57 protein-coding genes are annotated in these 50,528 nt (G+C 41.1%); 37 read left to right on the top strand and 20 right to left on the bottom strand.

The annotated features are described in order from the left end of the window. Positions 1-17: 17 nt before the first annotated feature. From WBM98_RS17715 to WBM98_RS17695, 5 genes are all read left to right on the top strand, one after another. Complete coding sequence (locus WBM98_RS17715) at positions 18-170, top strand: response regulator (RefSeq protein WP_424367351.1); 153 nt, start codon at positions 18-20, stop codon at positions 168-170. 131 nt (positions 171-301) lie between these two features. Continuing rightward, positions 302-1,471, top strand: coding sequence for a hypothetical protein (locus WBM98_RS17710; protein ID WP_424367350.1), 1,170 nt, complete (start codon positions 302-304; stop codon positions 1,469-1,471). 29 nt (positions 1,472-1,500) lie between these two features. Then, entirely contained in the window at positions 1,501-2,592 is a 1,092-nt protein-coding gene (locus tag WBM98_RS17705; protein ID WP_424367349.1) for a site-2 protease family protein, read from the top strand. A gap of 138 nt (positions 2,593-2,730) precedes the next feature. Beyond that, positions 2,731-2,937: a dodecin family protein gene (locus tag WBM98_RS17700; RefSeq protein ID WP_424367348.1), complete on the top strand. Its 207-nt coding sequence runs from the start codon at positions 2,731-2,733 to the stop codon at positions 2,935-2,937. Between the two features lie 185 nt (positions 2,938-3,122). Continuing rightward, entirely contained in the window at positions 3,123-3,761 is a 639-nt protein-coding gene (locus WBM98_RS17695; RefSeq protein ID WP_424367347.1) for a class I SAM-dependent methyltransferase, read from the top strand. A 104-nt stretch (positions 3,762-3,865) separates the two neighbouring features. On the opposite strand, the gene WBM98_RS17690 is transcribed toward WBM98_RS17695, so the two are convergent. The 3 genes from WBM98_RS17690 to WBM98_RS17680 form a co-directional block, all read right to left on the bottom strand. Continuing rightward, entirely contained in the window at positions 3,866-4,522 is a 657-nt protein-coding gene (locus WBM98_RS17690) for a phosphoribosyltransferase (RefSeq protein ID WP_424367346.1), read from the bottom strand. Then, positions 4,515-5,186 (bottom strand): dienelactone hydrolase family protein, encoded by a 672-nt coding sequence (locus WBM98_RS17685; protein ID WP_424367345.1) that lies wholly within the window; start codon positions 5,184-5,186, stop codon positions 4,515-4,517. The genes WBM98_RS17690 and WBM98_RS17685 overlap by 8 nt, the downstream gene beginning before the upstream one ends. A 103-nt stretch (positions 5,187-5,289) precedes the next feature. Beyond that, positions 5,290-6,141 (bottom strand): universal stress protein, encoded by an 852-nt coding sequence (locus WBM98_RS17680; protein WP_424367344.1) that lies wholly within the window; start codon positions 6,139-6,141, stop codon positions 5,290-5,292. 170 nt (positions 6,142-6,311) lie between these two features. Here WBM98_RS17680 and WBM98_RS17675 point away from each other — a divergent pair, with 170 nt between their 5' ends. The 3 genes from WBM98_RS17675 to WBM98_RS17665 all read left to right on the top strand — a co-directional run bounded on the left by WBM98_RS17675 (position 6,312) and on the right by WBM98_RS17665 (position 7,572). Continuing rightward, positions 6,312-6,536 (top strand): hypothetical protein, encoded by a 225-nt coding sequence (locus WBM98_RS17675; protein WP_424367343.1) that lies wholly within the window; start codon positions 6,312-6,314, stop codon positions 6,534-6,536. A gap of 4 nt (positions 6,537-6,540) precedes the next feature. After that, complete coding sequence (locus WBM98_RS17670; protein ID WP_424367342.1) at positions 6,541-6,906, top strand: arsenate reductase family protein; 366 nt, start codon at positions 6,541-6,543, stop codon at positions 6,904-6,906. 270 nt (positions 6,907-7,176) lie between these two features. Continuing rightward, a complete protein-coding gene (locus WBM98_RS17665) occupies positions 7,177-7,572 on the top strand; it encodes a TerB family tellurite resistance protein (protein WP_424367341.1) in 396 nt (131 codons plus the stop codon). Positions 7,573-7,618: 46 nt separating this feature from the next. On the opposite strand, the gene WBM98_RS17660 is transcribed toward WBM98_RS17665, so the two are convergent. After that, entirely contained in the window at positions 7,619-8,548 is a 930-nt protein-coding gene (locus WBM98_RS17660; RefSeq protein ID WP_424367340.1) for a ThuA domain-containing protein, read from the bottom strand. A 212-nt stretch (positions 8,549-8,760) separates the two neighbouring features. Between WBM98_RS17660 and WBM98_RS17655 the strand changes: the two genes are divergently transcribed. The 8 genes from WBM98_RS17655 to WBM98_RS17620 all read left to right on the top strand — a co-directional run bounded on the left by WBM98_RS17655 (position 8,761) and on the right by WBM98_RS17620 (position 19,416). Continuing rightward, a complete protein-coding gene (locus tag WBM98_RS17655) occupies positions 8,761-9,945 on the top strand; it encodes a PmoA family protein (protein ID WP_424367339.1) in 1,185 nt (394 codons plus the stop codon). Between the two features lie 2 nt (positions 9,946-9,947). Further along, the gene (locus WBM98_RS17650) at positions 9,948-11,324 is read left to right on the top strand and encodes a Gfo/Idh/MocA family protein (RefSeq protein ID WP_424367338.1); all 1,377 of its coding nucleotides are present in this window, start codon (positions 9,948-9,950) and stop codon (positions 11,322-11,324) included. Between the two features lie 94 nt (positions 11,325-11,418). Further along, entirely contained in the window at positions 11,419-12,798 is a 1,380-nt protein-coding gene (locus WBM98_RS17645) for a putative oxidoreductase C-terminal domain-containing protein (RefSeq protein ID WP_424367337.1), read from the top strand. A gap of 4 nt (positions 12,799-12,802) precedes the next feature. After that, on the top strand, positions 12,803-13,624 hold the full coding sequence (locus WBM98_RS17640; RefSeq protein WP_424367336.1) for an SDR family oxidoreductase: 822 nt from the start codon (positions 12,803-12,805) through the stop codon (positions 13,622-13,624). Between the two features lie 473 nt (positions 13,625-14,097). Continuing rightward, positions 14,098-15,582, top strand: a complete 1,485-nt coding sequence (locus WBM98_RS17635; protein WP_424367335.1) for a xylulokinase — start codon at positions 14,098-14,100, stop codon at positions 15,580-15,582. Positions 15,583-15,591: 9 nt separating this feature from the next. Next, the gene (xylA, locus tag WBM98_RS17630; protein ID WP_424367334.1) at positions 15,592-16,917 is read left to right on the top strand and encodes a xylose isomerase; all 1,326 of its coding nucleotides are present in this window, start codon (positions 15,592-15,594) and stop codon (positions 16,915-16,917) included. Between the two features lie 17 nt (positions 16,918-16,934). Continuing rightward, positions 16,935-18,353: a D-xylose transporter XylE gene (gene xylE / locus WBM98_RS17625; protein WP_424367333.1), complete on the top strand. Its 1,419-nt coding sequence runs from the start codon at positions 16,935-16,937 to the stop codon at positions 18,351-18,353. A gap of 31 nt (positions 18,354-18,384) precedes the next feature. Beyond that, on the top strand, positions 18,385-19,416 hold the full coding sequence (locus WBM98_RS17620) for a LacI family DNA-binding transcriptional regulator (RefSeq protein ID WP_424367332.1): 1,032 nt from the start codon (positions 18,385-18,387) through the stop codon (positions 19,414-19,416). A 106-nt stretch (positions 19,417-19,522) separates the two neighbouring features. Here the strand turns inward: WBM98_RS17620 and WBM98_RS17615 are convergent, their stop codons facing one another. Further along, positions 19,523-20,404, bottom strand: a complete 882-nt coding sequence (locus WBM98_RS17615) for a nucleotidyltransferase family protein (protein WP_424367331.1) — start codon at positions 20,402-20,404, stop codon at positions 19,523-19,525. 328 nt (positions 20,405-20,732) lie between these two features. Here WBM98_RS17615 and hemN point away from each other — a divergent pair, with 328 nt between their 5' ends. Further along, positions 20,733-22,094, top strand: a complete 1,362-nt coding sequence (hemN, locus tag WBM98_RS17610) for an oxygen-independent coproporphyrinogen III oxidase (RefSeq protein ID WP_424367330.1) — start codon at positions 20,733-20,735, stop codon at positions 22,092-22,094. 28 nt (positions 22,095-22,122) lie between these two features. Further along, the gene (locus tag WBM98_RS17605; RefSeq protein WP_424367329.1) at positions 22,123-22,944 is read left to right on the top strand and encodes a universal stress protein; all 822 of its coding nucleotides are present in this window, start codon (positions 22,123-22,125) and stop codon (positions 22,942-22,944) included. Positions 22,945-23,008: 64 nt separating this feature from the next. Here the strand turns inward: WBM98_RS17605 and WBM98_RS17600 are convergent, their stop codons facing one another. Beyond that, on the bottom strand, positions 23,009-24,400 hold the full coding sequence (locus WBM98_RS17600; RefSeq protein ID WP_424367328.1) for a Gfo/Idh/MocA family protein: 1,392 nt from the start codon (positions 24,398-24,400) through the stop codon (positions 23,009-23,011). Positions 24,401-24,485: 85 nt separating this feature from the next. Continuing rightward, positions 24,486-24,917 carry an RrF2 family transcriptional regulator gene (locus tag WBM98_RS17595; protein WP_424367327.1) on the bottom strand — a complete coding sequence of 144 codons (432 nt, stop codon included), beginning with the start codon at positions 24,915-24,917 and terminating at the stop codon, positions 24,486-24,488. A gap of 123 nt (positions 24,918-25,040) precedes the next feature. Between WBM98_RS17595 and WBM98_RS17590 the strand changes: the two genes are divergently transcribed. From WBM98_RS17590 to WBM98_RS17500, 19 genes are all read left to right on the top strand, one after another. Next, positions 25,041-25,547 carry a c-type cytochrome gene (locus WBM98_RS17590; RefSeq protein WP_424367326.1) on the top strand — a complete coding sequence of 169 codons (507 nt, stop codon included), beginning with the start codon at positions 25,041-25,043 and terminating at the stop codon, positions 25,545-25,547. Positions 25,548-25,558: 11 nt separating this feature from the next. Beyond that, positions 25,559-26,143: a fasciclin domain-containing protein gene (locus WBM98_RS17585; protein ID WP_424367325.1), complete on the top strand. Its 585-nt coding sequence runs from the start codon at positions 25,559-25,561 to the stop codon at positions 26,141-26,143. A 30-nt stretch (positions 26,144-26,173) separates the two neighbouring features. After that, positions 26,174-28,132 carry a Sec-dependent nitrous-oxide reductase gene (gene nosZ, locus WBM98_RS17580; protein ID WP_424367324.1) on the top strand — a complete coding sequence of 653 codons (1,959 nt, stop codon included), beginning with the start codon at positions 26,174-26,176 and terminating at the stop codon, positions 28,130-28,132. 135 nt (positions 28,133-28,267) lie between these two features. Continuing rightward, positions 28,268-28,876: a hypothetical protein gene (locus WBM98_RS17575; RefSeq protein WP_424367323.1), complete on the top strand. Its 609-nt coding sequence runs from the start codon at positions 28,268-28,270 to the stop codon at positions 28,874-28,876. A gap of 38 nt (positions 28,877-28,914) precedes the next feature. Next, positions 28,915-29,352 (top strand): nitrous oxide reductase accessory protein NosL, encoded by a 438-nt coding sequence (locus WBM98_RS17570; RefSeq protein WP_424367322.1) that lies wholly within the window; start codon positions 28,915-28,917, stop codon positions 29,350-29,352. Positions 29,353-29,552: 200 nt separating this feature from the next. Beyond that, positions 29,553-30,800, top strand: a complete 1,248-nt coding sequence (locus WBM98_RS17565; protein WP_424367321.1) for a nitrous oxide reductase family maturation protein NosD — start codon at positions 29,553-29,555, stop codon at positions 30,798-30,800. Then, the gene (locus WBM98_RS17560; protein WP_424367320.1) at positions 30,784-31,494 is read left to right on the top strand and encodes an ABC transporter ATP-binding protein; all 711 of its coding nucleotides are present in this window, start codon (positions 30,784-30,786) and stop codon (positions 31,492-31,494) included. The genes WBM98_RS17565 and WBM98_RS17560 overlap by 17 nt, the downstream gene beginning before the upstream one ends. Beyond that, positions 31,487-32,269 (top strand): ABC transporter permease, encoded by a 783-nt coding sequence (locus tag WBM98_RS17555; protein ID WP_424367319.1) that lies wholly within the window; start codon positions 31,487-31,489, stop codon positions 32,267-32,269. Before WBM98_RS17560 ends, WBM98_RS17555 begins: the two co-directional genes overlap by 8 nt. A gap of 35 nt (positions 32,270-32,304) precedes the next feature. Continuing rightward, positions 32,305-33,492 (top strand): hypothetical protein, encoded by a 1,188-nt coding sequence (locus WBM98_RS17550; protein WP_424367318.1) that lies wholly within the window; start codon positions 32,305-32,307, stop codon positions 33,490-33,492. Between the two features lie 56 nt (positions 33,493-33,548). Then, positions 33,549-34,637 (top strand): sensor histidine kinase, encoded by a 1,089-nt coding sequence (locus WBM98_RS17545; RefSeq protein ID WP_424367317.1) that lies wholly within the window; start codon positions 33,549-33,551, stop codon positions 34,635-34,637. A 2-nt stretch (positions 34,638-34,639) separates the two neighbouring features. Beyond that, entirely contained in the window at positions 34,640-35,968 is a 1,329-nt protein-coding gene (locus WBM98_RS17540; RefSeq protein WP_424367316.1) for a sigma-54-dependent transcriptional regulator, read from the top strand. Between the two features lie 277 nt (positions 35,969-36,245). Further along, positions 36,246-36,689, top strand: a complete 444-nt coding sequence (locus tag WBM98_RS17535) for a GreA/GreB family elongation factor (RefSeq protein WP_424367315.1) — start codon at positions 36,246-36,248, stop codon at positions 36,687-36,689. Between the two features lie 36 nt (positions 36,690-36,725). Further along, positions 36,726-37,088 (top strand): hypothetical protein, encoded by a 363-nt coding sequence (locus tag WBM98_RS17530; protein WP_424367314.1) that lies wholly within the window; start codon positions 36,726-36,728, stop codon positions 37,086-37,088. Positions 37,089-37,248: 160 nt separating this feature from the next. Next, entirely contained in the window at positions 37,249-37,890 is a 642-nt protein-coding gene (locus WBM98_RS17525; RefSeq protein ID WP_424367313.1) for a hypothetical protein, read from the top strand. Positions 37,891-38,123: 233 nt separating this feature from the next. Next, positions 38,124-39,416: a Glu/Leu/Phe/Val family dehydrogenase gene (locus tag WBM98_RS17520; protein ID WP_424367312.1), complete on the top strand. Its 1,293-nt coding sequence runs from the start codon at positions 38,124-38,126 to the stop codon at positions 39,414-39,416. 119 nt (positions 39,417-39,535) lie between these two features. Next, on the top strand, positions 39,536-39,955 hold the full coding sequence (locus tag WBM98_RS17515; RefSeq protein WP_424367311.1) for a GreA/GreB family elongation factor: 420 nt from the start codon (positions 39,536-39,538) through the stop codon (positions 39,953-39,955). Further along, the gene (locus tag WBM98_RS17510) at positions 39,952-40,341 is read left to right on the top strand and encodes a hypothetical protein (protein ID WP_424367310.1); all 390 of its coding nucleotides are present in this window, start codon (positions 39,952-39,954) and stop codon (positions 40,339-40,341) included. Before WBM98_RS17515 ends, WBM98_RS17510 begins: the two co-directional genes overlap by 4 nt. A 22-nt stretch (positions 40,342-40,363) precedes the next feature. Further along, complete coding sequence (locus WBM98_RS17505) at positions 40,364-41,221, top strand: universal stress protein (RefSeq protein ID WP_424367309.1); 858 nt, start codon at positions 40,364-40,366, stop codon at positions 41,219-41,221. Positions 41,222-41,791: 570 nt separating this feature from the next. Next, a complete protein-coding gene (locus tag WBM98_RS17500; RefSeq protein ID WP_424367308.1) occupies positions 41,792-42,661 on the top strand; it encodes a YitT family protein in 870 nt (289 codons plus the stop codon). A 96-nt stretch (positions 42,662-42,757) separates the two neighbouring features. Here WBM98_RS17500 and WBM98_RS17495 read toward each other — a convergent pair whose 3' ends face one another. The 13 genes from WBM98_RS17495 to WBM98_RS17435 all read right to left on the bottom strand — a co-directional run. Next, positions 42,758-43,477, bottom strand: a complete 720-nt coding sequence (locus WBM98_RS17495; RefSeq protein WP_424367307.1) for a type ISP restriction/modification enzyme — start codon at positions 43,475-43,477, stop codon at positions 42,758-42,760. A gap of 53 nt (positions 43,478-43,530) precedes the next feature. After that, on the bottom strand, positions 43,531-44,139 hold the full coding sequence (locus tag WBM98_RS17490; protein ID WP_424367306.1) for a MarR family winged helix-turn-helix transcriptional regulator: 609 nt from the start codon (positions 44,137-44,139) through the stop codon (positions 43,531-43,533). A 53-nt stretch (positions 44,140-44,192) separates the two neighbouring features. Then, complete coding sequence (locus WBM98_RS17485) at positions 44,193-44,456, bottom strand: DUF2024 family protein (RefSeq protein ID WP_424367305.1); 264 nt, start codon at positions 44,454-44,456, stop codon at positions 44,193-44,195. 4 nt (positions 44,457-44,460) lie between these two features. Continuing rightward, the gene (locus tag WBM98_RS17480; RefSeq protein ID WP_424367304.1) at positions 44,461-44,694 is read right to left on the bottom strand and encodes a thioredoxin family protein; all 234 of its coding nucleotides are present in this window, start codon (positions 44,692-44,694) and stop codon (positions 44,461-44,463) included. Between the two features lie 184 nt (positions 44,695-44,878). Continuing rightward, a complete protein-coding gene (locus tag WBM98_RS17475; RefSeq protein ID WP_424367303.1) occupies positions 44,879-46,336 on the bottom strand; it encodes a hypothetical protein in 1,458 nt (485 codons plus the stop codon). 191 nt (positions 46,337-46,527) lie between these two features. After that, positions 46,528-46,764, bottom strand: a complete 237-nt coding sequence (locus WBM98_RS17470) for a 2Fe-2S iron-sulfur cluster-binding protein (protein WP_424367302.1) — start codon at positions 46,762-46,764, stop codon at positions 46,528-46,530. Positions 46,765-46,885: 121 nt separating this feature from the next. Beyond that, positions 46,886-47,170, bottom strand: a complete 285-nt coding sequence (locus WBM98_RS17465) for a hypothetical protein (RefSeq protein ID WP_424367301.1) — start codon at positions 47,168-47,170, stop codon at positions 46,886-46,888. A gap of 10 nt (positions 47,171-47,180) precedes the next feature. Then, positions 47,181-47,642 carry a hemerythrin domain-containing protein gene (locus WBM98_RS17460; protein ID WP_424367300.1) on the bottom strand — a complete coding sequence of 154 codons (462 nt, stop codon included), beginning with the start codon at positions 47,640-47,642 and terminating at the stop codon, positions 47,181-47,183. A gap of 14 nt (positions 47,643-47,656) precedes the next feature. Further along, positions 47,657-48,388, bottom strand: a complete 732-nt coding sequence (ric, locus tag WBM98_RS17455; RefSeq protein ID WP_424367299.1) for an iron-sulfur cluster repair di-iron protein — start codon at positions 48,386-48,388, stop codon at positions 47,657-47,659. A gap of 70 nt (positions 48,389-48,458) precedes the next feature. Then, on the bottom strand, positions 48,459-48,893 hold the full coding sequence (locus tag WBM98_RS17450; RefSeq protein WP_424367298.1) for an RrF2 family transcriptional regulator: 435 nt from the start codon (positions 48,891-48,893) through the stop codon (positions 48,459-48,461). Between the two features lie 131 nt (positions 48,894-49,024). Then, a complete protein-coding gene (locus WBM98_RS17445; protein ID WP_424367297.1) occupies positions 49,025-49,417 on the bottom strand; it encodes a group III truncated hemoglobin in 393 nt (130 codons plus the stop codon). Positions 49,418-49,434: 17 nt separating this feature from the next. Next, positions 49,435-50,331: a hypothetical protein gene (locus WBM98_RS17440; RefSeq protein WP_424367296.1), complete on the bottom strand. Its 897-nt coding sequence runs from the start codon at positions 50,329-50,331 to the stop codon at positions 49,435-49,437. Continuing rightward, positions 50,328-50,528, bottom strand: a 201-nt coding sequence (locus tag WBM98_RS17435) for a DUF2141 domain-containing protein (RefSeq protein ID WP_424367295.1), incomplete at its 5' end; no start/stop codon positions are given. The genes WBM98_RS17435 and WBM98_RS17440, both read right to left, overlap by 4 nt.

Here is a 50,528-nt window from a genome sequence, read left to right as displayed (position 1 = left end):
ATTCAAGACTTAAACGAATACCGTTCATCTTTTTTAGTGCCAAAACGGAAAAAAGCGATATTAGGGCAGGTATTGATGCTGGTGCGGATGATTACCTTATCAAACCTTTTGAACTTGATGATCTTTTAGTCTCGATCACAACGTGTTTACATAAGAAACAATCTTCCTGACTCCTTTTCATGAAAAATCGATTCTACTTTCATCAGAATGTTGATTGTGGTCAAATTATGGGGTGCACTGATTCAAATCATTTCGAATTTTAACCGATATGGATACCTTGATGTAAATCAAATCATCAAGCATGATCACGTACGAAAAAATCCCACTACCTAGAAAGGAATTTGAATATCTTATTGTGGATCGGGACTACGATTGTATTTCCATATACCTTCCCATGGACAAGAAAGGAAAGGAACAGAACAAGCATTTAGCCCAGGCACGATTGAAAAAATGCATACGACAGATTCAGAAGCAGTTGATGGATCGACAGATGCATAAGAAGGAAATAACGAAATTACTGGAACCGATAGAAAAGTTGGTCGATACATCGGATCTTTGGCGTAATCCATCTGACGGCCTAGCCATATTCCTAGATCGGGAAGATGGTCTTCGCTATTACAAAATTCCGATTTCCTTTGAAGAACGCGCCTATGTTACAGGTCATTTTTATCTCTTGCCCTTATTGCCACTATATCATAATGATGGACTTTATTATCTATTGGAACTAAGTCAGGACTATGTGAAATTGTATGAAGCCTCAAGATACCATTTTAAGGATGTATATCTTGAAGATGTCGCCCCTAGGGAATTGGAAGAGGCTGTGGGCTTCGATTTTGAACAGAATAATCTGCAGTTTAGGAGCGGACAATCGGCCCATGGCGCAACTTTTCATGGTCAAGGTGCGGGCAAGGAGGATTTTAAGGTTGAAATGCTTGAATATTTTAGGATGTTGGATAAAGGTGTGCGGAAACTCATTTCAGACCCACAGGCTCCTTTGGTACTATCTTGTACGCAAAGGTTATATCCCCTCTACGCCGAGGTAAACACCCATAAAAATTTGTATAAAAAGCATTTGACCGGGGATCCCGAGTTTACAAAGGATGGTAAAAAGCATCAAAACTCTTGGCAACTTGTTGAGGACTATTTTCAACAGCCCCAGTTTGACAAGATGAAAGCGTTCACTGAATTATACCATACACAAAAGACGTCCTATGAACTCAGTACGATCATACAAGCAGCACTCAATGGTAAAGTGGATACCCTCTTTTTAGAAAAGGGAAGTGATGTGTTCGGTATTTATAACAAGGAAGACAGCAAAGTGACTTTAGGCGAACAGCACAAAATATTCAATGCATCGCTGATGAATTTGACTGCCCTTCGGACTTTTGAGCAGGGGGGTCAGGTATATATGCTAGCTTCTGAGGAAATGCCGATAAGGGAAAGTCCGATGAACGCTATTTTTCGATATTGAACCATTAGGGTATACATAATTAAAGCGTTATGAAAGGGGCATTGCAACTCGGTAAGGTATCCAATATACGCATATTGGTGCATTGGACATTTTTATTCATACTGGTTTGGGTGGTGTTTTTGGAAATTCAAAGGGGCGGTAATTTCGAATCCATACTGTTCAATCTCGCTTTTATCTTGGTTGTTTTTCTCTGTGTGGTGTTACACGAGTTGGGTCACGGTTTAATGGCAAAACGTTTTGGGATAAAGACAACGAAGATCACATTGTTGCCCATTGGTGGGGTAGCTAGTTTGGAAGGGATGCCCGAAAATCCGAAACATGAGCTTTTGGTCTCTCTGGCAGGTCCCTTGGTAAATTTGGTGATTGCCCTGGCTTTGTATTTTGCGATACCCGTACAAAGTTTTATATCGTTACACTTAACAGAACTGCTTGAAAAGTTAAGTGAATTCACCTTACCTAATTTCCTCTTTTATCTTTTTGTGGCCAATTTGGCCCTTGTGATTTTCAATCTCATACCTGCCTTTCCTATGGATGGGGGACGTGTTTTAAGGGCTTTGCTTGCCATGTATACTGACCGTATAAAGGCGACCCAGATTGCTGCGAGTATTGGACAATCGATTGCCATAGTATTCCTGTTGTTGGGCATGTTGTTCAATCCATTTTTAATATTGATAGCCCTATTCGTTTTTTTGGGGGCTTATGGCGAAAATAAGATGGTACAGCAAATCGCACTTTTGAAAGGTCATGTGGTGAAAGAGGCTATGTTGACCCAAATAACCCTTTTGAAACCCAATGATACCATGGAGGAAGTAGTTGGGCTCATTCTTTCGGGAACCGAAAAGGATTTTATTGTAGAGAAGGAGGGTAGACCTGTGGGGATTTTGACCAATGTCGACATCATGAATAATTCAAAAAATAGAAAAAAGGAAGTGCGCGAAATAATGAAGACCTCCTTTAAGGAAATCGATTTGGATGCACCACTTGGGGATGTGTTCAGGTCGGTTGAGGTTCAAAAGGAATACTTTTTCCCGGTACTGAATAAAAAGGGCCTACTAGTAGGTGCCATTGATATGGTGAATATCAATGAATTTATTCTTCTACAATCAAAGTTGGACTATTGATCAATGATCAAAAGGTGCTTACCTTGAATAAAAGTGTCAATGTTTACATAGATAGGGAAGAGGATGATACAGATCATTTCTTTAGAACGAGTAATAAGGTAATTTAGGTCAACATATTAAATTTAAATACAAAATATTATGGGAGTAGTAAAAGTTATTGAAATCATGGGGAATTCAAAAGTTAGTTTTGAAGATGCCCTACAAAACGTTGTTGAGGAAACCTCAAAAACCATAAAGGATATTAAATCGGTTTATGTACAGGATATGCAAGTTACCGTAAAGGACAATCAGATTGATGAGTACAGGGTAAATGCCAAAGTTAGTTTTGGCATATTACAGGATTGATCGTTTCGATCCATTTGCAGATAATTTTACAGGGCATGTTACACGATGTTTACATGCCTTTTTCTATGTATTTCTGTTCGGTCCGACGTAGAGGACTAATTAATTTTTTACGTGTAGGATTGATCTAAATCATTGCGGTAGTGTATCCTTTTTTCCACTTTTAGATGAATATAAATCGAATAATTATGGGACAGGTAGCAATATTTGACAAACATGTCGAAACGTATGAAAAATGGTACGAAGTTTATAGTGAGGTTTATCAATCGGAACTTCTGGCCCTAAGGGAGCAGTTGGAAAAACTACCGGAAAACATCCGTGGAATTGAAGTGGGCCTGGGTACGGGTAGATTTGCTGCTGCATTAGGTATAAAGGAAGGTGTGGAACCATCGAGTGCAATGGCCGAGAAGGCCATTAATAGGGGTATAGAGGTGATAAAAGGGTTTGCTGCCCAGCTCCCCTATGGTGACCTACAGTTCGATTTTGTGCTTTTTGTTACCATTTGCCATTTGGATCAAATGAAATATGCACTGAAGGAAGCGAATAGGGTCTTAAAGCATGAAGGCAGTATTCTTATCGGGTTTTTGGACAAGGATCAAAATATAGCAAAAGAGTATATCGAGAAACGCCATCGTAGCACTTTCTTCGCGAAAGCCAATTTCTATACCGTAGAGCGAATAATGACATTATTGAAAGAAGCCGGATTCAAGGACTTGGAATTCAACCAGACCCTCTTTGGAAGTTTGGATGAGATCAAGGAAGTACAACTGCCAAAAAATGGATATGGAAAAGGTTCCTTTGTCGTGGTGAAAGGCACCAAGAAATGATGGGTCCTATTCTAAAAGAAATCTTAGGTAGCTAATGAATTTATGCTGTGGCATGTAATGGGTATGGTAAAAGAACCTCAAAATCATGCAAGCCATAACCTCCATTAGCTACCATTGGTATCCCCAATAGGGTATTTTTTAGTATTGGTTTCCTCCAATAATTTAATGGCTTCTTCATCAGATACTTGTTGAAATTCCTCGTAGAACTGCCCAACGGCATGAAAATTTTCGGGTATTTGCAAACAGATCAGTTCATCTACATCAGGGGTAGCTTTCAATAGCCTAATAGCTGAGGGTGGGGCCACGGGTATGGCTACGACTATTTTCCTTGGATTTTGTTTTTTCACCAACGCTATCGTTACCATGAGTGTATTTCCGGTAGCCACACCGTCATCGACAATGATAATCGTTTTATCACGTAGATTTTCAGGGAATCTATGTTTGTAATACTGCCTATGTCTCTGTTTTAAGATTTCACGAATATGGGCCGTTTCTTCGGCGATGTATTCCTTGGGAATTCCGATGGCATCGGTAAGGATTGTGTTTTCAAGACTTAATGCCCCTATAGCGTATTCCTTATGGAAAGGATGTCCTATTTTTTTGGTCAATACAACGTCTAAAGGTGCGCCTAAGGTTTTGGCCACAACGGATCCAATAGGAAGTCCACCACGCGGTATGGCCAGGACCACCAAATCCTCGGTTTTGATATACATTAGGTGGTCGGCCAACTGGGTTGCCGCGTCGATTCTATCTCTAAACATGAATTCCAATATTTTCGGGCACAAGATGCTTTACGAACCAATCGGCCGATACATTGGCAACTTCTTGCAATTTGCCTGTTTCTTCGAATAAATGGGTGGCTTGCGGTATGATTTCAAGTTTCCGTTCGCATTGTAATTTGTGATACGCCTTTTCATTTAGCTCTATGACCACTTCGTCCCAACCACCAACGATCAAAAGTGTTGGGGCGGTAACCTTGCTCAAATCCTGAAAGGCCATATCAGGCCGGCCGCCTCGCGAAACAACCGCTTTGATTTTCTGGTCAAAAAAAGCGGCTGCCCGAAGCGCAGAGGCTGCTCCTGTGCTTGCTCCGAAATACCCGATGGGCAAGTCCTTGGTCTCTTTTTGCTTCCGTACCCATTGTGTTGTCTCAATGAGACGCTGTGTAAGCAAATCGATATTGAAACGGTATTCATGGTCACGATCTTCATCTTCGGTCAAAAGATCGAAGAGCAAGGTGGCCAATCCTTTTTGTTGCAGCAATACGGCAACGAAGTTATTTCTGGGACTTAGGTGGCTACTTCCGCTCCCATGCGAAAAAATCACCAATCCAATTGCTCCTTCAGGAATGATCAGATTCCCTTTTAGAACGACACCTTCCAACGGAATGGTGACCGATGTGCTTATTTTGATATTATTTGACATTTTTTTAAGAATTTAAAAGGTTTACCACAAAAGAATTCAAAATCACCCAATCTTAAAATGACACTGGTCAGAATACCAATGCGGTTACGAAATTTTTAAAAGGTCATTCCAGAATATTTTTCTTATGGTAGCTTAGAAGTGGCAAATGACCTTCGGATTTCATTCGTTTTACCAAATCCCAGTGCGTAAGGTCTTTAATTAGACTGTGCCCTTCGCGTTCAAGCATGGCTACCATATCGGGTTCTATTTCATCAATGTATTGCTGCAGTGTTGCAAAGACGTCTTCTCCATAACGTAGGTCAAAATGGATGTTATCACAATTGACCTTGTGTCGCAACATGCCTTTGAACCATTCCATTTGGTCATTACTGGTCCGTGTATCCATTGTCGAAACATGTACGACGTGTAGATCCAGTTGTAAGGGTTTGGCCAACTCGGTCAATTTTTCGATCATAAAAATATCCGCTCCTTCAAAATCAGTGGCATACATCATTTTTTTGATGCCATGGAAATCCACATCGTCAGGCACCGCTAATACAGGACAGGAAGCCGCATTGATAAGTGATGTAGTCGTACTTCCAAGTAGGGCTTCGCGGATGGCACTGCCCCCCTTCGCACCCACTATGATTAAATCGGCACTATGTTCTATGGCATTTTTAATGATTATTTCGTGGGCAGGTTTTCCTTCGTCGATTTTGCATGTTATCTTATTGGCCCCCGGTTTGTTTATCAGATGTTCTGCGCAGAAATCCAACAATCTTTCACGATGATCGGCAAACGCCCTGACTTCCTTACGCGAATAAGTGTGTGAAACCGTACTTGCCAGGGTCAGTGATAATTCAAATACGTGAAGCGCAATGAGTTTGGCATTCAGTTCCTGACTAAGTGCATTTGCAAAATGCAAGGCAGCCACAGAATTCTTTGAATAATCTGTGGCATATACAAAAGTCTTCATAGTTACTATTTTTTATTCCCTTAAATGTAGAGCAACTAACAGGCAGATGAAATGATGTGTATCAGTCAGCCTATATAAATAGGCATGACATAGGTCATTTAGCAGTTCACTGGGTCCGATTATTTTTGTTTCTATAATCGCTAATGTGTTATAAACCTCGATTTAGTGCCATGAACAATCCGGAGGACATTCTCATAGGAATTACAAGACTAACTTCAAAAATCGAAACTGAATACCCTGAATTGTATCGTTTTTTGGAAGAGAACCCCATTACATTACCCACCATGGCACACCCCGAAGTACACAAAAAAGAACTACAAGACTATCTGGAAAGTTTAGAGCAGTTGTTGGACAAGCATTTGAAAACGCATAAAAAGGATAAAGGTTTAAATTGATACAATGGGAGAAATCGCTACATCAGAAAGGCAGATCACTTTGTTTTACAATTCCAATTCAAGTAGGGCGAAACAAACCTTGGCTTTCGCCAAAGCCGAGGGGTTGCCAATCTTGCCTATAGACATACTCAAGACCGGATTGACCGGGACACAGATCGTTGAATTGGCCGATAGATTGGGTATCGAGGTCAAAGATTTGGTGAACCAGGACCATCCGGCCTATAAAGCCAAATTCGAACCTCATGATTTCTCTATGGAGGACTGGATAAAGATGATCAAGCATAACCCTGAGATTATGAAACAGCCCATTGCATTACGGGGGAATATCACTATCCTGGTCGAAACTCCTTCAGACATCATTAAAATTTAATTCTTTTACGGCTGGCGTCAAAATACGCTTTGGTTTTATGCAGGCAGGTTAAGGATTTTACCTCTCGTTCTCCATATGTCCTAAGCAGCGATTTTCCATTGGGGAAAAGAGCCTTTTTTGTTGATCGTGCCATGGCGTAATCCCATTTATTCCTGGCTTCAGTAGGTTTTATGACCCTTGTTAGCGCACTTCCCTACTGATTTAGGTCATTGATATAACGTATTTTAGATTGTAACTTGAATTATACCTATAATTCAAAAATCGCGGGTGATGTCTATTTTAGAAGCATATGAATCTGGGGAACATGAAAGCAAAATATCACACTTTGCGGCCATGGTGACTTTGGCGAGTATAGATGGACCTATAAATCCGGAAGAACACATGGTTTTAAAAGGCTTGGCCTTTAAACTGGATGTATCCGAAGAAGAGGTTAAGGTCATTTTAAAAAACCCAAGAAAATACCCGTTGATTCCCCCATACGGCCTAGAAGAACGCATAAATCGGCTACATGATTTTTTCAATGTAATAAATGCAGACCATGAAATCGATGCCAAGGAACGCGCCATGATTTTCAAATATGCCATCGGTCTAGGTTTTTCGACTGAAGGTGCGAAAAAGGAAATTAAAAAATGCATCACTTCGCTCGGTACTGAAAGTGTTGGTTAGAACGTAATAGGGATCATTTTAAGAATCCGATGTATAGGCTGTCAATTTATTTTGCCCCACTTTTCCCCAGTACGCTATCATCACAAGGCAGATCGCCGGTTACATATTGAAGGCCATCTAAAAGAAAAGCAAGTATTTTTGGGTTTTCATAACTCTGGGCATTATGTGAAGGTGAGGCATAAAATATACGCCCCTTACCGTAAGGTTTTATCCAGGAAATGTATTTGATCTTGTCTTTAGGGTTGGTTTTCATTCCTTCCAAAGCAATTGTTTCCATATATAATAGGGGCTTAAAGTTATAATCGAAATAGGCGTTGTTGAAAAAATAAGGCTCATCAACGTGCTCAAATCCTTCACCCTCAAAAGCCTGTACCAGGGGATGTTGGGAGTCGACTAATTTAACCTTGATCTTCTGCTGTTTTGGGTGGTAATCAAAACTCCCTCCTAGCATTTCGCCAAAATTCCTTGATTTGTTCTGCATAACAATGGCACCGTGCAGCACCATTAATCCGTAACCTTCTTTTACATACTTCAACAAATTATTTTCCAATTTTTTGGCTTTTTTCATCCGCTGTTGGTCGTTCAAAGCCTTGTCGTTTTTAAGTACGTCCCAAAATAAATCCCTCTTATCCCCAATTGAACAATTGTTGTTCAATACGATGGCGTCGAAATTTTTCAAATTCCTCATTTCGAACATTGAGATATCCTTTGATGTGGTTACGGAATAGGCCCCTGATTTTTCAGCTATGGTTTTAATGACTGCCTCCGTATGGGGTATGGTCCAATGCTCAAAACCGGTGTGCAATGAAAATATGAGGATTTCCTTTTTCCCTTTAATGGGTATGGTGGTAGTTGATGGTGCCGATTGTTCTATTTGTGATATCCATTCATCCGATAATTCAAAAGGCTCCGGTTCTTGTGCAGATGTGGATGCTGAAAAAGCAAAAATAAATAATACGAGAGGGTGTAATTTCATTTCTAAACGGTTAGTGGTTTAAGTTCGAGAAAACAAGGAATATGAATGGTCACCTATGATTTTATAAAAACTAGTTGTAAATTCCCTAAAGATAAGAAATGACTCAACCAAACCCTTCCATGTTTTTGTTCAAATCCTTGAAATTATCTTTCCTTTTTGGTCTAATGATTTTCATTGTATGTAACGGATGTAATGAAGGTCAAGATGAAACAATGGATTTCGAAGTGGTATTTAACCAACCTATTGCCGTTTCCACCCCTATTTTTATTCCTATTGGACCCGATGTGGATAAGAATCTTGTTTTAGTCAGGAAAATGGAAGGTTCAATTACGAAAGTACCCATCCAAAGATTTGAAAACAAACTTTTTTTTATGGCCGAACCCTCCGTGAATATTTCGGAGAAACCCATTTATTCCTTAAAAAGTAGATTCGACAGTGGGTTGAACAACGGGAATGCATACATGGTTCAAAAGAATGGGAATCTCCAAATGGGTATTAGGGGCAAACCGGTTTTGGAATACCGCTACGGGATGCATTATCCGCCATCAGGGGTGGACTCCATTTTTCGAAAATCGGGATATATCCATCCCTTGTTAACTCCGAAAGGGGATACGTTGACGCGCATCAATCCACCAGACCATTTTCATCATTATGGTATTTGGGGGCCATGGACCCATACCCGTATCGATACCACAAGGGTTGATTTTTGGAACCTAGGGGACGGTCAAGGTACGGTTCTGTTCAAGGAGTTTGTTGATACCACTTCAGGACCGGTATTTAGTGCTTTCAGTGCAGTCCAAGAGCATATCGATTTTAAGACTGAAAAGGAACCTCAGGTGGCTTTGAATGAAAATTTAAAGGTGACACTTTGGAATTTGGATCAGCCGGATCGGTATATGTTCGATTATACCACGACTTTTAATTCTCCCCTTAAGAACGGGATTCTATTTGAAGCCTATCGGTATGGGGGTGGCATAGGTATGCGTTTTAATGAACGTTGGAAAAAAGACAATTGTACCGTAATGACCTCTGAGGGTGAAAGTCGCATTGATGCCGATGGTACTAATGCCCGGTGGGTGATAATCAGCGGGGAATCGAGAACTGGAAAAGGCACTAATGGGATATTATTTATGAGCCATCCCAACAACCGAATGCATCCCGAACCCATGCGTATTTGGCCCGAAGATGCCAACGGGGGCAGGGGGGATATGTTTTTTGAATTTTGTCCTATTCGCAATGTAGAATGGCCGATTGAATCGAACAAAGACTATGGGCTTACATATAGAATGGTGGTTTTTGAGGGGTCCATCTCGGCAGAAGAAGCAGAAGACTATTGGCAAGGTTTTGCCAATCCCCCAGAGGTTAGAACAGTTTTCAATTCATATAGAACAAAGTAACCATGCAAAGAAGAAAATTCATAAACCGAACAACCTTAGGGGCAGCTGCCTTGGTTGGTTTCCCATCCATAGTACCCGCCCATGTTTTGGGTAAAGATGCCCCAAGTAATAAAATCAATATCGGCCAAATCGGATGTGGTCGTATCGCCCGTGATCATGACATTTACGATACCATTCGTTTTAAGGATGCCCGATATGTTGCCGTTTGTGACGTGGATTCAAAAAGAGCGTCAAATGCCAAGGGTTTGGTCGATAATTTCTATAATGCCAAGACCGGCAAGGAAAATTATATGGATGCCAAGGTGTATGATGATTATCGGGAAATGCTTCTGAACAAGGATATCGATGCCGTGGTCATCAGTACCCCAGATCACTGGCATTCACAACCTGCGATGGAGGCGGCATTGGCAGGTAAGGATATCTATTTGCAAAAACCAACTTCCTTGACCGTTAGCGAAGGGCAGCAGCTTCGTGAAGCGGTACAAAGTAAGAATGTCATTTTGCAAGTAGGCACCCAACAAAGGGCCATGCCTCAATTTCGCGTAGCAGCGGAGCTGGTCAGAAACGGTCGTATTGGGGACATCCATACGGTCAAAATTGGACTTCCAGGAGACCCAGCTGGTCCAGTGGCCCCTGAAATGCCCATACCCTCAAATTTGAACTTTGATATGTGGTTGGGCTCCACGCCCGAAGTGCCATATACAGAAATAGGGGTACATCCCCAAAACGATTATAGCCGCCCCGGATGGTTACGTCAAAGAAATTATGGCGCAGGTATGATTACAGGTTGGGGGCAACACCATTATGATTCTGCCGCTTGGGGGATGAATACGGAATTAACAGGACCTAGTTCCGTTGAGGCCTTGGCCGAATTTCCAAAATCAGGGTTATGGAACGTGCATGGCGATTTTTTCGTGAAACATGAGTATGACAATGGAATCACCGTGTATACCAGTGGGGGTTACACCAACGGCATTCGTTATGAAGGTACCGAGGGTTGGATTTTTGTTTCCCGCGGAGCCTATACCGCTTCGGCCAGTGATCCCGTAGATCAGGAGAAAAGTGCAAAAGCCCTAAACGCATCCGACCCAAGCATTTTGGCCTCCGTTATTGGCGAGAATGAAATCCATTTGGAAAAAATAGATGATCAGCATGGCAACTGGTTAGATTGTATCAAAACCAGAAAGCAACCCATATCCCCAATAGAAAAAGGGCATAAGGCCTGCACCATCTGTTTGATCAGCGATATTGCCATGCACTTTGATAGAAAGTTGCAATGGGACCCAAAGAACGAGATTTTTTTAAATGATGAGGAAGCAAATGCCATGCTCCATCGTGAACAACGCAAACCTTACGGCACGGACTATATCAGGATTTGACGATAAGGAATTCCTCGAAGCCTTGCAACTGCATTTTGGTTGAAATTGCAATTCCGAGCTTGTATCGGAAGGGGAACAAAAAACACAGTATGGGATGAAAAACATAAGTATTGTTTCGCTTTTATTGCTTTGTACAGCTTGTGGTGAACAAAAACAATCCAAAGAGATTAAAACGGCCGATGATTTGGCAAAAGTCAAATTAATGACCTTGGATCCTGGCCATTTTCATGCCGCCTTAGTTCATAAAAGTATGTATAGTCAGGTCGACCCATCCATATATGTTTTTGCCCCTGAGGGCCCGGAGGTCGAGGATTTTTTGAATAGAATAGAGTCCTATAATAATCGGGAGGAGTTGCCGACAAGTTGGACTGTCAACACATATTTAGGAGATGATTATTTGGAGCATATGATCTCTGGGAAACCAGGCAATGTCATGGTAGTGGCCGGAAAAAACTCCAAGAAGATAGATTACATTCTTGCTGCGGTAAAAGCAGGGCTTAATGTATATGCTGATAAACCACTGGTCATTGATCCAGAGGGGTTTGAAAAATTAAAAGACGCCTTTCAGATTGCTAAAGAGAACAAGGTATTGATCTACGATATTATGACCGAGCGGTTTGAGTCCACCACCGCGCTTCAAAAGCTGTTTTCTACCCTTCCTGATGCTTTTGGACAATTGATAGATGGTTCTCTTTCGAATCCCGCAATAAGCAAAGAAAGTGTACATCATTTTTTCAAATATGTTTCAGGGCAGCCCTTAGTGCGTCCCCCTTGGTTCTTTGATGTAGAAGAAGAAGGGCAAGGCATCGTTGACGTGACGACCCATTTGGTCGATCTGGTGCAGTGGGAAGCCTTTCCTGAACAGATTATCGATACCGCGGATATTGAAATATCAACAGCTAGAAGATGGCCCACCATCTTGACAAAGGAGGAGTTCAAAAAGGTAACGGGCTTGGAGGAGTTTCCCGAATATTTACAAAAAGATGTAAAGGATGGAAAACTTTACGTGTATAGCAATGGGGAAATGATTTATAGGTTAAACGGCAAATATGCCAAAGTATCCGTTATTTGGAACTTTCAGGCGCCAGAAGGAACTGGGGATACGCACTATAGCGTGATGCAGGGCACAAAAAGCAATCTGATCATTAAACAAGGAAAAGAGGAAGACTACAAACCTGTACTATATATAGAAGCGAACCTTAAAAACGGATTTGAGGCGTCATTGGCCAGCGCGATGGAAACAACGATCCGTCAGCAATTTCCAGGGACTGTGGCCGAAAAACTATCCGATTCATTATGGAGGATAAATGTACCTGATGAATTCAAGGTAGGACACGAGGCCCATTTCGCCCAGGTAACGGAAAACTATTTGAAGTATCTAAAAGCGGGCACGATACCGGATTGGGAAGTGCCCAATATGATTTCGAAATACTATACGACCATAGCCGCCTTAAAAAGGACCAAAGAAGACTAATTTTATGCAGCAAGATCAATTTTCCATCCAAGACAAATGTTATGTGCTATCGGGGGCTACTGGGGCCTTGGGAGCCTCCATATCGGCGTATTTGGTTTCCAATGGGGCCAAAGTAATCTTACTTGGGCGATCTGTCGAAAAATTGAAACAAAAAGCAGCTCAATTGAATACCATGCATCCAGGTAAGGCAAAAACCTTTGTGGTCGATTTGTTGAATGAGGACGCACTCCGTAAAACGAAAGATCAGATAAACATCGAAGTTGGAGCTATTGATGGGTTGATCAATTTGGCTGGGGGTAATATTCCCGGAGCCACTCTAACACCTGAACAAACCATTTTCGATATTCATTTTAAGGATACCCAAAGTGTAATCGACCTAAATCTATACGGTACCATCTTGCCTACCTTGGTTTTAAGTCAAATGATGGCGGACCAAGGCTTTGGCTCTATCATTAACATTTCTTCCATGGCCGCTAAACAATCGATAACCAGAGTGTTGGGGTATTCGATAGCCAAGGCCGGAATCGATATGTTTACGAAATGGATGGCCATGGAACTGGCGACCAAGTATTCGGACAAAATCAGGGTAAATGCCATTGCACCAGGCTTTTTTATCGGGAACCAAAACAGAAAGGTATTGATCAATGATGATGGTTCCTATACCGAGCGAAGTAAAAAGATATTGGACCACACGCCCATGAAACGTTTCGGGGACACCTCGGAACTTAATGGTATGGTGCATTATCTGTTGAGTGATGCTTCGAGTTTTGTGACCGGAACCATCTTTGATGTGGATGGAGGGTTTAATTCATTTACTGGCGTGTAATTATCGATTATTCTGGAACAATAATGAAGACCTGAAAAAGGTAGTGGAATCATCGCCACTCCTATGCGACCCACTTTGGGAATGCCCTTTTAGGTGTTATCGAACGTCAGTACGAGTTCACTAAAACTTTCGTAATTACATTTATGCAATTAAATATATACAGGACTATTTTAGAGGATAACCGAAAAAAATCGCCTCATTTTTAATAAACCGTCAATAAATTCAAAATTCCGCAATTATTTACGAAAGCGCTTTCGAAAGTTTTAGTAAGGTGTATCTGGCGATGAAACATCAATGAAATGGTGCCTTTATATACCTTAAGGGCATTGGGTTTGTTTTTGTTGGCAGAAGGTTGAATTTCACATACGTACAATTAGTTTCATTTCAAGGGATCTTTATAATACATTTGAAGAAGGTGTGGCTTAGTCAACACCTTTCACTATTTAAATTTAAGTAACGCGAACCATAAATAAATGTATTATTTAGGATTAGATATAGGAAGTTCTTCCATTAAAGCAGCTTTGGTAGCGGTGGCAACAGGAAAGCGCATAGGGGTAGTGCAAGAGCCCGAATCCGAAATGGGCATGTTGGCCATAAAGAATGGTTGGGCCGAGCAAGATCCCGATGATTGGTGGCGATATGTATGTGCGGCAATATCCAAGTTAAAGATTGCCCATAATATCACCGCGGCAGAGATTACGGGCATCGGTATTTCGTATCAGATGCACGGACTGGTTTTGGTCGATACGGATGGAAAACCCATTAGACCATCGATCATTTGGTGTGATAGTCGTGCCGTTGAAATCGGTAATCAGGCCTTTGAGGAAATTGGAAAGGACCAATGCAATGCCCATCTTTTGAACTCGCCTGCAAATTTTACGGCCTCAAAATTAAAATGGGTCAAGCAGAATGAGTCAGAGCTTTACAAAAGGATCGATAAGTTCATGCTCCCTGGTGATTATATCGCCTATAAATTTTCAAATACAATAAACACTACGATATCGGGCCTTTCCGAAGGAATATTCTGGGATTTCAAGAAAGACGAATTAGCCGATTTTCTTTTGGATTATTATGGCATTGAAAAATCCATGGTGCCTGACATTGTCGAAACTTTTGGGTTGCAGTCCAAGGTGGATGAAAAAGGAGCTCGGGAAAGTGGCCTCGCGCCTGGGACACCTATTTGTTATAGGGCCGGGGACCAACCTAATAATGCCCTTTCCTTAAACGTTTTCAATCCCGGGGAAGTGGCCGGTACAGGTGGTACTTCCGGAGTGTTTTATGCGATCACTGATAGTCTCTCTGTCAAGGAAAGCGCTCGGGTTAATAATTTTGCCCATGTAAACTATAAAAAAGGGGCAGCCCCACGTATTGGAAAATTGCTTTGTATCAATGGTGCCGGTATTCAATATCGGTGGTTGTTGAATAACTTGGATGTTTCATCATACGAAGAAATGAACGCTTTGGCATCGGACATCCCTGTCGGATCGGATGGGGTGTGTATGATACCCTTTGGCAATGGTGCCGAGCGTATGTTGAACAATAGGGATGTGGGTTCGAGACTTGTCAACATCAACCTGAATAACCATGGCAAGGCCCATATATGCCGTGCCGCACTTGAAGGCATCGCTTTTTCATTTGTCTATGGTATGGAAATTCTAAAATCAGATGGTATAAAAATCAATGTACTACGGGTCGGCAATGATAATTTATTCCGGTCTGGGATTTTCTCAAACACCATAGCAACCTTGCTCGATCAAGATATTGAGATTTATGATACCACAGGAGCGATCGGTGCTGCTAGGGCAGCTGGTTTGCACAAAAGCGATTTTGAAAAATTCGGGTCATACATTATGGAAAACGATTATGTAAAGACCTTTATGCCCATTGCGGACAAAACACCGTATGTGGAGGCTTACGAAACATGGAAAAAAGAATTGGAACTAATTATTAATACATAAAATAGCATCATGGCACTGATAGGAAATAAAGAATACTTTAAGGGAATTGGGGAAATCAAGTTCGAAGGAAAGGAATCGGATAATCCTTTGGCGTTCAAATATTACAATCCTGACCAGGTAATTGCAGGGAAGACCATGCGATCGCATTTTAAGTTTGCGATTGCCTACTGGCATACCTTCTGTGGACAAGGTTCAGATCCTTTTGGACCAGGCACCCAAAGGTTCCCTTGGGACAAGGCTACTGACCCGGTACAAGCAGCTAAGGATAAGGCAGATGCAGCTTTTGAGTTTATCACCAAAATGGGATTTGACTATTTTTGTTTCCATGATTTTGACTTGATCCAAGAAGGGGCAACCTTTGCTGAATCAGAAAAAAGATTGGCCACAATAACGGAATACCTAAAAGAGAAGAAAGGAGCTTCAGGGACAAGATTATTATGGGGAACAGCCAATTGTTTTTCAAACCCAAGATACATGAATGGCGCCGCTACCAATCCCGATTTCGACGTGGTGGCCAGAGCTGGGGGGCAAATAAAATTGGCCTTGGATGCCACCATGGCCTTGGATGGTGAAAATTATGTTTTTTGGGGTGGCCGAGAAGGGTATATGTCGCTATTGAACACTGATATGGGACGTGAGTTGGACCATATGGGACAATTCCTGGCAATGGCCCGCGATTATGCACGTGGTCAAGGGTTCAAGGGAACCTTCTTTATCGAACCCAAGCCCATGGAACCCATGAAACATCAATATGATTTTGATACCGCTACGGCCATAGGATTTCTTAAGGAGTATGGGTTGGATAAGGACTTTAAGATCAATATCGAGGTCAATCATGCCACGCTGGCGCAACATACCTTTCAACATGAAATTGCCGTTGCCGCCAAAGCGGGAATGCTGGGTAGTTTAGATGCGAACCGTGGGGATTATCAGAATGGATGGGATACCGATCAGTTCCCCAATAATATTTTGGAAGCAACAGAAGCCATGTTGGTGTTTTTGGACGCTGGAGGACTTCAAGGCGGAGGAGTTAATTTCGATGCCAAGATTCGAAGGAACTCGACCGATTTGGAAGATATTTTCCATGCACATATCGGTGGGGCCGATACCTTTGCAAGGGCCCTTATAACTGCGGATAAGATCATCACGTCCTCTGACTATAAGAAACTGCGCGAACAAAGATATAGTTCCTTTGATGCTGGAAAGGGAAAGGATTTTGAAAATGGTAAATTGAGCTTTTTGGATCTTTATGATTTGGCTCAAAAGAATGGAGAACTTCAATTGCGAAGTGGAAAACAGGAACTACTTGAGAACATCATAAATCAATACATCTAATCTAACGCAAAACGGATATGCAGAAAACATCGAACACCGCTTACTTATTAAGATTGACTATTGTGGCCACGTTGGGCGGATTATTGTTCGGTTATGATACAGCCGTGATTTCAGGTACGGTCAGTTCCTTGGATAGTTTTTTTGTATTGCCTTTTGGGTTGGATGAAATGAACGCCAATGCCCGTTTGGGATTGGTGGTTTCCAGTGCCTTGATAGGTTGCGTGATCGGGGGTATCTTGGGAGGGGTTGTGAGCAAAAAGTTTGGGCGAAGAAACGGATTGGTTTTGGCAGCGCTTTTGTTTCTGGTATCCGCTATTGGTTCGGCAATGCCCGAAATGTTCTTGAGGCCAATTGGGGATGCGGACCATACCTTTATTTACATTTTTATTGTCTATCGTATTATTGGAGGGATTGGCGTAGGATTGGCATCAATGCTATCGCCACTTTATATTGCGGAAATTGCCCCGGCCAAAATTAGGGGCAAATTGGTGTCTATGAACCAGTTTGCCATTATCTTCGGCATGTTGGTGGTTTATTTCGTGAACTATTATATTTCGTTGCAAGGTGATGATACATGGTTGAATTTGGTCGGATGGCGATGGATGTTCGCTTCTGAAATTATTCCCGCTTCGCTATTTTTGGTCATGTTGATTTTTGTGCCTGATACCCCAAGATCATTGGTTTTGAAATCGAAACAGGAGAAAGCCCTTGCTGTTTTGACCAAGGTCAATAATCCTGTAGAGGCCAAAATCATATTGACCGAGATTCAAAATACCGTGGTAAGTCATTCAGGAAAATTATTCTCCTTTGGCACCACGGTCATCCTAATCGGGGTGTTTCTTTCGGTCTTTCAGCAATTCGTGGGTATCAATGTGGTGCTATATTATGCTCCCGAAATATTCAAGAGTATGGGTTCGGGAACAGACGTGGCCCTTTTGCAGACCATAATTGTGGGTTCGGTCAACTTACTCTTTACGGTATTGGCAATCATGACCGTTGATAAATTCGGAAGAAAACCTTTGATGATCATAGGGGCTTTGGGCATGGCACTGTCTATGTTCGCGCTTGGCACCACGTTCTTTATGCAATCTATGGGGATTGGGGCCCTTGTATTCATGTTGTGCTATGTTGCGTGTTTTGCAATGAGCTGGGGGCCTGTGACCTGGGTGTTGTTATCAGAGATATTTCCGAACAAGATTCGGGGTAAAGCCATGGCTATTGCCGTTGCCGCCCAATGGGTTTCGAATTATTTGGTTTCTTGGACCTTTCCCATGATGGATAAGAACAGCTATTTGTTGGCTCAGTTCAATCACGGGTTTACGTATTGGGTATATGGTCTCATGGGTTTATTGGCGATGTTCTTGGTTTGGAAATTCGTTCCGGAAACCAAAGGGAAAACCTTAGAGGAAATGGAGAAGATGTGGAAGAAGGATTAATGATTACCGTTCTGTTCAAAATTCAAGGATCATGATAAAATTAACCCTAAAAGATATAGCCAAACATTTTGAGGTTTCCATATCCACCGTGTCAAAGTCCTTGCATGATAGTCATGAGATCAGTCATGAATTAAAATCGAAAATACAAACCTACGCGAAGGAGAACCACTATAAGCCCAACAAAGTCGCCTTGAATTTGTTGAATCGCAGCACTAAGTCCATCGGTGTCATTATTCCCAATATCCTGAATTATTTTTTTGTACAGGTGCTATATGGCATCGAAAAGGTGGCCAATGAAAGAGGATATAATATCATTAGCTGCATCAGTGACCATTCACTCAAAAAAGAGGCCATGACCTTGGAATTGCTAAGCAGCGGGTCTGTAGATGGACTTATACTATCGTCTGTTGCCTCAGAAAAGCAAACAAGTACGCATGTTGGGAAAATAAAGGAGATTGTTGATTATCAAATACCCTTGGTCATGTTCGATAGGGTCATCGATGCCATTGAATGTGATAAGGTGATCGTCGATGATTTTCAGGCCGGGTACAAGGCTACCAAGTACTTATTGGATACAGGTTGCAGGAACATTGGGATAATCACGCCGATCAATAACACAAAAATAGGTAGGTTGCGTATAGAAGGGTATAAACAAGCCTTGAACGAAAGGGAAATTGCCTTTGATGATAAACTGATCACCCCCATCGAGGCCAAGGATGATCTCGAGTTTATTTTATCTTTTATTTTAAATGATAAGAATATTGATGGTATTCTGGCACTTGACGAGATCACTGCTGTCAAAACTATGGAGATCATTAAGGCCAGGGGATACCATGTGCCCAATGATATTTCAATTATAGGATTTACGAATGGCCAACTTTCAAGATATGTCACCCCGGCGCTGACCATGGTTAGTCAGCATGGCTCCTATATCGGTGAACTTTGTGCAAATAAATTGATCGATCGCATCGAAAATATCAGCACACAGGGGTCTTTCGATACCAAAGTTGTGAAAACAAGCTTGATGGTACGGGAGTCGACCCGAAAAATACCTTTGGGATAAGGCTATTGATCCATGGATATCTTTTTGATTTCATCTAAAAACACTTTCGAGGATAAAACCCACGTGTTGTTTTTAGTACGTCAAACCGAAATATTTGCTAGCAGGGTTACTTCCAAAGTGGTGTTCTATATCCACCTTGAACGCCCATTTCCTTGAGCTGAGCCATCGCTTTCTCTTTGTCGCTGGCATAGGTGATGCCGAACCATTCCCCTTTGGATGGAATGACTTTTACCCCTATTTTATTGTTTTCCATCATTTCTTGGATGACAAAAGGCAAATAGATTTCACCACTTGCTATATTGGAATCGTCTTGAAGGAATGCTCTGAAGTCGTCCTCTATGCTCTCAAAGATCGAAGGGTTACAAACCCAGAAATTCATGCTGGCAAGTTCGTCCCCTGAGAATTCTAGTCCAGAATCAAGATCTTTTATGGTGTTCGCTTGTTGTTCGATTTTGGTCCGCTCATTTACAGACAGCAAATTGTTGGCATCATCGGTTTTACATACGCCCCTTGAAACCGTACCGTGCTCGGATAGGGTGTCTTTTAGGGTATAGCCAACGAGTGCATAATCGGCAGTATTTTGGTGAATAAAATCGGCCGCCTTTTTATAGGCCGATTTGCCATAGTAGTCATCGGCATTGATTACGACGAACGGATTGTCTATCACGTTACGGGCCGCCCAAACGGCATGGGCAGTACCCCATGGTTTTTCACGTTCGCCTTCAAACGAACTGCCGTCGGGAAGATCGGTCATTTCTTGGGCAACGACATCCAGTTGTACGGATTCGGGTAGTTTCGAAGTGAGATAATCGGTCAGAAATTCAACATTGGTTTGTTGTGTAATGACCACGATATGGTCAAAACCACATTCAATAGCGTCATAGATGCTATATTCCATCAGAAATTCATCATTCGGTCCCAATGCATCGAATTGCTTTAATTTGCCATACCTGCTTCCACGACCGGCGGCCATTAATAGTAATGTCATATGATTCGTCTTTTAAAGCGGCAAAAATACATCTTTTGGTCACAAAATGGTCCGATTTTCGATGTAACCCCGAATTTTAGGTTTTAACACGGAACAGTGCTGCTATAATTTTATTTGGAATATGTCGTGTGATTTTAGAATGTGCACTTTACAGCTATATATATTCTTCATTTATCTTTTATGATATTACTTCGTCAAGAAGTCGAGATACTATGAAAGGGCATTTCAAGGTTTAATGATATCCTATTATTGGCCCATACGCAAAGTGATAATTATCATGTAACTATAGGCCTTTGCATTGTATATTTGTAATTTAGAAAACAGCAACATGAGCCAGCTTATCCAGAAATACAATATTCCAGGACCGAGGTATACGAGTTATCCAACGGTACCGTATTGGGATATCGATACATTCTCAGGCGAAAAATGGAAGCAAACCCTAAAGCAGAGTTTTGATGAAAGCAATAGCGTAGAGGGCATAAGTCTATATATACATTTGCCTTATTGTGAAAGCATGTGCACGTTTTGCGGATGTCATAAACGCATAACGAAATTACATGATGTGGAAACCCCATACATAGATTCCGTTTTAAAGGAATGGCGATTGTATTGTGACCTTTTTGGCTCAAAACCCATCATAAAGGAATTGCACTTGGGTGGCGGCACACCCACGTTCTTCTCTCCAGAGAATTTGACAAGGTTGATTAAAGGGATATTTAGATGGGCTGAAAAAGCAGAGGATCATGAGTTCAGTTTTGAAGGCCATCCCAACAATACCACTAAAGAACATTTACAGGCCTTATATGATGTTGGATTTCGGAGGGTGAGTTTTGGAGTTCAGGACTATAATGAAAAAGTTCAAAAGGCGATCCATAGGGTTCAACCCTTTGAAAATGTAAAAAGGGCAACCGAAACCGCCAAGGAAGTAGGATATACTTCGATTGGCCATGATCTTATATTCGGTTTGCCCCATCAAACCTTGGAGCATGTAGAGGAGACTATTCTAAAGACCAAGTCGTTACGACCCGATCGGTTGGCCTTCTATAGTTATGCACATGTGCCCTGGTTAAAGGGTAACGGACAACGTGGTTTTAAGGATGGGGATCTGCCCAGTGCCAAAGCAAAGCGGGCGCAATATGAAGAAGGAAAGAAACTATTGTCCAAGGTCGGCTATGAGGAAATTGGTATGGATCATTTTGCCTTGAAAAGTGATAGTTTATACCAATCGATGGTTTCAGGTAGGCTGCATCGAAATTTCATGGGTTATACGGCATCCAAAACCCAGGTCATGGTAGGGTTAGGGGCTTCGAGTATCAGTGATAGTTGGTACAGTTTCGCCCAAAACGTAAAAGGTTTGGAGGAGTATAGACATTTGGTCGAGAATAACATCATCCCGATTTATAGGGGACATATCTTAACCGAAGAGGACCGGGTTATCAGAAAACATATCCTGAATCTCATGTGTCGCTTTAAAACTTCATGGGGAACGACGGAAGCCTATTTCCCTGAGATTCCTTCCGTTATGGAAAGGTTGGATGAGATGAAACAGGACGGTTTGGTGACGTTTGGAAGCGATGAATTAAGGGTTACCGAAGAAGGTCGACCTTTCATTCGTAATATTTGTATGGCATTTGACGTTCTATTACATAGAAAAGAGCCAGAAACGAGGTTATTTTCGATGACGATTTAATTTTGAACTTAGTTTTAAAACCTACATCATGAAAAAAATAGTAGTACCCGTAGATTTCTCGGAACAATCGGAATTTGCTTTGAAAGTGGCGGCTTCCCTAGCAAAAAAACACAAATCGGAAATTTTGGTCCTTCATATGTTGGAACTGAACCAGGCAATGGCCACTTCCTCCGAAGGTTTTCATCCAGAACAGACCGTATTTCTTATCAAATTAGCTGAGAAAAGGTTTAAGGAGTTTTTGGAAAAACCCTATCTAAATGGTGTTGAAATCACACCCGTTATAAAGCATTTCAAAGTATTCAGTGAAGTCAATGATGTAGCGAAAAAAAACAAGGCCGATATTATCGTCATGGGTTCCCATGGCACCGACGGATTAAAAGAGATATTTGTAGGGTCCAATGCTGAGCGCGTCGTCCGCAATGCGGAAATACCCGTACTCGTGATCAAGAAAGAGCATCTAAACTTTACAGCAGATAAGTTTTTGTTCGCCAGCGGTTTTAATGATGAGAGTCTTGAGGCTTTTCAAAAAGCAAAACAATTCGCAGCCTTGCTTTCAGCTGAACTGAAACTGGTTTATATCAACACGCCGGGCGATGATTTTCTAAGTACGAGCGATGCCCAAGAAAGAATTTCACAGTTTTTGGGTAAGGCAGGTGTCGAAACCAAGGTTGATATTTACAATGATTATAGCGTAGAAAAGGGCATTCTGAATTATGGGGATAAGATCGGAGCGGATATCATAGGGATTTCTACACACGGTAGAAAAGGCTTATCGCACTTCTTCATGGGTAGTATTGGCGAGGATATTGCCAATCATTCCAATGTGCCTGTGGTCACCTTTAGGATATAGTTGCGCTTCGTATATTGAATTGATATTTACAGGGAAGCCGAATTTTCGGCTTCCTTTTTTTCTTCTAGGTCAATTTCATGGTATCAGGGTTCCAAAGCACAGGCTTGCTCTTGTAATAACTTTCGTTCGCCAGTAAAGCAGCACTGGCAGCCCTTAGTCCAAAAGTAGGATCTTGAACAACTGTTTTTCCCTTGCGAATACTCGTAAAGAAATTATGAAAATGATCATAATGGGCACCTTTGTAATCCTGAGGTGCTTCCCATAGGGTTTCCCCAACATCAAGGGCCGATAATCTGGTTTCCAGATTTTTGGAAGCATATTCCTCCTTGATTTTTCCTTGGGTAGCCTCGGTATAGGCAATCATGGAATACCCTCCTGGAACCATGCCCAATTTTGCCCGCGTAAGTTTAACCGAATTGGAATCCACTTCCATCATACCCTCGGTACCAACGAGTTTAAAACCCCCGCCACCACCTGAGCCTGCAATAAAATTGACTCTGAAAGAAGCATTAAAGGCCGCATGGGTGGCCGTTTTTGGATAGTCGTAAAACGTTAAAGTGACGTCAGGAACATCGCGTCCATCGTTCCAGTAACGCAAGCCCCCTGTCGATAATGCCCGGGTGGGTCCGTTTGAGCTTAGAATATAATTGAGTGATGAGAAAGCGTGTACAAATAAGTCACCCGCCACCCCGGTTCCGTAATCCTTATAATTTCGCCATCTGAAAAAACGTGTCAAGTCGAAAGGTGTTTTAGGCGCACGGCCCAAAAAAGTATCATAATCGACGGTCTCAGGATTGGCATCTGGTGGAATGGGGTATTGCCATGCCCCTTCGGCAGAATAGCGATCATTGTACATATCTAAAAGTACTATGTCACCAATGGCGCCATCTTCGTACAATTGTTTGGCTTTTTCATTGCCTAAAGACGACATCCCTTGACTGCCTATCTGGCAAGCCATGCCCGATTCTTGCTGCGCCTTGATGATTTCATGGCCTTCCACAAAGTTTTGAACCATGGGTTTTTCACAATAAACGGCCTTTCCGGCTTTCATGGCCGCAATGGTTATTTTTTTATGCCAATGGTCTGGTGTGGCAACGATGACGGCATCAATATCCTTTCTATCCAGTAATTCCCTATAATCCCTTGTGACTGCAATATCCTTGCCCCATAATTCCTTGGCGCGATCCAACCGGCCCGTATATAGATCGCAAACGGCCACCAGTTTCACTCCATTGACTTGTAAGGCCGAGGTAGTGTCATAAATGCCTTGAATGCCGCAACCGATCAAGCCCAGCGTAATCTGGTCGTTTATAGAAAAATTTTCCTGGAGGTGGTCACGTGTCAATAAAACCCTTTCCTTATATGAAGCACCGAATACATAGGGTGCTGAGGTTATGGCGGCCGAGCCCAATGTTGCTTTTTTTAAGAATGCTCTTCTAGGATTGTCCTTTTCCATGGTTTACGTCATTAGGTATGATTAGGAATCTATGAAATAGAAAGTTACGTCTTTTGCTATTGAAGCACAAGAATAAATGCGTATCTTATAGAGGTAAAAATGATGTTTTGGCTCGGATGCCCTCTACCATATCCTCTATGGTACTGCTTTCCAGTTTTTCAACAAGATGGGTCTTATACGATGCAGCGAAGTGATGTAATGGGCATGGATTGGCGCTATTGCAGTTTTGAATACTCAGTAAGCAGGAGTTCAATCTATTCTCCCCATCAATGACCGTAATGATATTGATCAGCGGGGTTTTTAGGTTCTCTTCATTCAAATAAAAACCGCCATTGGGGCCACGAGTCGAAGAAACGATATTGTGCCTTGATAGCTCTTGTAGTAATTTTGAAATATAAGCTTGGGGAACATTTATGGGTTCACTGATATTCTTGGCCATAATTTTGTTGGATTTACTAGCATTTACAGCCAAATAAAGTACCGCCTTTAGCGCATATTTAGAAGAATTTGAGAACATTCAAGTGTTTATTCTAGAAAAAACAAATATAAAAAGATATTTTTGTCCGAAATATGACTTTTGTCATTTTTTTGGTAACTTTGAGGATATATTTTTACCGTCTAATTTAATACTAGGAATACAATGAAAATACCATTTAAAAGCAGCGTTCTTTTGATCTCATTACTTATGCTAAGTTGTGGAGGCAAAGAGGAGAAGAAAAAAGAAGGATTTAGTGTAAAACAACAAAAACCAGCTACTGAAAAGGCAGTTGAGACCCCGGCGACCTCGGGTGAAAAGGCTTCTGAACGCATTGATTTGACCAGCAAGGGCGTGGGTCCCATAAAATCGGTAACCCTAAATGAAACTATCGATGATGCCATGGCCGTAAAAGGCAAGGAAGTATATGACCAAATGTGTTTGGCCTGTCATAGGATTGGGAAAAAATTCATTGGTCCACCACCCAATGGTGTTTTGGAACGAAGAACACCGGAATGGGTAATGAATATGATCCTCAACCCAGAACAGATGGTCAAGGAGGATCCTTTGGCCAAGGAATTATTGGTGGAATTCAATGGTTCACCCATGGCCAATCAAGGCCTGACCGAAGAACAGGCACGGGCTGTTCTCGAGTACTTTAGAACACTATAATCCTAATATATATGAAAACAACAACCAAATTTAGAGTACTTCTTGGTTCGTTTTTAATGCTGATGCTATTTATCGGCTGTAAGAACGAAGCCAAAACAGAAACTACGACCACTTCTTCATCAGCAAACACGGAAGAAGTCAAAAACCAAGGCCAAGCCTTTATAGAGGATGATGGTTCTACCCCGAATGTCTTGCAAATTGCCATCGGTTCCCCGGATCATACCACGTTGGTCGCGGCTGTACAAGCTGCTGATTTGGAGAATTCACTGGTAAATGCCGGGCCTCTAATGGTTTTTGCACCTACGAATGCAGCCTTTGATGCATTGCCCGAAGGGACTGTAGAGAACTTGTTGAAACCCGAGAACAAGGATGCCTTGGCCAATATTTTAAAATATCATGTAACTCCAGGTAACTATAGCAAGGATTTCTTGAAGAAATTCAAGAAGCTGGGACAGGCCAATAACCAAAATGTCGCGATTGAGGTAAAGGGCGAGGACGTATATGTTGGCGGAGCCAAGATTTTGGCGAGTATTCCTGCAGGCAATGGCATCGTGCATGTGGTCGATAAGGTCATGTTGCCCCCATCGGAAGAATAAAAAACTCAAATAATCAATTAAATAATTACAATGAAAAAAATCAAATATTCTATGTTAACCCTATTGGGTCTGGCATTGGTCTTCTTAAGTTGCGGCGATCAAGGCAAGAAATCTTCAAACGGGGCCCTTGCCTCTAACAATGCCGAAAAGGTATATGTGGCGCCAGGGGAGCAAGATGAGTTTTACGCCTTCCTTTCAGGAGGTTATAGTGGTAACCTTACAGTTTACGGACTTCCTTCAGGGCGAATGTTCAAGGAAATCCCGGTGTTTTCACAATTCCCGACCAATGGTTACGGTTATTCCGAGGAAACCAAACCTATGTTGAATACGTCTTTTGGTTTTGTACCTTGGGATGATTCACACCACCCTGATATTTCACAAACCAATGGAGAATTGGATGGGCGTTGGATCTTCATCAACGGAAACAATACGCCACGTATTGCTAGAATCGACCTAAAAACATTTGAGACTACTGAGATTATAGAAGTTCCAAATAGTGCCGGTAATCATAGTTCTTCTTTTATTACCGAAAATACGGAGTATGTGGTTGCAGGAACACGTTTTTCTGTTCCAGTACCTCAAAGGGATATGCCTATCAACGAATACAAAGGTAATTTTAAAGGGGCACTTTCCTTTATAAGTGTAGATCCCGAGGATGGCGGAATGGATCTTAAATTTCAAGTATTGATGCCAGGTTTCAATTACGACCTTTCCCATCCTGGTAGGGGAAAATCACATGGATGGTTCTTTTTTACCACGTATAATACCGAAGAGGCGAATTCACTGCTGGAGGTGAATGCCTCACAGAATGATAAGGATTTTATCGCTGCGATCAACTGGAAGAAAATAGAGGAATACGTTAACAATGGTGGAGGGACTAAAATGCCAGCCAATTATGCACACAATGTATATAGTGATGAGAACCACACAGCTACTTCGACAATGAAGAAAGAGGTGTTGACCGTAGATCCTACCAAAGTACCCGGAGCGGTCTTTTTCTTGCCAACACCAAAATCCCCTCACGGTTGTGATGTAGATCCAACGGGTCAGTACATTATAGGTAACGGTAAATTATCTGCAGATTTAACAGTACATTCATTTGATAAGATGTTGGCCGCAATCGAAGGCAAAAAATTTGATGGGGAAGCCTATGGCATTCCAATCCTTAATTTCGAAGATGTACTTGCGGGTACCGTGAAAAGTGGAGGCCTCGGACCCTTACATACTGAATTTGATGGTGAGGGCAATGCCTATACTACCTTCTTTATTTCTTCGGAAGTTGTAATGTGGAAATTAGGTACTTGGGAGGTAATCGATAGAAAACCTACCTATTATTCCGTGGGTCACTTAATGATTCCAGGTGGTAACTCCAGAAAACCTTTTGGGAAGTATGTCGTGGCCATGAATAAGATCACAAAAGATAGGTACCTGCCCACAGGTCCTGAAATGGAGCATTCTGCCCAGCTATATGATATCTCAGGAGATAAAATGGAGCTAATCTATGATTTTCCAACCCATGGAGAACCACATTATGCCGCTGGTTGCCCTGCCGAGTTGATAGCTCCAAAATCACAGAAAATCTATCGATTGGATGATAATAAACACGAGTATGCTACGCTCGCAACTGGTGATGCACGCGTTGAGCGTAAGGGGAATGAAGTGCATGTGTATATGTCCACCATCCGAAGTCACTTTACACCTGACAATATAGAAGGTGTTAAGGTAGGTGATAAGGTGTATTTCCATATTACGAACCATGAGCAAGATTTCGATGTACCCCATGGATTTGCCATGATAGGTCAGAATACCTCTGAGCTATTGGTAATGCCGGGACAGACCAAGACTTCGGTATGGGAGCCTAAAGAACCTGGCGTATGGCCGTTCTATTGTACCGACTTCTGTTCGGCCTTACACCAAGAAATGCAGGGTTATGTTAGGGTGTCACCTGCAAATTCGACTATTGACCTTTCTTGGTCTTTAGGTGAATAATTTTCACCTGGATTATTTTATTTCATTTCAATTCATTAAAGCGGGCTGTGTCTATGACCGGCCCGCTTTTTTCAACAATTCCAGCAACCTTTCAAAAGCCAAACCTGATTCGTAAACCATCAAAAAGTATAAGTGATGAAAAAAGCAAGTATTTTAATGATAATTGGCCCTTTATTGCTATTGGGATTGTACGTATTCCCGCTATGGAATATTATGTTAGGTGCGCCCCAATATCCTGATCCGTTGGGAATGAACATACATATTACAGGAATTAAAGGCGTATCTGAATTCGATCTTCAGAATATCGACGGACTCAACCATTATATCGGCATGAAAGTCATTCCAAAGCCAGAGGAAATGTGGGAGTTCTCAGTTTTTCCCTATGTAATTGGTGGAATGGTGGCATTAGGGTTTTTGATCGGACTATTGGGCTTTTTTGGGAAAATAAGCTATAAATGGTTTTTGGGATGGTTCATACTCATGAGTATTTTAGGTGTCTTGGGCATGTACGATTTTAATGCTTGGCTTCTGGACTATGGTTCTAACTTAGATCCTCATGCTATAATAAAAGTAGTCAATCCCGACGGTACGCCCATGACGTACAAACCACCACTGTTCGGATATCAAAAAATGTTGAACTTTGATGTGACATCCCTTCCGCATACAGGGGCTTACATGATGTTCGTGGGTATGATGTTGACCGTCGTTGCGTTTTTTGTTGGTAAGAAAGCTTCGAAGGCATAAAATCCAGTCAACTTCATTCACCAATAAAATTGAGATAAATGATACAAAAATTCATATTTGCAACCTTGGCTTTTTTGATTTTGGTTTCCTGTAATGTCAGTCCCAAACCCATAGATTATGGCTCTGACGGCTGTCATTTTTGCTCGATGACCATTGTTGATCGGCAGCATGCAGCAGAAATAGTGACGAAAAAAGGCAAGGTCTTTAAATTCGATGCGGTAGAATGCATGATGAACCATTTGAAGGATATCGATGTTTCGACCGTCGGACTATTTATGGTAAATGATTACCGCGCACCTGGTGAGTTGATCGATGCCCAGGATGCAACGTTTTTAATAAGTAAGGCCATCCCAAGTCCTATGGGGGAATACCTCTCGGCCTTTCGTTCAAGAAATGAGGCTGAACAGGTGGAAGCCGAAAACCAAGGGGACTTATATACTTGGGACGGGTTGCTCACAAGATTCGAAGTACAATAATTGGAATCGTTTTTATGGTTAATAATATGGGGACATGCTATGCCCTTTTAATTCTGTTAACCATTTTTTAGTAACTAAAGACATCGTATAGAAATGTATCGGATAAACAAAAATATCACAGTTCGGAATTTCAGTTTTCTGAAAGCGAAGGAGCACTTTGTCTTTGCCATTGAAAATTCAAATTTATTGGTCATTAGGTAATGGGTAGAATTCAGCTAGTATCGATTTTATTCATTTTAGTGGGTACTTCACTTTGGGCCAAAACCATTGAGGTCTGTGCTTCGTGTGGCGTAACATCCATAAAAGAAGGCATTGCCCTTGCCGCTGATCATGATACCCTCCTAATTAAAAAAGGAATTTATAAGGAATTCAATATCCTTGTCGACAAACCCTTGACATTGTTGGGTCAAAACTATCCGGTAATCGATGGGGAAGAACAAGGCGAGATTATACGTATTGTTTCCGACAACGTTACGTTGGACGGACTTTTTTTAATCAATGTGGGTACCAGTTATACCACGGATTATGCGGCTATTCGGGTCGTTCAAAGTAAAAATTTCCTCATTCAGAATGTCGTATTGGAAAAGTTGTTCTTTGGGATTTACTTAGAGAAATCGAGCCATGGCAAAGTATATCACAACAAGATCATAGGCGATGCCGTAGACGAATATAATTCGGGCAACGGAATTCAATTATGGTATTCGAATAATATTGAGGTAGACCGAAATATCGTACAAGGCGTTCGCGATGGTATTTATTTGGAGTTTTCAGACCATATTACCATCAATAACAATGAGAGCACCAATAATCTAAGATATGGGCTGCATTTTATGTTCTCGAATGATGATGTATACACCAATAATACCTTTGAACGCAATGGGGCAGGAGTAGCGGTCATGTTTTCAAAGCGTATTAAAATGGTGGGGAATACTTTCAGAAAAAACTGGGGAGCCGCGGCCTTTGGGGTGTTATTGAAAGAAATTAACGATGCCGAGATCGTGGGCAATACTTTTGAGGAAAACACCATTGGCATCAATATAGAGGGCTCAAACCGTATTGTTTATAAAAACAATAATTTCGTGAACAATGGATGGGCCGTAAAAGTATTAGGGGCCTGCTATACCAATTCTTTTGTCAACAATAATTTCCTGTATAACTCCTTTGACATTTCATATAACAGTAAATTGAACGACAATAAGTTCGAAAATAATTATTGGAGCAATTATACGGGATACGATTTGGATAAAGATGGGATAGGGGATGTGCCCTACCGACCGGTTAAATTGTTTTCGTACATCGTGAACCGAACCCCAGAGACCATCGTTTTATTGCGAAGTCTCTTTATGGATATCATTGATTTTTCCGAGAAGGTCTCCCCCGTATTCACCCCGGATGATCTTTTGGATGCCATGCCGTTAATGAAAAAACAGAATGATACAAGTAGATAACCTACATAAGAAATTTGGAAAGAACCAAGTGCTTTCCCATCTTGATCTGAGTATTAAGGCTGGAGGTATTTTTGCCGTGCTGGGTCCCAATGGTTCGGGAAAAACAACACTGATCAAAAGTATTTTGGGAATGGTCGTTCCCAACAAAGGGAGTATTTCGGTATTCGGAAAATCCATCAAGAACCATTGGAAATACCGACATGAAATCGATTATTTACCTCAGATCGCGAACTTTCCGGGCAACCTAAAGGTGAAGGAATTGATCCGTATGATCAAAGATCTTCGTCAAAAACCTAGTAACGAGCAAGAATTGATCCGACTATTTACGCTAGAACCATTTTTGGATAAAAAATTGGGAACGCTTTCAGGGGGTACCAAGCAGAAAGTCAATATCGTATTGACCTTCATGTTCGATAGTCCGTTGATCATTCTTGACGAACCGACCACAGGTTTGGATCCTGCCTCGTTGATTAAATTAAAGGAACTGCTCTTGAAGGAAAAGAAAAAAGGTAAAACGATATTGATTACAACCCATATCATGCAATTTGTTGAAGAGATGGCCGATGTGATCGTATACCTTTTGGAAGGGAATATCTACTTTAAAGGTACGATTAAGGAATTATTGGCCAAGACCGAACAAAATGATTTTGAACACGCCATTGCGGCGATAGCTACCCATACAACAGATGCTTAAGATACTCAAATACAGTTTTTATGATTTGATGCGAAGTCGATGGAGTTATGTGTACTTCCTGTTTTACTTGGCATTGGGTTTTGTACTGCTCTTCTTGAACAACGACCTTTCAAAAGCGGTAATTACCCTGATGAATGTGATTATAGTATTGGTACCCTTGATCAGTACGATTTTCGGGGTCATGTATTTTTACAATTCCAGGGAATTTACAGAGTTGCTTCTGGCGCAGCCTTTAAAACGCACCTCCATATTCCTGGGCCAATATTTGGGAGTGGCAGGATCTTTGACCCTGAGTTTGATCTTAGGCCTTGGGATTCCGTTTGTGCTGTACGGCCTTTTTCGTAGCGAGGCCATTTGGGATTTCTCATTACTCTTGATTACTGGGGCATTCTTAACCCTGATTTTCACGGTCTTGGCCTTTATTATCGCCTTATCCAATGAAAATAGGATCAAAGGTTTTGGCTATGCGGTTTTATTGTGGTTGTTTCTCGCAGTCATATACGATGGCTTGTTCCTATTGTCATTGATATTGTTTGAAGAGTACCCCTTGGATAATTTTTCATTGGTGGCCATAACCTTGAACCCGATTGACCTGTCCAGAACATTGATTTTGCTTAAATTGGATATATCGGCATTATTGGGCTATACCGGTGCCGTTTTCAAATCCTATTTCGGGACCAAGCTGGGATTGTTCATCTCGATTGGGATGCTGGTACTATGGACGATACTCCCCATTTGGCGATTGGCCTATATGTCCAAAAGAAAGGATTTTTAGACGAATCGCACTTCAATAATTTGCTTTTGCATGGAATGAAGCTAAAAAACCATATACATATTGCCTTGGGGTACTTTATAGTGGCCGCTTTTCTTGGGGTACTATTACGGTCTTTTTATTCCTTTGAAATTCCTATCAACTATAAGTTCATAGTGCACGGACATTCCCATATTGCCTTATTGGGTTGGGTCTATATGGCATTGACTACATTGCTTTATACATTGTTTTTGGCCCATAAGGATCTTGTTTTAAAATATCGTCGCATATTCTGGTTTACCCAAATAACCTTGATGGGCATGTTGGTGACATTTCCTTTTCAGGGGTATGCCTTGTTCTCCATCATTTTTTCCACGCTTTTCCTCTTTGCTTCCTATTGGTTTTTTTGGTTTTTCAGAAAGTATGCTCGGCCCGAGATTAAGAAAAGTGGTTCCTACCAATGTATCAATGCAGCATTGTGGTATATGGTTATTTCAAGTTTGGGTCCCTGGGTATTGGGGGCGGTTATGAAAACACTGGGCGCCGAATCGATCTGGTATCGGTTGGCCATTTATTTCTACCTGCATTTTCAATATAATGGGTGGATGATTTTAGCGCTTCTGGGCTTATTGTTATACGTATTTGAGAGGCAAGGGATAGCTACGCCGAAAAGGATGTTCCAACGCTTCTTTTTAAGTATGAATGGAGGCATTATATTGACTTATTCGCTATCTACCCTATGGTTACGGCCTTCCGCGATATTCTATCTTTTGGGAGGTATTGGGGCGCTGTTGCAACTATTGGCCTTGATTGTACTGATCAGATTCATAAAGGATCACCTAAATGATTCCGGGTTTACTGGATTTCAACTGAAAATACTAAAAATAGGAGCCTCGTTACTGTTCTTGAAAATGGGATTACAAATAGTGTCAAGTGTACCCTATTTTGCCAATTTGGCTTCAACGATTTTAGATTTTGCCATAGGGTATTTGCACTTGACCTTTTTAGGTGTGGTCACCTTGGGTCTGTTCTTGTTCCTTGATTTTTTTGGATTACTGAAAATCCCTAAAACATCGCTGAGGTTGTATGTTATAGGATTTGTTTTCACAGAAGGACTGATTTTTTATAAGGGCATTGCGGCTTGGTTACATTTCGGTATTTTTAAGGGATATTTCGAGGGCTTGGCTCTTGGGAGTTTTCTGATATTGATAAGTTTGGTCACCATGTTTAGACGACAAAGGGGCTAGGTTATTGTAAAAAATGTTTTTTTGAAAACCGAAAATAATTAAAAATTCTAGCACGAATGATTTCGATCGAGGCTAAATTAAAAGAACGAATCAAAGAACTTACCTGTCTCTACGAGGTTACTTCCATCATCGTAAATTCGGACTACGACCAATTAGAGACCTCACTTGAAGCGATTGTATATAGTCTGAAGAAAGCTTGGCAATTTGAGGATGTAACAGAAGTTCTTCTATCAGTCGGCGATTACAAAGTGAAGACTGAGGACTTTCGTCCTGATATGGTAGACATCAAGTCCGACATAAAGGTTTTCAATAAAGTCGATGGACAAATTATCGTTGGCTACCCTTCTGAAAAATATGCTGTTTCCGATTTTTTGGACGAAGAAAAGATCTTACTTGATAATGTTAGTCTGGCCGTCGGGAACCTATTGGAAAGAAAACAAATTCGAGATAGCGAAGCGGCCGCTAGAAGACAAATGGAACGTACAGACCGTTTGCACATTCTTGGAGAAATCACAGCGGGTATCGCCCACGAACTGAATACCCCGTTGGCCAATATCCTCGGATTTGCCGAATTGTTGAAAGAAAAAGTATCCAAAGAAGAAAATGTTCGCGATTTAAAAAAGATAATGGACAATGCGATTTTCAGTCGTGAAATCGTAAAAAAATTAATGTTCTTCGCCTGTGAAATGCCACAGGAAATGAAAACTGTCGAATTGAAGCCTGCCATAGAAAATGTATTAAAATTGCTTGGCCCATCCCTTCGTGAAAAAAATATAAACCTAACCAAATCGTTCAGTAACGATGCTATTAAACTTCGGGCCGATACCGTACAATTGACACAGGTCTTGTTCAACCTGATCATGAATGCAGCTTACTATTCTCCTACTGGTAGCACGATAGATGTAAACGTAACCGCAAAAGAAAAGAAAATCCGAATCCAGATTTCGGACCAGGGCAAGGGAATTGCTCCTGAGATCGAAGATAAGATTTTTGAACCTTTTTTTACGACCAAACCCATTGGTGAAGGTTCCGGTTTAGGGCTTAGTGTCGTTCATGGTATTATCAGCAGTCATAAAGGGTCTATTTCACATCAACCAAATACGCCCAAAGGCGCTATATTTACCGTTGATTTTCCTAAATTGTAGGTATGGCATTGCACAAAGAGAACATTCTTATCGTAGACGATGACATCGATATTCTGGAGCTTTTACAACGGCACCTAAAATCGATGGACTATCATGCCTTTAAGGCCGTTTCAGTTAAGGAGGCGCTTTTTATCCTAAAGGATACGTTTATCGATTTATTGATAACCGACATTCAGATGCCGGAGGTAGACGGGTTGCAGTTGTTAAAGTATGCCGATGAACATTACCCTGAAATGCCTAAGCTGGTCATTACGGGCTACCCTTCCGTGGATGGTGCATTGGAGGTCATCAAGTCTGGGGCGACCGACTATTTGACCAAACCCTTTACCAAGGACGAGTTGAAACAGGCCGTACAAAAGTCTATTGAAAGTGGTGCAAAACTAGAAAAACGGCAACCTTCAATAGACAAGGGTAAGAACAATGGCTATGCCGACATGATCGGTGATTCTGAAGCTTTTCAAAAAATTACGGACATCATCGATAGGGTAAAGAACAACAGGGCCACGGTATTGATCCAAGGTGAAAGTGGTACGGGAAAGGAACTGGTAGCAAGGGCCATCCATTATTCGGGTAAATTTTCCCGAGCACCGTTTATTGCCGTCAACTGCGGTGCGATTCCCGAAAACTTGCAAGAGGCCGAACTTTTTGGTTATACCAAAGGAGCCTTTACCGGCGCAAATGAAAACCGTAATGGATTCTTTCAGGCTGCCGAAGGCGGTACCTTGTTTTTAGATGAAATCGGTTCGGCATCCCTAGCCGTACAGACCAAATTGTTACGCGCCTTGCAGGAGAAGGAAATCACAAGGGTAGGTTCGCGAAAGATCGAAAAAGTGGATATTAGAATAATTGCGGCAACGAATTCGGATTTGTTGGATGACATCAAAAACAAGGATTTTCGTGAAGATCTTTATTATCGCCTGACCGTTGTTGAAATCAATGTGCCGCCGTTACGGGAGCGTAAGTCCGATGTTTCTTTATTGGTCGAAAAGTTCTTGCGAAAATATGGTGTTGAATATAAAGACCGCCTACTTCGTATCTCACCGGAAGCTTTACTAGTTCTGGAACGGTATCATTGGCCAGGAAATATCCGGGAACTAGAAAATATCATACAACGGGTGGTCATTATGTCCGATGGAGTAATCGGTGTGAAAGACCTTCCCGACTTCCTAAAATTTCAAATAGACTTTCCCGATACTGGTTTTTTACCCCTTCGGGAAATGGAAAAAGAATATGTTCAAAAAGTACTCCTCCATGCCCAAGGCAACAAGACAAAAGCGGCCGAAATACTTCAAATCGACCGTAAAACCTTACGGGACAAATTGAAATCCTAAACTGGGTAAAATCTCCCCAATCGAGGAATTACTCCCCGCTAAGCAAAATCCTATCCCAATAAATCCTGAATTTTTATAACTGATTTTCAGTCGGTTATGGTTTTTGGCATGCGCTAGCATTTTAGGGGCATACCATTTGCCTTAAGTGGCATAAATCAAAATGAGGAAAATGGTATTGATACTCAAATCCATACCAAGTGCATGGGTAGCATTCGATAAACGTGAGCGGTCAAATAGAGCATTGTGCCACAAGGATAGAACAATAAAGTAAGAATCCATGCAATACGGTAGTTTAGTATTCGGCAAAGAAAATTTTGTGATGATCAAGTATTTTCAAGAAATGAACGAGATGTATGCCGATTATGCGCACAAGAATACGTTGGACCTACTAACGGAAAACATGTCTAACGCGCTTATAGTCGATACGGCCAAATTGCCCAAAGACATTGTTCAGATATACTCAACCATTACCGTGTCCAGCAAATCGGGCTGGCTTGAAACCTTTCGGTTAGTGCCGCCCTACGAGGAGCGTATTAAAAACGGTAAAATCTCAGTCATAAGTACATTGGGCGCATCGGTCATAGGGCTTTCTGAAGGCGACACCTTGAACTACGGTCTCCCAGGGCATATGATGCTGTTGAGAATCGAAAAAGTGGCCCAAGACAGAAAGCGGGTGAAATTAAGAATCCCAGAAGAGGCGATAAAAAAAGATGTCACCTAAGCCATATAGAAATTCATTAACCCTAAATATACAGATATGATCAAGTATGCAATTGCCCTTTTATTTTCAGTAAGTATGTTAAACGCACAGAGCTCCGTAAACCAAGAAGCGACCGACGTGGAAGTCGGTGATATTTTTGAAATCGGTAAACCTGAGGCGAACATGTACGAACACATCAATTTTCCCAGAGCGAACTTCATAATAAAAAGAGGTGGTATCGCCAATTATAAGCGAGCGGAGGGGCAAAAAGTGGTTGTTACGTCCATAAAAGAAAAAAAAGACGGTACGACCCAAGTTAAAATCAAGCGCACGGATGGTAACCGCTTCTTCGGAAGCCACACCGTAGTATCGGTAGATTTTAAAGAGGCCTTGGCCTCCGGAGAATTGGAGGCGCTGTAAATATTTGGTTGCCTGCCTGCCTGCCGCGGGCAGGGTTGATGGGACCCGCCTGGTTTATAAGAGTTTGTTTTGCTCGAATAAAAGACAAAACCAGGTGGGTTATCAAATCCTGTAAACCGACCTCATAAAACAAATTTATAACATCTAAAAGATAGAAACCATGTTTGCAAAACTCACGACAGCACAACGAATACAAGTAGGTTTGATATTGGCCATGGCATTTCTATTGGTGTTGGGTTCCAACAGGTTAGACCAAAAGCATTTCTCGACAATCCAAAATACGGTCAACTCGGTCCATGAAGATCGCGTAGTAGTGCAGGATTTTATCTATCAGTTGAGCAAAATCGCACACCGAAAGGAACTACGGTTCGTTCAGAATGGTGTCTTTGAACTGGATGCCTCGGAAAACCAAAAAATAAATCAGCTATTGGTTGATTTTGGAATGACAAAACTCACTCCGAAAGAATCAAATCTACTCGATCAAATGACCCGGCAATTTGCACAATTGGAAGACCTGGAGAATAAAATTGCCAATCCCACAACGGTATCAGAATCTGATTTTGGGATTCTAGCCCATAAAATACTTCACGAAATCACTCAAAACTTAGATGGACTGGCCGAAATACAGCTTTCCGAGAGCGCACAACTAACCCAACGCTCACAAAAGTCGCTGGGCATGAACATCATGCTTTCCAAACTCGAAGTTGCTTTTATGATTGTCATCGGAATTGCCATGCTTTTCCTGATTTTCATGCCCGTGAAAACAATGCACATGGTTCAAGAAAACGAATTTACTAGGTAGAACTTAAAACGAACAAAAAATGATCCGATGAAAGAATATTTGAGGAGTATATGCTCCACGTGCAGATACCTGCCCAACTGTGCACTGACTACTGACAAAACCAACATCAGCTCTTGTAGCGAATACGTGCACAAATTTGATAAAGAATACCCGCCCCTGCTCACAGAACCGATTGAACTAAACAGTGGTAGCGGTCAAGAGAACGATAAAGAACTTGTATTAAATTAAAACCGATGGTAACAAAAACACCAATAAAGAAAAAGACATTGAAACAGGGCATGTTGGACAACGTCATGCGCCAGTTCGAGAATGCGGCCGATATTATCGACCTCAATCGCAACATCCGAAAAATCCTGGAAGTTACCAATAATGAACTTGTGGTGCATTTTCCGGTCCGTATGGATAATGGCGAAGTCGAGGTCTTTACGGGCTACCGCGTTCAACATAACAATGCATTGGGTCCCTATAAAGGAGGGCTACGCTATCACGAGACTGTCGATATCGATGCCGCAAGGGCATTGGCCATGTGGATGACCTGGAAAACTTCGTTGGCAGGCTTGCCCTACGGTGGAGCAAAAGGGGGAATACAGTTGGATCCAAAAAAATACTCCGATACCGAACTGGAAAGGATAACCCGTCGATTTACATACGCCTTGGGTGATAACATAGGGCCAGAACTCGATATTCCCGCTCCCGACGTGAACACAAACGCCCAGACCATGGCGTGGATATTGGACACCTATATGTCCACTAAACCACCTGCCGAGCGCTCCACGAACATGCACGTGGTTACCGGCAAACCTATTGGCGCAGGCGGTTCGGAAGGACGAGATCGGGCCACGGGCTATGGGGTATTTCTGACCATCAAGTTTTGGGCGGAACGAAAGAATGTTCAACTAAAGGATAAAAAGTTCATCGTACAAGGCTTTGGAAATGTGGGGTACTGGACTTCCCATTTCTTGGAAAAAGAAGGTGCAATTTTGACCGCAGTACAGGATGCCTCGGGAACCATTCTCAATGAAAACGGAATTTCGGCGGAAGCTCTTCTGGCCTATTCCGATGCGAATAACAGGAGTATCCGTGGTTTTGCCGATGCCCGACCCATAGAAAGTTTGGAATTTTTCAGTTTGGACTGCGATATCATCGTCCCAGCTGCGTTGGGTAATCAGATTACCGCAGAAAACGCAAAAAAGATAAAAGCCTATCTGATCGCAGAAGGGGCCAATGGGCCTACCGATGTTGAGGCGGAGAAAATCCTATTAAAAAAAGGCATTGAAATCATTCCCGATATCCTTTGCAATTCCGGTGGTGTTATCGGTAGTTATTTCGAATGGCTACAGAACCGCAATGGCGAAATCTGGCAATTGGATGAGGTCATGGCCAAACTGGAGAAAAAACTGAAAGAATCGTTTTCCAAAGTTATGGAAACTGCCAAAAACAGAAATGTCGATATGCGTACGGCTGCTTTCATCATTGCCATCGAACGGTTGGAGGAGGCTTATATACAACGGGGAATTTTTCCTTAAAAATTAAGATAATGAAATGAGCCAGTCCAATTCTTAATGCCTAAGGTGTTGTTATTGGCGAATTACACCTGCCAGCCGGCAAGCTGGTCTGATCTATAATAAACTATAATAATGAACAGATGAAACACGGAAGTTTGATCATAGAGAAAAAGGAATATGTCATTCTAAAGCGTGCGTTGAACCTATCGGGATACCATCATGATGATACCTTGCGGAAATCCGTCAGGAAACTATCGAAGGAAATGGAATCCGCCAGAATATGTGACGATAGCGATATGCCCGACGATGTGGTTCGTCTGAATTCGGTAGTAACTATCGTTTCCCAAAAAGGATGGCATAAGAAATTTCAGTTGGTACTACCTAAGGAAAGCGATGTCAAGAAAGATAAAATTTCGTTGTTGACCCCTATGGGTGCAGCCGTAATGGGGTATGCCGAGGGTGATTTTTTGGTATGGGAGTTTCCTAGTGGAGAACAAAAATTGACCATAGAAAGCGTAGAGCAGCAGAACAAACGTCTAAATGTAGACCTAGTATTATGAAGACACGACTTTTTTACGAACACGAACCAGATAGTCTAATTATGTTTAAAAAGGACAGCCTTGAAATAGCAAGCTGGACCGAAAGCCTTGAATTTATAAACACGGAATTGGGCTATCTGTTGGAGATTGAAGATAGGATGTTAAACGACTCCAACCTGTATTCTCAGCTACATGCCATGCGTCGGGAGAATACTCTAAAATTAAGCGCATTGTACCGATATGAAACGGCGATGCGAAAAACAAGGGAATGTGATACTATGGCTTGTGATGCTTATTATCTGAATAATCATGAAAAACACCGCCATCTATATCTGGAGTACCTAAGGAATTACAGGATATTGAAGTCCAAAGTGCTTTCAAAAATACTGTTCCATGCCAAAAGATAATAGGTATACATAAACAACCATTATGGGAAAGAAACTAGTATTACTGACAGATTTTTCATGGAATTCATGGAATGCCATTCAATACGCGATAAGGTTATTTAAGAATTGCGAATGTGAATTCTATATAATGAACGCGTATGCCAAGGAAGTTTACGGATTGGATAGCTTTGCGCTCTTAGACCCAGATGAAGCGTTTAACACCATGTCGGAAAAACGTTCCAAAGAACGGTTGGGAGATATTATGGAACGACTTATGTTGGAGCATGAAAATTCCCCCTATAACCTACAGCATCGATTTCATGTGCTTTCACGTTCCGAACATTTTATAGATGCCGTTAAGAACATAGTTGAAGAATTGCAGATTGATATGGTTGTTATGGGAGCTAAAGGAATATCTAATAATTACGAAGGTCGTTATGGTAAGAACACGTTGGAGGTTATTAAGAATATCAGGGCATGTCCTGTACTCGTGGTTCCCAAGAACGTGGTACTTGACCGGCCGGAAGAAATCGTTTTGACCACCAACTTTAATACCGATTTGAAGATTTCAGAGATAGAATCCCTGATTGAAATAGCCAAGATCAGTGGGGCCAGCATACAGGTCTTGAGTTTGGTGGATAATGGTTCGTTTACCTTGCAACAGAAGAACAACAAACTAATGCTCCGAAAATATCTGAAAGGTATAGACCACAGTTTTAATGTGCTGCACAATGTGGAAATGGCGACTGCCCTAAATTGTTTTGTTGAAATAAAACATAGCAATATGATTAGTTACATCGCTAAAAAACCTTCCTTTTTAGAAAAGTGGGGCATAAGTAAATCGACCTTGGGAAAATTAGGATACTTTGAAGATGTTCCCGTATTGGCCTTACATGGGTAAAAATACTACATATTGAACCGTATCTCAATACTAGAAGCGGGAAGATAAATACTTACATTAAGGAGAACGAAATCGACAAAACATTGGCCATAAACGGCATGAACTTAACAAATTTCGGGGTGTTCTGAAAATATGCGGGTACGTATCTCGAAAATCATCCTGCTGTCAACAAAGATATGACCTTGATGGTATGCCTTTGGAAATCCATGTCTTTAGTTCGGACAAACGATCGGAAAATTATGAATATAGTATGGTAGACATTTTCGACCATATATTAGCCGCATTACCCTATTTTGAACTAGCGATTTTTGAACTCCCCACTAGTTTAAAAGCATTGCCCAATCAATAACTAAGCATTTTCAATTTAAATCGTATGGGATTATGTTATGCAACTTTAAATAACGTTGTGATTCAATGAAAGTATTAGATTTGCATTGATATGTTGAGAAGACCTGAAGGCCTGTTTGGTGAAAAAGAAACAGGACATTGACTTATGTTGGTATGGTCGATTATAGGATTATGTTTTTACTATTTCAAACGATCAGGATATAACAACAAAAAGTACTGCCTATGACTGGAAAACAGGATACTAAAAGGATTATTAAGGATATATTTTTCCTTTCAGCAGGTGTGATAATGGCCAGCATAGGACTTAAGGGTTTTTTGTTGCCCAATGGTTTTCTTGATGGTGGCGCTATGGGTATTGCGTTGCTTGCACAGATACTTACGGGTATTGACCTTTCTGTACTCATCGTGCTGGTTAACCTCCCGTTTATTCTATTGGGGATACACCAAGTTTCCTTACAATTTGCAATAAAAAGTGCATTGGCCATTTTGGCACTTGCAGTATTGGTGCACTTTATTGTGTTGCCCACCATTACAGCCGATAAATTATTGATAGCTGTTTTCGGTGGCTTCTTTCTTGGGGCAGGTATCGGTTTGTCGATTAGGGGTGGGGGTGTAATAGATGGCACCGAGGTCTTGGCCATCACGGTGAGCAGAAAATCAAGCTTATCAGTGGGTGACTTTATATCGGTATTCAACGTAATTTTGTTTGCCTTTGCAGCCTTGCTGATCAATATAGAGACGGCAATGTATTCGATGCTCACGTATATCACAGCCTCTAAGACTGTAGATTTCATATTGAACGGTATTGAGGAATATATTGGCGTGATGATCATTTCGGACAAATACATAGAGATCAAACATAAGATCAGTTATGATTTGCAACGGGGAATTACGGTCTTTAGATCCGATGAAGGATTTGGCAAACGGGGAACCGATGCCATGGATAAAAAAATTCTTTTTTGTGCTATCACCCGATTGGAAGTCCCAAAACTTTTGTTTGAAATCGGAAAAATAGATGATAAGGCATTTATTGTGCAATATCCTTTGAAAGATGCCAAAGGAGGTATGATCAAAAAACGACCGCTACATTGAGTTGCATTCAATAATCAGGCTAGATCCATATAATAGCTACCGGAGTGCCAACATAAAACATGGGTTATTGTACAAATACGTATCGTTTATGTTGCGCTATTCGATCCTAATGGTATCGATTTCCTGCATCAACAGATGTGTTTCGGCAAGGGCAACGATGATTTTTTGGTAATGGAGTATATCCTCAAAATCAAGGGTGCGGCCCCTGCGGTCCTTGAGCCATTTCTGGGCAGGCTGGTGACCACCCATATAAAGCTCCCAAGTCGTTAACGGTATCTTGTCAAAGAATTGGGTATCGTTGATCCAAACTCTACCTACTTGGTTTTGTACGTCGAAAAGTTCCCAGTCTTTTATTCCGATTTTGGTCGTTATTTCGTTGCTGCCATCCTCGGAGTAGCCCGTAATATATTCCTCGACCTTCGGACTCTCCAACAAATGGAGCTGCCTGAGTTGTCCGCCTAAGCGTACCAGTTGCCAAAAGGTGGTGGTATTGCGTGGAAAAGGCACCTTCTGAAAATCGATTTTCAGGAACTCTTTGTGCTTTTCCCGATAACTCGGCGAATACAGAACGGCATAGATATAGTTTAAAAGATCAATGGGGGCAAAAGTTTCCCTGTATTCATCACGGATTTCCGGACTGTTGATCATACAGACATTACTGCACGAACCCTGAGTGGGGTCGAAAGGTTCTGCAACAAAAGTCAGCCCTAAATGTTGCTCTATTTGTTTTAGCATTGGGACAGGCTCACTATGGTTATCGACATGAATACTACCGTACCATTTGTTTAATTCATCCAAATAATTCCCCAAATTCATGTCAGACTACTTATAGATTGTTATTGAAAAAATTCTAAGTAAAGGCTATTCATTTATTGTCTTATCTCAAACTCCGGGCAATCCAATCGGATATCCTTGACCAATAACTCTTGATCCAGCAGGTTACAGAAATCCACATTTTTGTTTTTTTGATAGAAGGTGCAGCCGTAGCACGTTCGCTGTACGGTTAGAATTCCGTTACGGTTGAGTTTATAGATCAGTTCTCCCAAGGTTTTGAATACATCATCCAATTCAGATTGGCCCAGGCCATCGATTTCGTTTTTTAAGGGGTTGGCAAAATCATTGGTCTTCGATAAGATCTCTTGGCCTAATTGGGATAAATGTATGCTGTAACTGCGATTGTCGGTAGCAGAATAATCCTTGATGATCATCCCTTTTTTATCCAAAATCTTGATGGCATCACTAACCGTCGGTTTGGTAATATTGAATTCTTTGGCCAAATGACTGACGTTACACAGCTCCGGTTTGTGAAAAGCGATGAATATCAGTAGTTGGATCTGGATGGGGCTTAGCCCTACCAACTTTGCCTTATCCCAAAGTAAGGTCTTGAATACTTCCGAAATACGTTCTAAACCTGCAACGATTTTAGAGGAAATATCCTTTTGTTGTTGTTCTGGATTGAAAATACTTTTTTCTGTCATAAAAAAACCTGCCGGTATTTGTCCGACAGGTAAAGTTAGTCATCCTAATTAATTTAGTCACAGTTTTCCATCTCGATAATAGCAAAGCCGTGTTTGGCTATTGCTTCCACTATTTCTTCGGATGCATGCTCTATATGGCAAAAGCGACATTCTTTTGTGGTCAACGAATGATTTTCGACGGATTTGGCTATCAAATACGCATTGCCGAAACCGAACACGGTCTTCGGTTCTTTTAAATCGCTCGGCACGAGAATATCGAAGTGCATGCTGCGCCCGTCTTTCCTGTGCACATAAGTGTCCCAAACTGAAACTTTCATTAAATTATCCTTTTACATCGGCCATGGACGCACCGAAATTAATATGCAATGCATTGCCGTTTGGTGTCACCAAGGCGGGAACGGATTTTACCCCTGCCTTTTCTGCCTCGGAAATCCGCGATCGGTCTTCCCCGATGTTCACTACTTCCACATTTTCAGAACCGACCAAAGTAACGATGTCATGTTCTGCACTTACGCATACTGGACATCCTGCGTGATAAAAAATCGATTTTTTCATTTTGCTTTGTTTTAAGTTTTCGCAATAGTGCAATACTAATATAGTAAGGAATCCTAACAAAAACAAATGAATCTATATATTCATTTTAAAAAAGGTCATTTTGGGTATAAAGGGTTGGACTTACAAAGGAGATTAAACTTATAGATAACAGGTTGAATACTAGATGAATAATGAAGGGGGTTCTTTAATCTAAAACCACCTTTTCAATTCGTTTAATACCGTTCCTATTCATAATCACGCGGTAACGACTAAACTCGATTCCATCTTCTGTATAATACTTTTGAATAATATTGATATTATAGACCTTATTGGCCGCTTTCATATACACCTCGCCCTTTTTCACTAAAATATAGTCCTTTTTTGGGTCATCCATATACTGTATGAATCGATGGAAATTCAGGCGCGTAATATCGGTTAAACCGAGAATATTTTCGTCTGACAGGTCACTGCCAAATTTTTTCGGGTAAATCGTGACTTTCTTTTTATACTCTATTATTTGCTCATTCAAAGATCTTTCGGAAATTCCGATGACCATATCTTTTTGACGGTGTTTCTTTACTTTTGGGCCTAGTATTTTTAGCGGTACAAAGGAAAACTTTTCCTTTATTAGGCCGATCTTATTATCTAGCGCATTGGTGACCTTTATTTTATAATCATAAAAGAAACTATTTGATTTACTCACGAATAGTTGACTTACCGAACCTTTTATCCGGTCTTTGAGCATATAGCCAACGACCAAGGCAATAAAAAAAGGCAGTGTGAAATTGCCATAGACTTGTTGATAATAAAAAGCAACAGCAGTTGAGAAAACCATGGCCAACCCTGCGGCAAATGCCAATACCGTCTGTTCGAACATCGCCCCATCTTTTCGTATATCCTGATATAAAAAGAAAACGCTTTCAATGTATTTCTTTAACCTGTTTCTTTTATAGAGGAGGTCCTCAGGATTTACATTTTTATCTTTGGGTGAAACGTAATTCTTCTGCTTTTTATATTTCTGCTCAGATTCAATTAGGCCCACAATCATTTCGAGGGAATTCGTTTCGATCTTTCTGTTTTTAATATTATTGAACAGTTTCATGAGTTGTAGCTCAATTTCATTGCTTATATGTTCATCAGCATAGAATACAACATTCATATGTGTGTCCTTTAATGATGACTCTTTTAGCATCCCCACAATGGCCCTGAATTCTGAAACAATCAGGTTTATTTTTTCTATAAAATCAATGATTTCATCATTGGATATTTTTTTTCTTTTGATCAACGTATCAGTTTCATCCCTAAGCAAACTACTTAGGGTTGCCGCAAACATTTTTACCTGGTTCTTAAAAAGGGGAAAGTTCTGATTCGTTCTATTTTTAATGAATATTTCAGTATTCTTTGTTAGGTTCTTTAGTAATAACCGCTCCCCTCTACTTATTTCACCCAACGTATAATTTGGCGTGTCGTATTTTAAAAAAAGCCTTACATCATTATAAAACTTAGTAGCGGGGTATGTTTTACCATTGATATTTAAACTATCGGGAAGAAAAAGATACGTAAGTGTGGTATATTTTGATTTTTTACTTTTAGAAATCCGATCATAAGTGACATCTATGATGACCGAAAATTTATCGTGTATCTCTATTTTGCTTCGTATCAAAATATTCTTCGTGTTACAGATTTACATCCTATGTTCCCCTCCGATATTTAGGTTCTGACAAAGGCCTTGTGATAATCGAATGTTTCCGTTTGGTTGGTTGTATCGGAGGGTTTGTCAAAGCCCAAAATAGGAAAACATGGGAACATTATCCTGACAATTATAATATAGGAAAGTTACGTAAAAGTTAAATACTAACTACTGGGTTTCATCTTGAAAACGATGTTGTTCAATTCTTCATTGATTGGGATTTGGCAAGCCAACCGACTTTTGGAAGTCCTCCCATGGATTTTTGAAAGCGTATGTCTTTCGTCATCATCCATTTGTAGGTCAATATTACCTTCCAAAATCTCGATATGGCAGGTGCCACACCAGGCCCTACCTTTACAATCGCCCCAATCTTCAACATATTTGTCAAAAAGAAGCTCCATAAGGCTATGGTATTCATTGTTTTTGAAGTCGGCCCGACATTCATCCCCAAATTCATTGAAATAAGTAAGGTTGTATATTTTTGGAGTCGACACCGGTTCAAAGGGGGTTACGTAAAGAACATCATAGTAGAAAAATGGAGATTACAGCACCACTGAACAACACACTTAGGACGAGTAGGTTAAATGTGGTCTTTGGTTTCAATTGGGCCAGTATGGCCCCATTAAAGGCCATACAAAGAATAGTCACAAAAAAAAGCAGCACTAACAGCGGTACTTTGGATAAATCGCTCATAAGGATCATCATCGCTGCCACCGAGCCGATACAACTTTGCCCTATGATGGCGATAGCTGCATAGCCCATTTGTCCCTTCTTGAATTCTTCCAAAAGTTCATTATAGAGTTTCATAGGGTTCGTTTTATTTCCAGAATTCATCCTCCGTATTATCTTGAACGTTAGTCTCGGCGTGTAATTCCGAAATGGTTTTCAATTGTTCTTTAGAAGCGACTTTTTGTATTTCCTTGAATAGTACGCGTTCTTCAAAGCGAATGTGTTGTTCCAGTTCTTCCTCGATCAAACCCAACGAATTTGAAATCGAAGTGGTCTCTGTAAATAAACGGATCAACCTACGATGCTCGGTAAGAGCTCTTTTTACAAGTTCATCTTTGTCGCCCAGGATGGGGAAAATGTATTTTTCCTCTAATTCGAAATGGGGCACCAAATGTGTTTTAAAAAACCAATCTATATATCGTTTTATTCTTTCAATTGCTACACCTTTGGTAAATCCGGTCCGTATTTTCCAGCACAGAAGTAAGCCGTGATGGTGATCACGACTCACTTGTATCAATGCCTTGTCTCTTTTGATGGGAGGGGTCTTCATTCCTGACAGGTGTATTAGCTGGGATCTGCCAACTGTTTTTCCAATTTCGCTGCTTTCGGAAAAAGAATGTTGTTTTCCAAGTGAATATGATTGTGTAGATCTTCTTCAAATTCCTTTAGCAATGCATAGGTTACAGTATAAGTTGAACACGCATCCGCTGGGGGAGTGTACCCATGGCTCAAGGCCTCTATTAGTCTAAACCGTTCCCCTTCGTTATCATGTTCTTGCATCATGACATGGATCGGGTTTTGAATGGTGCCAAAATGAAGGGGCTCCATCTTGCTTCCGTTTTGTTTTGCTTGTACCATTTTACGAACGGCTGGGAATACGATTAGTTCTTCCTTCTTCATATGCATGGCCAGTTCACCTGCTGATGCATTGAAATGTTCTGTAATATCGAATAGTTCGGGGTGCCGTTCTCCATGAACCTGGCAGAGTTTGTTTAGGTATTGGGTTAAAACAGGAATTCGTTCCTCTACATACCGATGATGTTTTTTCTCAATATAATCGGCAAGAAGATCTAATGGCCATGATTTAAAATCGATGTTGTCGCCATTGCTTTGGTTTTGCACGTTCCGAATTTCCTTTAAAAGTAGTTCAGCATCCAACTTATTTTTATCGGCCACTTCCTGAATGCTTCGGTTGCCCCTACAACAAAAATCAATTTTATGATTTTTGAATACTTGAGCCGTACGGTAATCTTCGGCCACTATTTCACCAATGTTTGTTTTAAGAGTATTTTCCATGATAAATTAAATAATTTAATGTTTCTAAAATAAAATAGGACAAAAAGGTCCTGTTTAGTTTCAAATTTTTTTATCGTTTTAGATAAGTTAAGCCCACCTCTAATCCCGAAGTCATTTCGTATAGGGTGGTGTTTTCAAGCATATTCCTAAGCCCCTCCCGAACCGCAACGAATTTGTCGTGTACCGGACAGGGCTTATTGGCATTGCATTTCTCCAACCCAAGTCCGCATCCCATATATACATTATCCCCATCAATGGCATAAACGATTTCACTTAGTTTTATATGGTTTATTTTATTTTTTACAATTTCGAATCCACCTGCTGCTCCCTGCACCGAATCAATAATATCACTCTTAGACAATTGCTGTAGAATCTTTGCAGTGAATGCCACCGGGGAACCTGTTTCCCTGGCAATGTCCTTTAAGCTGGTCCGCTTGCCCTCGAGGGATTGTAAAGCAATATAGATGGAAGCCCTTATACCGTATTCACATGCTTTTGAAAACATTCTTTAGCTTAATTAACGGAACAAAGATAATGGTATTTTTATATCGGACAAAATTATCCGAGTTAAATTTTAAATTTGAATGATGTAGGTCAAGACAATTTGTACTAGTTCATTCTGTGCCTGTCAATCACTCATTTAGTGCGATGTTGATACATATGCATAAACAACATGGTACTCATCTTCTGGGCCCTGTTCTTGGCAACCCAGGCCGTTTCTCCTTCAAATAATTCGTCGATGGTCGCAAACCAAAGGTTTAGCCATAATCCAAAATGTTCCGATGTAATCGTATGGTTCATCTTATCATCGACTTCTTGATGTGCTGTCATAGGATTGCCGTAATATTTGCGTTTTAAGAACAATTGGGTTTCCCAAAAATCTGTCAATAAAATTAAATGGGCATCCCAATCTTCTATGATACTATTGAAAATAGGGCCGAGCACTTCATCTTTCCTTATTTTTTTATAGAAGGTATTTATCAGTAAAGAAACATCTTCCCTATTTTTAATATCTGTTTTTGTTTGCATATCATACCAATTTAAGATTAAAATCGCAATAGTTCCGTCATTATGCCAATTCGAATGATATCCAATCGGTGCTGAAAATAGATGTTGTAGTAATCCGTTCCATGGTAATACCGTACAAAAAACCCGATGTCTTCCAAAAACTTGGGATGGTAATAAAACGTTAGACTGGCATTGAACCGCTTGATATAAAAGGTGTCCCAGTCGTTGATGTTATCCAAAAACCAAGTTGTCTCGGCCTTTAGGGAGAAATCGGCCTTTACCGAACCACGATGTCCCATTTTCACGGGGAGTTTGTAAGCAAAAAAGGAATTATGCCAACGAAAGCCACTATACTTGCCATGCAGTTCGTCCAGCATCCAACTTTTGGGGTGTATCTCGAACGAGCTTTTGAAAAACTTTTGTGCATTCAATGTTTTACTGAATCCGGATTTTATCAATCCCAGTTCAATAAAATTAGTGGCAAAGTTTCCAGTCTGCAGGTTGATATTCCCGTCTATATCATAAAAACCGCCGTCCTGCCCATTGGAATGGTGGGCCATTCTTCCGTACAGGGTAAAGTTGTCTGCCGCATTTCTTTTGCTCGCTAGATAATAGACCGAAATCTGCGGGATATAGCTCGGGGTCTTTACGGGATATGAAGCTTCATTGAACATACGGATTGTGATCTGCGCAGTGAGCACACCCATTAAACGGGAATCCTTACGTTCACGGATCACAAAACTGGGATTTACGTTGGCCTCGAACATCAAGGGTTCCAGATTACCAATATCCGTAGGAAAAGTGATATAGCTGTCACTCTGATTGACCTGCGCTATTTTCGCAAGGTCAAGATTGGGTAGGGAATCGTTTATTTGCGCATGTACCACCTGCGTTAAAAAGTGAATTATGATCAGTATGTAACCATACCTTTTCATTTGTAGATCATTTTTACGGATACCCTGGAATCTGAGTGCAGTTCGAAACTCGCCTTGGAGAAATTGGGACGGTTCGACAACCCGATGTTGGTATAGTTAGAAAAACCGATACCTTCGGTCGGGAGGATTAATCCCTTGTCTATTTTTCCATCTTCGTTTTCATCGTGCAGTACGTTGATGGCATATCTACCTTTGGG

Source organism: Maribacter sp. (assembly GCF_049667165.1).
Classification (GTDB): domain Bacteria; phylum Bacteroidota; class Bacteroidia; order Flavobacteriales; family Flavobacteriaceae; genus Maribacter_A.
The sequence above is the reverse complement of the archived record's forward strand: the minus strand, read 5'-3'. Positions and strand labels throughout refer to the sequence as shown.

Coding starts and splice junctions, on each gene's coding strand:
- WBM98_RS17445 (WP_424367297.1), bottom strand. CDS start 49,417: ATGCAAACAAAAACAGATATTAAAAATAGGGAAGATGTTTCTTTACTG.
- WBM98_RS17485 (WP_424367305.1), bottom strand. CDS start 44,456: ATGAAAGTTTCAGTTTGGGACACTTATGTGCACAGGAAAGACGGGCGC.
- WBM98_RS17655 (WP_424367339.1), top strand. CDS start 8,761: ATGGATTTCGAAGTGGTATTTAACCAACCTATTGCCGTTTCCACCCCT.
- WBM98_RS17560 (WP_424367320.1), top strand. CDS start 30,784: ATGATACAAGTAGATAACCTACATAAGAAATTTGGAAAGAACCAAGTG.
- WBM98_RS17535 (WP_424367315.1), top strand. CDS start 36,246: ATGCAATACGGTAGTTTAGTATTCGGCAAAGAAAATTTTGTGATGATC.
- WBM98_RS17480 (WP_424367304.1), bottom strand. CDS start 44,694: ATGAAAAAATCGATTTTTTATCACGCAGGATGTCCAGTATGCGTAAGT.
- WBM98_RS17620 (WP_424367332.1), top strand. CDS start 18,385: ATGATAAAATTAACCCTAAAAGATATAGCCAAACATTTTGAGGTTTCC.
- WBM98_RS17595 (WP_424367327.1), bottom strand. CDS start 24,917: ATGTTCTCAAATTCTTCTAAATATGCGCTAAAGGCGGTACTTTATTTG.
- WBM98_RS17640 (WP_424367336.1), top strand. CDS start 12,803: ATGCAGCAAGATCAATTTTCCATCCAAGACAAATGTTATGTGCTATCG.
- WBM98_RS17525 (WP_424367313.1), top strand. CDS start 37,249: ATGTTTGCAAAACTCACGACAGCACAACGAATACAAGTAGGTTTGATA.
- WBM98_RS17585 (WP_424367325.1), top strand. CDS start 25,559: ATGAAAACAACAACCAAATTTAGAGTACTTCTTGGTTCGTTTTTAATG.
- WBM98_RS17465 (WP_424367301.1), bottom strand. CDS start 47,170: ATGAAACTCTATAATGAACTTTTGGAAGAATTCAAGAAGGGACAAATG.
- WBM98_RS17695 (WP_424367347.1), top strand. CDS start 3,123: ATGGGACAGGTAGCAATATTTGACAAACATGTCGAAACGTATGAAAAA.
- WBM98_RS17490 (WP_424367306.1), bottom strand. CDS start 44,139: ATGACAGAAAAAAGTATTTTCAATCCAGAACAACAACAAAAGGATATT.
- WBM98_RS17685 (WP_424367345.1), bottom strand. CDS start 5,186: ATGTCAAATAATATCAAAATAAGCACATCGGTCACCATTCCGTTGGAA.
- WBM98_RS17705 (WP_424367349.1), top strand. CDS start 1,501: ATGAAAGGGGCATTGCAACTCGGTAAGGTATCCAATATACGCATATTG.
- ric (WP_424367299.1), bottom strand. CDS start 48,388: ATGGAAAATACTCTTAAAACAAACATTGGTGAAATAGTGGCCGAAGAT.
- WBM98_RS17690 (WP_424367346.1), bottom strand. CDS start 4,522: ATGTTTAGAGATAGAATCGACGCGGCAACCCAGTTGGCCGACCACCTA.
- WBM98_RS17470 (WP_424367302.1), bottom strand. CDS start 46,764: ATGGAGCTTCTTTTTGACAAATATGTTGAAGATTGGGGCGATTGTAAA.
- WBM98_RS17605 (WP_424367329.1), top strand. CDS start 22,123: ATGAAAAAAATAGTAGTACCCGTAGATTTCTCGGAACAATCGGAATTT.
- WBM98_RS17680 (WP_424367344.1), bottom strand. CDS start 6,141: ATGAAGACTTTTGTATATGCCACAGATTATTCAAAGAATTCTGTGGCT.
- WBM98_RS17710 (WP_424367350.1), top strand. CDS start 302: ATGATCACGTACGAAAAAATCCCACTACCTAGAAAGGAATTTGAATAT.
- WBM98_RS17665 (WP_424367341.1), top strand. CDS start 7,177: ATGTCTATTTTAGAAGCATATGAATCTGGGGAACATGAAAGCAAAATA.
- WBM98_RS17440 (WP_424367296.1), bottom strand. CDS start 50,331: ATGAAAAGGTATGGTTACATACTGATCATAATTCACTTTTTAACGCAG.
- WBM98_RS17510 (WP_424367310.1), top strand. CDS start 39,952: ATGAAGACACGACTTTTTTACGAACACGAACCAGATAGTCTAATTATG.
- nosZ (WP_424367324.1), top strand. CDS start 26,174: ATGAAAAAAATCAAATATTCTATGTTAACCCTATTGGGTCTGGCATTG.
- xylA (WP_424367334.1), top strand. CDS start 15,592: ATGGCACTGATAGGAAATAAAGAATACTTTAAGGGAATTGGGGAAATC.
- WBM98_RS17675 (WP_424367343.1), top strand. CDS start 6,312: ATGAACAATCCGGAGGACATTCTCATAGGAATTACAAGACTAACTTCA.
- WBM98_RS17635 (WP_424367335.1), top strand. CDS start 14,098: ATGTATTATTTAGGATTAGATATAGGAAGTTCTTCCATTAAAGCAGCT.
- WBM98_RS17670 (WP_424367342.1), top strand. CDS start 6,541: ATGGGAGAAATCGCTACATCAGAAAGGCAGATCACTTTGTTTTACAAT.
- hemN (WP_424367330.1), top strand. CDS start 20,733: ATGAGCCAGCTTATCCAGAAATACAATATTCCAGGACCGAGGTATACG.
- WBM98_RS17660 (WP_424367340.1), bottom strand. CDS start 8,548: ATGAAATTACACCCTCTCGTATTATTTATTTTTGCTTTTTCAGCATCC.
- WBM98_RS17555 (WP_424367319.1), top strand. CDS start 31,487: ATGCTTAAGATACTCAAATACAGTTTTTATGATTTGATGCGAAGTCGA.
- WBM98_RS17570 (WP_424367322.1), top strand. CDS start 28,915: ATGATACAAAAATTCATATTTGCAACCTTGGCTTTTTTGATTTTGGTT.
- WBM98_RS17500 (WP_424367308.1), top strand. CDS start 41,792: ATGACTGGAAAACAGGATACTAAAAGGATTATTAAGGATATATTTTTC.
- WBM98_RS17545 (WP_424367317.1), top strand. CDS start 33,549: ATGATTTCGATCGAGGCTAAATTAAAAGAACGAATCAAAGAACTTACC.
- WBM98_RS17505 (WP_424367309.1), top strand. CDS start 40,364: ATGGGAAAGAAACTAGTATTACTGACAGATTTTTCATGGAATTCATGG.
- WBM98_RS17650 (WP_424367338.1), top strand. CDS start 9,948: ATGCAAAGAAGAAAATTCATAAACCGAACAACCTTAGGGGCAGCTGCC.
- WBM98_RS17575 (WP_424367323.1), top strand. CDS start 28,268: ATGAAAAAAGCAAGTATTTTAATGATAATTGGCCCTTTATTGCTATTG.
- WBM98_RS17565 (WP_424367321.1), top strand. CDS start 29,553: ATGGGTAGAATTCAGCTAGTATCGATTTTATTCATTTTAGTGGGTACT.
- WBM98_RS17450 (WP_424367298.1), bottom strand. CDS start 48,893: ATGTTTTCAAAAGCATGTGAATACGGTATAAGGGCTTCCATCTATATT.
- WBM98_RS17615 (WP_424367331.1), bottom strand. CDS start 20,404: ATGACATTACTATTAATGGCCGCCGGTCGTGGAAGCAGGTATGGCAAA.
- WBM98_RS17600 (WP_424367328.1), bottom strand. CDS start 24,400: ATGGAAAAGGACAATCCTAGAAGAGCATTCTTAAAAAAAGCAACATTG.
- WBM98_RS17520 (WP_424367312.1), top strand. CDS start 38,124: ATGGTAACAAAAACACCAATAAAGAAAAAGACATTGAAACAGGGCATG.
- WBM98_RS17590 (WP_424367326.1), top strand. CDS start 25,041: ATGAAAATACCATTTAAAAGCAGCGTTCTTTTGATCTCATTACTTATG.
- WBM98_RS17460 (WP_424367300.1), bottom strand. CDS start 47,642: ATGAAGACCCCTCCCATCAAAAGAGACAAGGCATTGATACAAGTGAGT.
- WBM98_RS17540 (WP_424367316.1), top strand. CDS start 34,640: ATGGCATTGCACAAAGAGAACATTCTTATCGTAGACGATGACATCGAT.
- WBM98_RS17700 (WP_424367348.1), top strand. CDS start 2,731: ATGGGAGTAGTAAAAGTTATTGAAATCATGGGGAATTCAAAAGTTAGT.
- WBM98_RS17550 (WP_424367318.1), top strand. CDS start 32,305: ATGAAGCTAAAAAACCATATACATATTGCCTTGGGGTACTTTATAGTG.
- WBM98_RS17645 (WP_424367337.1), top strand. CDS start 11,419: ATGAAAAACATAAGTATTGTTTCGCTTTTATTGCTTTGTACAGCTTGT.
- WBM98_RS17515 (WP_424367311.1), top strand. CDS start 39,536: ATGAAACACGGAAGTTTGATCATAGAGAAAAAGGAATATGTCATTCTA.
- WBM98_RS17495 (WP_424367307.1), bottom strand. CDS start 43,477: ATGAATTTGGGGAATTATTTGGATGAATTAAACAAATGGTACGGTAGT.
- xylE (WP_424367333.1), top strand. CDS start 16,935: ATGCAGAAAACATCGAACACCGCTTACTTATTAAGATTGACTATTGTG.
- WBM98_RS17530 (WP_424367314.1), top strand. CDS start 36,726: ATGATCAAGTATGCAATTGCCCTTTTATTTTCAGTAAGTATGTTAAAC.